Raw genomic sequence first — 57,671 nt, 5'->3', positions numbered from 1 at the left:
ATAAACAATGAATATTTCTTGAAATATTTTGACAAAACCGTAGCGGCTGCAAAAGAAGCTCCTGTATGTCCTGACGGAAATGAATAGGATATAGGCCTAGCTATAAGAAGCTTCATATCTTCTATATTGGTAAATGGTCTAGCACGCCGAACTATATGTTTTATTATTCCTTCACCTAAGATAGTTGTTATTACTAATGCCGTCAAAGCCGTGAAGCCTGCTCTTCTATACCTTTTACTAAGTATCAGCAGTATGCAAATCACAAACCATATAAGTCCTCCGTTGCCTAGACGAGTCATAAATATCATTGTCTTATCCATTAAATAACTGTGCATATTATTTTTTATGAATAAAAGAATAGCTGCATCAAAATCGTGTATATATATCATTATGTGCTTCCTCGTTCCTAATTTATATAATTCCGCCCATATCTCCAAGCTCATACTGTAATATTGCAGAGGTAATAATCCCGGCAGTTTCTGTACGAAGTATTCTCGGACCAAGGGTGACAATATATGCTCCTAGTTGTGTCAGCTTATCAATCTCTGACTGTTCAAATCCGCCCTCAGGTCCTATAATTACAGCCACATTTAATATATTGTCTCTTTCTGCTGCTGAACACATCTTTTTAATGCCGAAGCCTTCAGCATTTTCATAGGGCACCACTATTAAATCAAAACCTTTTAGCACATTAAGCAGTGTCTCAAACTCCATAGGTTCATCAATTTCTGGAATCGTAGTTCTTTTACTCTGCTTGCAAGCTTCCAGTGCAATTCTTCTCCACCTATCAACTTTTTTAAATTCCTTTATCTCCACCTTATTAACTACTCTCTCAGTAAGTATTGGAGTTATCTTCTTAACGCCTATTTCAGTTGATTTTTGAACAATAAAATCCATCTTAGTTGACTTTGGAAGTCCCTGAAACAATGTTATATTTATATTGCTTTCATTGCTGATATCAAGTTTTTTTATTATCTTTACTGTAACCTGCATTTTATTGACTTCTTCAATAGCACCTAGAAACTCTTCGTCTGCTAGGTTATTAATAATTATTTCGTCATCCTTTTCAAGTCTCAGCACCTTATATATATGCTTCACATCGTCGCCGTCAATAACAGCAGTGTTGCCAGATATATTTTCAGGTTTTACAAAAAACTTATGCATGCATTTGTCTCCTTATTTCAGTTTAGAGGTAATACATACCCACTCTCCGTCACGTTCTATATTTACTACTTCAAAGCCTTCCTTTTCGAGCTTATCAACCACCATTTTCTCTCTGTCTCTTATTATACCAGAGGTTATAAATAGTCCGCCGGCATCAAGGAATTTCTTGACCTGATCTGTAAGTATAACTATTACTTCAGCAATTATGTTTGCCACAATAATATCTGCCTTGCCTTGAACTACCTCCATTAAATCACCTTTTAATATTTCTATGTTGTTAAGCTTATTAAACTTCACATTTTCCAGTGCAGAATCCACAGCAACTGGATCTAAATCTACTCCTATTACGTGTTTAGCTCCCAGCTTTGCGGCTGTTATAGCAAGTATTCCTGAACCAGTACCTATATCAAACACTACATTTTCATGCTTTACTGTCCTTTCAAGAGCCTTTACACACATTCTTGTAGTCTCATGAGTACCTGTTCCAAAAGCCATGCCTGGATCAAGTTCAACTACTAATTCGCCTTCTTTGGCTGAATAATTCTCCCATATAGGTTTTACAACTATGCTTTCACCTATCTTGGTAGGCACATAATATTTTTTCCAATTATTTGCCCAGTCTTCTTCCTTAACCACCTGACAGGAGGCTTCACCTAAACCTACATCCATTCCTGATTCTCTTAACTCTGCAATTTTATTCTTAACATATGTAAGTAATTCATCGCCATTTTCAGTTATATTAAAATAACCTCTTACCACTGCATATTTGCCCTTATACTCTAGTATATTAATATCTGCAAAGTCCCAAGTTAGAGGACCTTGCTCTCTCTGGATTATATCATTTGGGTCCTCAATTGACACACCTTTAACGTCTAATCCATAAAATATTCCCGATATAGGCTCAATAGATTCACTATTAGTTATAACCTTTACCTCATACCACTGTCCATTCATATGTATTCGCTCCTTGTCAATTATTAAAAAATGGTTGCACCCTATGCCGCCGTCGGATGCAACCATTTTTAATGCTCCGACTTCTAATATTTATTAAGTTCTTTTATTTTATTACTGCTTTTACCTTTTTCTCTTAATTCACTAACTTCAAAATATAATATTGTTTCTCTTTAATTGCTTCGAAAACATGATATAACATTTTTTTATTTAATGCCCAACTTTTTTGCTTTTTATAAGAGTATCTTAACATTATCCTAAATTAGCCAAAAACATAAATTCCTAAAGAGTAAAAAAACTCCGTCTTATATATAATGCCCCAAATTTCTTATATTGTGCTTCTAAAATATCATAACTAAATAGTTTTAGATATTTTAGAAGTCAAAATATAATAGAATTTTGCATTATACTCAATATAGACGAAGTTCCTAACTATTTACCAAATATTTTTCCCTTGAAAAAATTTGACTTCTTACCTTCTTCTGGCTCCTCACCATAAACTTCCATAAACTTTTTAAGTGCTTCCTTCTGCTTTTCATTTAAGTTCTTAGGTACGTCTACAATCACATTTACATACTGATCTCCCCTAGAAGAAGAGTTTATTTTAGGCACACCTTTTCCCCTCAATCTAAAGACAGTTCCTGATTGTGTTCCTTGAGGTACAGTGTACTTAACCTCACCATCTACTGTAGGAACCTTTAGTTCTGTTCCTAAAGCAGCCTGACCAAAACTTACATGAGCATCTATATAAATATCAAAGCCTTTTCTTTTGAACAGCTCATGATTACTTACTCTAAGATTTATATATAAATCTCCAGGGGCTCCGCCATTGTTGCCGTGCTCTCCCTGACCTCTTAACGGAATCACATTACCATTATCTACACCAGCTGGTATATTAACCTTTATCTTGCGATGTTTTCTCTCTTTACCTGTACCTCTACAATTTGGACAAGGATCAGATATTATTGTACCTTTTCCTCCGCATTTGTCGCAGGTAGTCATCGTAACAAAGCTTCCAAGCGGAGTACTTCTTTGACTTCTAACCTGTCCAGAACCATTACATTTGTCACAAGTTTTTGGAGAAGTACCAGGCTTTGCTCCAGTTCCATGGCAGTGTTCACAATTCTCATGTCTATTTATGCTAATCTCTTTTTCAACTCCAAATACAGCTTCCTCAAAGGTAAGATTTATGGTTGTTTCAATATCTGAACCTCTTTCGGCCGCATTCCTCCTCCTGCTTCTAGATGAGAAACCACTGCCTCCGAAAAACGTATCAAAAATGTCTCCAAAACCACCCATATCAGAGAAGTCAAAATTTCCAAAGCCACCATCAAAACCGCCTGCCCCTGAAAAGTCAGCAGTACCAAATTGATCATATTGTGCCTTTTTCTGAGGATCTGACAGCACCTGATAAGCTTCATTTATTTCCTTGAATTTCTCCTCAGCTTCCTTATTCCCTTTATTTTTATCAGGATGGTATTTGATTGCCAGTTTTCTAAACGCTTTTTTTATATCATCTTCACTGGCACCTTTTTGTAGACCTAAAACCTCATAATAATCCTTGCTTGCCATCCAATCTTTCACCACCTATATAATTATGAATGCTATAAACTATAGGAAAACATCGCAGAAACTTAATTTATACATGGCAAAATATCGAATGTTCCAACGATCTTTTGTCGTGTATAAGTTAATAGTTGAAGCTGTTTTCCTATAGGGAAACACTACGGAAACTTAATTTATACATGTTTGAAAATCGCGGCATCAGGCGATTATCAGGCATGTATAAATTAATAGTTGAAGTTGTTTCCCTATATAAACAACACGTAAATTTAACTTATACATAGGAAAATATAGAACAATAAGTAATCTTTTCCCATGTATAAGCTATCAGTTACATTAATTCTTCTTTATAAAATAAGGAAAGGGATTCGTCCCTTCCCTTATTCATTTTATCATATTAGATAACAAACTCCAACTATTTATCATCAACTTTAAAATCTGCATCTACTACATTATCATCTGAGCCACCATTAGCACCTGCTCCTGGATTTTGCTGTGAAGCATCTCCAGCTCCAGCTTCTGGTCCTGGACCTGCTGTTGGTCCCTGCTGTCCAGCATTTGCCTGATATATTTTTGATGATACTGCGTAGAATTCCTGCGTAAGTTCTTCTGTAGCTTTTTTGATTGCTTCTAAATCATCACCGTCTTTAATATTCTTAAGAGCATTTAACTTATCTTCAATCTTAGCTTTGTCTTCAGCTGAAACCTTGTCGCCAAGTTCTTTTAAGGTCTTCTCAGTCTGGTAAACTATCTGATCAGCATTATTCTTAACCTCGATGGACTCCTTACGCTTTTTATCTTCTTCAGCAAACTTCTCAGCATCCTTAACAGCCTTATCTATCTCGTCATCGCTAAGATTTGTTGAAGCAGTTATTGTAATGTTAGCCTCTTTACCTGTTCCCTTATCTTTAGCTGTTACATTAACGATACCATTAGCATCTATATCAAATGTAACTTCAATTTGAGGGATTCCTCTTGGAGCTGGCGCAATTCCTGAAAGTGTGAATCTTCCAAGCTGCTTGTTATCAGCTGCCATCTTTCTTTCACCTTGTACTACGTTTATTTCAACAGAAGTCTGACCATCTGCCGCAGTTGTAAATACCTGGCTCTTTCTTGTAGGTATAGTTGTATTTCTCTCTATAAGTGGAGTAGCTATTCCTCCCATAGTCTCTATACCAAGAGTAAGAGGTGTAACATCAAGAAGTAATATGTCTTTTACATCTCCAGTAAGAACTCCTGCTTGAATTGCAGCACCAACTGCAACACATTCATCAGGATTAACTCCCTTTGAAGGCTCTTTTCCAGTAAACTGTTTAACAGCTTCTTGTACTGCAGGGATTCTTGTAGAACCACCAACAAGTATTACCTTATCCACATCATTCATTGTAAGTTTTGCATCTTCTAATGCTTTTCTAATTGGTTCTATAGTTGCCTGAACTAAATCATGAGTTATCTCATTAAATTTAGCTCTTGTGAAATTCATATCTATATGCTTTGGACCTGTTGCATCAGCTGTAATAAATGGTAAGTTGATATTAGTCTGCATTGAAGCTGAAAGCTCTATCTTTGCTTTTTCTGCAGCTTCTTTAAGTCTCTGAAGAGCCATCTTATCATTTCTTAAATCTATACCATTTTCCTGTTTAAATGTATCTGCAATATAATCCATTACCTTCTGGTCGAAGTCATCTCCACCAAGATGAGTATTACCATTAGTTGATTTAACTTCGAATACTCCATCACCAAGTTCAAGTATGGATACATCGAAAGTACCACCGCCAAGGTCATAAACTAGTATCTTGTGAGAAGAATCTGTTTTATCAAGTCCATAAGCAAGTGATGCTGCTGTTGGCTCGTTTATAATTCTAAGTACTTCTAGTCCTGCTATCTTACCTGCATCTTTAGTAGCCTGTCTTTGGCTATCATTAAAGTATGCTGGAACTGTTATAACAGCCTGAGTAACAGTCTCTCCAAGATATGCTTCTGCATCAGCTTTGATCTTCTGAAGTATCATGGCTGATATTTCCTGTGGAGTATAGTCCTTTCCATCGATGTTAACCTTATGTCCAGTTCCCATATGTCTCTTTATTGATATAATAGTCTTATCAGGGTTTGTTATTGCCTGTCTCTTAGCAACCTGACCTACTAATCTTTCACCATTTGCCTGGAATGAAACTACTGAAGGAGTAGTTCTTGCACCTTCTGAGTTAGCTATTACTGTTGGTTCTCCACCTTCCATAACAGCTACACATGAATTTGTTGTTCCTAAATCAATACCTATTACTTTACCCATTTAAAATTTCCTCCTCATTTTCCTTTTTGCACAAATTATCAATTTATATATTTACCATCTATTTTAATTTTAATTTGCTACTTTAACCATACTATGTCTAATAACTTTATCTCCTCTTTTATATCCCTTCTGGAATACCTCCACAATAGCGTTCTGATCAAATGATTCATCTTCAACATGCATAACAGCATTATGCAGATTAGGATCAAAGCCATTTTCAACGGATATTTCTTCTACATCCAATTTGCTTAATGAATCTTGAAACTGTCTAATAGTCATCTCTATACCCTTTTTCAGGTCATCAAGGCTTCCCTCAACAGCTGCAGCTCTTTCCATATTATCCAGCACTGGAAGTAAAGTTTTAAGTACATCTACACATGAATCTGTATAAATTGCTTCCTTTTCCTTAGCTGTTCTCTTTCTAAAATTCTCATATTCTGAAGTAGTTCTTAGTAGTCTGTCTTTTAATGTATCAATTTCATTATTAGCTTTCTTGAGCTGATCGTGAAGCTTAGCTTTTTCAAGTTTCATCGTCTCTATTTCCTTTGCAAGAATTTCTGTTTCATTTTGAGGCCCTTCAGCATCCTCAGCACTTTTTTCTTCATCATTAGAACACTTTTCAGTATCTTCTGTCTCACAGTCGCAGTCTTTTTCATCAGAACACTGGCATTTATTATCTTCTTCCAGGCATTCTTCCTTAATGTCATCTCCCTGCGAATTTAAATTTTTCTCATCTGCCATTGTAAAATTACCTCCACCTTCTCTATTATGCAGTATAGACATGTACATTAAATATAATTAGTATCACCAATCATCATAATTATTAAGATTCTCATTCAACATATCTATAACCTTATTTAATATTGAAATAACTTTCGAATAATCCATCCTCGTAGGACCAATTATTCCTACAGTACCCATAGGTTTCTTTCCTATGCTGTAAGCCTTTGAAATAACGCTGTAATCTTTAGCTTGAGGTACATAATTTTCCTCTCCAATACTTACTTGAGTATCTAAAGGTGTATTTAATATCTTTGAAAGGGATTGCTTATCGTCTAGAAACTCTAGAAATTCTCTTGCACGTTCAATATCATTATATTCCTGATATTGAAGCATATTAGCTTCACCCTCCATATAAACCTCATCATTATCTTTCGGATTTAAGGATTCATAGAGTACTGGTATTATTGCATTAAATATTTCATCATAGCCCTTTAACCCGCTTTTTATGCTATTTATAACAGCGAGATTTATATCCTCTATAGTCAAATCCATTAGCCTTTCAGTGAGCATATTGCTAATACTCATTAAAGCTCTGTTATCCAAAGCTCTATTTATTCTTATCATATTATTTTTTATGAGACCACTGTCAGTAACAATTATCAGCAACACGTTATTAGCATCTACATTTATAAGCTGTATCTTTTTAATGCTGCTTTTTTTAACCGAAGGAGCCTTCACTACACAAGTCAGCTTAGTAAGTCTTGATAAAAGTAAACTTGTTTGTTTAAGAACCTTATCAACTTCAAATAAGGCAGCATTGATAAGCATATCCTTTATTAAAATTTCCTCTTCCTTTGAAACGCCCTTTAATTTCATTAATTTATCTACATACAATCTATAACCTTTATTTGAAGGTTTTCTTCCAGAAGAAGCATGTATATGTTCAAGGTATCCCATGTCCTCTAAGTCCGACATTTCGTTTCTAATTGTTGCTGAACTTATACCCAAATCATATTTACGCGCTATAGTTCTTGAACCAACAGGTTCCCCGGTGTTTATATAGTCACTGATAATAGCTCTTAAAATCTTTATCTTTCTTTCATCAATTTCCATACAATCACCTCTTTGTTAGCACTCATTAACGTTGAGTGCTAATTACTACGTTTTAAAAATAACATTTAGCTATTTCTTTGTCAACCACACATATTTATTAATATATTATGATTATTAGTGATTATAATATTTTATAAAAAATATGCGTAGCTTATCTTAGAATTTCTTTGTTTTTTAATGCAGTTTATAATTTTTCAAATCACAGCAAAAAATCACTCATAATCGTATTCGATATTTCAATCCCTCTGTCACTTAGATATAGCCTGCCTCTTTCTCTACATAATAACTTTAGATTAGTATATTTATCTATTACAGCACCATATACCTCTGATATATCCTTCTTAAATCTATTTTTAAAATCTTCTTCTGATACTCCTTTCATCATTCGTAATCCCATAAACATGAACTCTTCCATATTGTCTTTTAAAGTATTTTCTTTCTCTTCCACCACAGCACTGCCTGTTTCATCGATTCTATTTATATATTTTTTTATGTTTTCTTCATTTCTATACCTTTTATTATATATATATGAATGTGCAGCAGCTCCGCAGCCTAAATAGTCCCCAAGATTCCAATATATGGTATTGTGTCTGCACTCTCTGCCTTCTTTAGCAAAATTGGATATTTCATATTGTTTATATCCATACTCGTTCATATACCTTTTAGCAAACTGATACATATCCTCTACATCGTCATCACTCATAAGTTCAAGTTTTCCTTCATCATACATCCTGCCAAAAGGAGTATTTTTTTCTACTATAAGACTGTAGCATGATATATGTTCAGGCTTCATAGCTGCAATCTTCTCTAACGTCTCTCTAAAATCTTCCATAGTTTGAGTTGGAAGTCCAAAAATAACATCAATATTTATGTTTGTAAAACCAATATTTCTAAGTATTTTAAATCCGTCTACAAAATCTTTCTGACTATGTATTCTTCCTATCAGCTTCAAAAGTCTGTCTTGCCAAGCCTGCAGTCCCATGCTTATCCTATTTACTCCTATGCTTTTTAGGTAAATCATAACATCTTCCTGTATTGTTCCAGGGTTACATTCTACAGTAAATTCAAGATTACTATCTAAATCAAGCTTTTTTATTACATCTCCTAATTTCATCCAGGCTTTAAAATTCAAATAGGTGGGCGTTCCCCCACCTATAAATATCGTACTAATATGCTGATTTTGTGTACAGTTTTCAATTTCACTGCATAAAGCCTGTGTATATTCCTCCATAAGCTCTTCACTGTTTGCATAAGAGCAAAAATCACAATAAAAACATTTGCTCTTGCAGAATGGTATGTGTATATAAAGAGCTGTATTTTTCAATATAATCACCTACTCTACTTTTAATACCGACATAAAGGCTTCCTGAGGAACTTCCACAGATCCTACCTGTCTCATTCTCTTCTTTCCTTCTTTTTGCTTTTCCAAAAGTTTCTTCTTTCTGCTTATATCTCCGCCATAGCATTTTGCTAATACATCTTTTCTAAGAGCTTTAACTGTCTCTCTAGCTATTATTTTAGAGCCTACTGCTGCTTGAATAGGAATTTCAAAAAGCTGCCTTGGTATGATTTCCTTAAGCTTCTCTGCAATATTACGTCCCTTTAAGTAAGCTCTTTCTTCAGGCACAATCATAGACAATGCATCCACTACTTCAGAGTTTAAAAGAATATCAAGCTTAACAAGCTTTGATTCACTGTAACCCTTAAACTCATAATCCAACGATGCATATCCTCTGCTTCTGGATTTTAGTACATCAAAGAAATCATAAATTATCTCATTAAGCGGCATATCATAATTAAGCATTACCCTAGTAGTCTCGATATATGTCATGTCAATGTAGACACCTCTTCTGCCCTGACATAAATCCATAATAGGACCTACATAGTCTGATGGTGTTATTATAGATGCTTTAACCATAGGTTCTTCCATATAACTTATCTCTGAGGGATCCGGTAAATTTGATGGATTAGTAATTTCAATAGTTTCTCCATCTGTTTTTGTAACTTTATATATAACGGAAGGAGCGGTAGTAATAATATCCAGATTATATTCACGCTCTATCCTTTCTTGTATTATCTCCATATGCAAAAGGCCAAGAAATCCGCATCTAAAACCAAAGCCTAATGCTACTGATGTCTCTGGTTCAAAAAACATAGCAGCATCATTAAGCTGAAGCTTCTCTAAAGCCTCTTTAAGTTCCTCATATTTAGCACCATCTACTGGGTATATTCCACTGAATACCATTGGTACAGCAGGTCTATATCCTGGCAGTGCCTCTTTTGCAGGCTTTAGTGCATCAGTGATAGTATCACCTACTCTAGCATCACGTACCACCTTAATGGAAGCAGTTATATATCCAACGTCCCCTGCACTTAACTCTTTTACAGGCATAAAGTTTGGTGAAAAGGCTCCTACCTCTGTTACATCATATACTTTTCCTGATGCCATAAGCTTGATCTTACTTCCTATTTTTACTTTTCCTTCCGTTATTCTTACATAGCATACAACACCTTTATAACTATCATAATAGGAATCAAAAATAAGCGCCTTAAGTGGAGCTTCCTCGTCACCCTCTGGTGCTGGGAACTTCTCAACTATCTGCTTTAAAACTTCCTCTATATTAAGACCAGTCTTTGCAGATATAAGTGGTGCATTCTGTGCTTCAAGCCCAATTACATCTTCTATTTCAGCCTTCACTTCATCAGGTCTTGCACTTGGAAGGTCTATTTTGTTGATGACTGGCAATATCTCCAAATCGTGATCTAGAGCCAGATAGCAGTTTGCAAGTGTTTGCGCTTGTATTCCTTGAGTTGCATCAACTACGAGTATAGCGCCTTCACATGCAGCAAGACTCCTTGATACTTCATAGTTAAAATCGACATGTCCTGGTGTATCTATCAGGTTAAGGAAATATTCTTCACCATTCTCAGCTCTATAAACAAGTCTTACTGCCTGGGCCTTTATAGTTATACCTCTCTCTTTTTCAAGCTCCATGTTATCTAATACTTGTTCTTCCATTTCTCTCTGCGTAAGAGTTCCTGTTTTTTCTAACAATCTATCTGCCAATGTAGACTTGCCATGATCTATATGTGCTACTATACAAAAATTTCTTATATGTTTCTGCCTATTACTTTGCATATTCTAACGTTTTCTAAATTACAAATCATTACGACTTGATTTTAGAAAAACTTCACCCCCGTATAATAAAATGTAAATCAATAGTTGTATATAAGTTGTGAAAGTTCTAATACATTCTGACTTCTAAAAGATCCTAGGGTCAAACCGATTCAGCAGTGATATTTTAGAAGCCATAATGTAAGAACTTTATTGCAACTTATATAGCTTAAGAATTAAAATATATTTCAGTTTCAATCGTCACCGGGACAGGTCTCAGCTTCGAAGTCTAGACTTTTCACAGAGCCCTGTCCTGTTAAAAAGATTTCCAAGTTAATGGTATGATAAAAATACCTTTTAATTATCATTATAACACGAAAGACTTGAAATCTGTCAACATAAACAGACATTAATTCCCGTGAGCAAGGGCTCTTACTTTTTCCTTTAGCCGGCTAAAAATTGTTCCGTTTATATAAACAACTTTTTTCCCTATGTTAACTCTTATATCTATAGGAGAATAATCTATGTATAATTTTGCCTTGTTGCCTGTTTTTCTGTTTAGCGTAAATTCCGCAAAAGCATCACAATTTTTTCTGTTGTCCTTATAAATCCCCTCATAGTTTTTCTTGTTATGCGCGTTGCCGTTTAATCTATTAAATTCAATGTTTACCTTTAATACGCCTGCAAAAATAATAAGAATACAGAGTATAAACATAATTCTATGAATTCTTCGCAATAAAAAACACCCCTTAAATAAATTACTTCATATTTAAAGGATGTTCATTTTTTTCATATATATTCACTTTACTTATTTTTTACTATGTAAATACTCTGCAATTATTCTTGCAAGATATTTTCCAGTATTATCTGCTTCCTTCACAGAATTATACTGTGAGCCAACTTCAATAAGAAGAGCATTGTTGCTTAAATCCTGATTAAAATATACACTTCCGAAATTGAAATGTAAATCAATTCCCCTGCAAAAACCCGGAAATAATTTGTTGCTTATTTTTTCAAGCTTTTTACTGACTGCTAAATTCTTACTAAGATGTGGATTTTTCTTTGGGAGAACAAACATCATCTTAGCCACGTTTTCACCGTTCATCTTCATTGTAGTTCTCTCTTTAAGTGCAGATACATTCCCTGATGGCATTCCATCTCTGTGTATATCGATAATCAGTTTAAAATCCTTATACTTTTTTAAATATTTGTTTACAGTTACCCTTGACCTGTGATATGAATTGATAAATATTGCATTATGTAACGTTGTATCATGTATTGTACTTATTCCATATTCCGTTTCTAAGTTATACGCTAATGAATCTCCAACAGAGCACACATTTTTTTTATGACTTGTATTATAGTTTGCGTAGGGAGAATAGCTTTCCGTAGTATGAGTATGATATATTAGCACTTGTGGTTTTGAATTATCTAGTTTTTCTTTTAATTTAGGATCGTTTACTTTTACATTTCTGTTAGGAAGCTCAAGGTTCTCAGTATCTCCAGTATCTTGTCCACTTTTATTTATTTGCTTATCATTGACATCAAATGGATTTATCTTAAATAGAGTACGTTTTACTACTTTATTGTTTTCACTAGAGTCCTCTGTACCGATAGTAAACATAGATATTTCTTTGCCTATAACAGAAAAAGGATTCCGTATATCTATACCAATGAGCTTTAATAACTGGCCTTTTATTGATATATTTTCTTCAGTATCTACTTCATCATTATAATTGATTCCATTTATCACCGGCATTGCTTTGTTTAAGAGTTGTATGTACAGTACGCTGTTTTGTTCATTTTCATTATTCCTATTAAGAAATATCTGTTTAAACACCAATGATACTACAGTTATCATAATTACTAATGATATTGCTATCAGAATACCAGAGTAATTATTCTTTCTATTTCTTAAGTGCACCATGCTATAACTCCTTTCGTAATAAAAAAAATATGTAGCATAAACACGAGTTAAATTTTGTTCATGCTACAATATATTATGTTTATATATATCTAATTATTACTTATATATAAGTTTCTAAAGTTCTACTACATTCTGACTCCTAAAAGATCCTAGGGTCGAACCTACTTAGCAGTGATATTTTAGAAGTCACAATGTAAGAACTTTATTAGAACTTATATATATAAATGAGTAACCGGCAGTTAAACACCGATATGTTCAAAATCACTGCTATCTAATTTAAAAATTTATTTATATCATCCAAATCCAGAGCCGGCTGAAGTGAAATATTAATGCCATTTGCTATTATCCTTGATAATGATTCAATGACTGTATCCACTTCTTTAGGTGTAACCACTAGATTTCCTATATACGGATTAAGCACTTCTCTTATCATCTTCGCTTTTTCATCTTTATTTACAGATTTTAGAATGTCGTAAAATTTGCTTCCTTGAGAGGCGTTTCTTATCATCTCATCAAGCACCATATCTATAGTATCATTTGCCATGGTAGCTGCATCAACTACTGTCGGTACGCCTATAGCTATTACAGGCACTCCTAACGTCTTCTTGCTAAGTTCCATTCTCTTATTTCCAACCCCTGATCCAGGTGATATACCAGTGTTTCCTATCTGAATCGTTCTATTAACCCTTTCCATTTTCCTTGAAGCCAATGCATCTATACAAATTATTATATCTGGTTTTATTTTTTCAACTATTCCTTTAATAATTTCTCCTGTTTCTATACCTGTAGTTCCTAAAACTCCAGGTGCAACAGCACACACCGGTCTTATACCTTCATCTATACTGTCAGGTACAAACTCTTTCAAATGTCTTGTTATCATAAGCTTAGATATTACTCTTGGTCCAAGAGCATCTGGCGTTACGCTGGAGTTACCAAGACCCACTACTAACGCCGTCATACTATCCTGAATTCTTATAACATTGCTCATAGCTTGAGCCATAGCTTTGCTTACTTTATCCATTGTATCTCCATCATAGTGTGTGAAATCAGGCATATCTATAGTTATGTACGTACCTTTAGGCTTTCCCATCCTCTTTTCCCCTGTATCATCTACGACTTCCACCTGACTTACATTTATATCTCCATATTTAAATTCCTTAAATTCCACTCCATCAGTTTTGCTGTTATTTGTCTGTGCATATATCTCTCTGGCTTCAACTGCTAAATCAGTATATACATTCTCCATAGCCTTTGTCCTTTCTCTTTTTTATATATGTAAAGTTTATTTATATTATTTGTTAGTTTTTAGATGAATATACGTAATCGTACTTCGTCAACTTTTCTACAAAATTCCCTTGAAGTAGAAAAAAATTAATGCTATAATAGCATTTGTTGAATAATAAATCATATGCAGATTCCCCAAAGCTGCAGTGACCCTAAAATAAAAGGGGGTGAAAGTAAATGGCAAATATTAAATCAGCTCAGAAAAGAATTAAAGTTATAGAGACTAAAACTTTAAGAAATAAAATGATTAAATCAGCATTAAAAACAGTTTTAAAGAAATTTGATACGGCTGTTGCAAACAAAGCTGTTGAAGATGCAAAGGTTTCTTATGTAGAGGCTTCTAAGGCTCTAGATATGGCTGCTTCAAAAGGTGTTATTCATAAGAATATGGCAAGCAGAAAGAAATCAAGACTATATGCTAAACTAAATGCTTTAAGTGCTTAGTTACATACAGTTAACTTTGATTATTTGTTTCCAATAATAGATAAACCGGTTTTCAACCGGTTATTTATTTTATATACGTATAATATTAAAAGCTGCGGTTCTTTCCGCAGCTTTTAATATTATATTGTTGAGCATTTCTACCATTGTCTTCCTAAATCTCCTGACATATAATTCACTGTCCCTTGAGGATACAAAATAGAATAGTGGTTTAACACAGCATCACCATTTTTATTCTTTGGAAACACAAACAAAATTTTAAAATTTTTGCTTATCACATATCCTATAATCTTCTCACCGTTAGGGTTTACGTCATGTGCAGGTTTGCCATAATATTTTTTTATACCATTTAGAGTTATTGTGTTCAATTTTTTGTCAAAGGATCTAACCTCAAAGATTTGCTCACCTTTATTAAATCCCAAAACTATATTGTGTTTAGCATATGTCGCATAGGTCCCTTTGGCCTTGCTTACCCATTCAGACGTATCCGCCTTTCCCCACTTTTCTTCTACACTAGCCATATTAGTGAATTTAGCAGAAAAATTGCAATTAATAACCTTTCCGCTCTTTGCCAACTTCATAATATTAGTAAGAAGCGCTTTTTGGGAATTATATTTGTTATTTTGATTGCTAACCTTACTATGAGATTTAGTTATTTCTTTATTTGCCGAGGGAGTTTTCTTATCAGCTTTTTCTTTACTGGTATTAGTCTCATTGGAACTGCTTTTCTTGTTATAATCAGTTTGAACTTCATTTGAAGATTTATTTACTTTTGGTGTTTTTTTACCATTTGAGCATCCTGATAAGAGTGTGAAACATAATACTGCAATGCCACAAGTAATCAACTTTTTATTCAAAAATGTAGTCATAAATTATTCTCCTTCTCAATAGACATTTTTATTTTATATTACTTAATATGCTCATGAAACTCTATATGTAGTTTATCATAAATTTGTAATGAATAATTTACGTGCAGATTACAATTTAGGCTTTTGGGGCAGTTAACTACATTGCGAAATTAATCAGCAGTCATCAAATTTACGATTGTGTAAATCATCCTTCTTAATATAGAAGTAAATTCTACTTGTTTCCTTCATTCCATATTATTTTTATTATACCACCAATTACCTAGTAAAAGTAATATAAGTACCATCAAATGCTCCAATAAAGCAACCTCGATATCGCCACGAAGTAAACATTTTCAATTCTATTAATTTATCTAGGACTTTATAGTTCTTAATTGCAAAATAATATATTATAATAGTTATATAGTAATAATATAGATTACGATTTTTAAAATGCATATACATTTAAAAAATCTAATAGTAAGGGGAGCTAAAAAATATGGTTGCCTATGTTATTTTATGTATCATTTTTTTTATTATAGGACTATTTATGACTATAACTGGTATTATTTACAGAAAAAAAATACCTTCAGAATGGACTTTTTTCTTAATTGCTTTTGGCATTTTTATCATATTAGCACTAGGTGCTGTAAATTTAGCTCTTGCAGCTATTATAAACAGAACTTAGTTTAATCTGCTTGAGTACATCAAAAGCACCAAAGTCTTAGTAATATTATCAATTAATCCATTATAATTATAAAGATTAAAGGAAGCCATTCGGCTTCCTTTCTAGCTTTAAGGCAACGAAAGCAGTATAATAATTTATATGCCTATTAACAATCATTTCTTATTTAAAAACAGTAATCCAATAACGCAAAATATAACGCCTACTATTTTGTATATTCTAAACTCTTCTCTAAAAAATACTATTCCTATTGGAATAAGCATAAGTGCAAGAAAGATATTAGCTACTAAAGATCCCATACTTATATTCCAACCTGCTCTATACGCCATTATATATCCAACTTCAAGACCAACAATACAAAAACCAAGTACTACACTAGCCCAATTCAAATCCTCAAAGGATTTGAAAAAGCCTTTGTCAGTTTTATTTACTCTAAATGCAATAAGAGTTATAATTGCTGCGGTTAAATAGGTAATAAATAATGAGGCAAAAGGACTTGCTTTCTCTGGTATAGATTTGGTACATATATTATACATCGTATTTGACAAGACTATAATTATGATGGACGTTACGTACATAAACATAAATCTAATTTCTCCTCGCTTAGCATATAATTTCAGCTTTTGTAACTATGATTTTATCATATACACTAAAAAATAAATAGCAATTCATTCAGGCTTTACTCTTTTTGTGACAACTCTTTCCTATAAAAATCCTTTCTGTAGACTAAAAGTATTTATGCATAAACGCTTTGATATCTTTACTATTCGTTAAAACAACTACCTTTTCTTGAAACCGTGAAATCCGAGCCTTCAAATCATCTTTTCCTGTATCATAATCTTTTGACCATTTCAGCATAGATTTAAGCATCTCATATCTAGGATTGTAAATGCATTTTTCAATGCCGAGACGCTGCTTCACCCAGCGTTTTATTATTCTGTAATTCCTAATTATACTAGAAATTTCGAGCAGCACTATTGTGTCTGCTTGCTTCAGTCCCTCCTCAAAACAAGGTCTTCCAGTATCTTCAATAATCCAATCCTTTTGTTGCATTATAGAATAGAATATTTCATCCCGTTCTTTAGTTTCTCTTTTTTTATTTCCCGAACAATTGGATTTATCAGGAATATGTACAACTTCATCAAGTGACTTATAGGAAATTTTTAATCCATTAGACAGTTTCTTTGCAAGTGTTGATTTACCGCTGGAAACTGCTCCGACTATATATATTTTCATAATGAAATTATCTGTTTTTCAACAAATTGCCTCTTTTCTATTTTATTCATTGCATCCTCCTAATAAGTATATTCCTGAATTTCTGCAGGCGCTTTTTTTCTTATGTATAATATAAAAATTTAACTTCTATATATCTTCTTGTTTGATCTAATATGCTCTTTCCATTTGCAACAATAGTTTAGGTGCAGCATAATATGGCGTGTTGGCGGCATGAGTAAGATGCCGGCTACCTCATTCCAATAGCAAAGTAATTCTTTGATATTAAGACTGTGGCTTAAGTCTATGATTTCATCATCATTCAATGCATTTCCTGTATCTGTAATGGAAACATTCAATCTTTCTTTCCAATGCACATTAAATAACTGATTTTTTCTTGCAACTAACATATTCATTCTCTTCTAAGTCTTTTATAAGTTCGTTAACCTCATTTGGGACAGTTCCCACTACTTTTGATAAATGCAGGCTTTCATAAATAGCCAAAAACAATGACTTTGCTTGCAATATCTCATCTTTCTTACGGATAATTTTGCCTAATTCTTTGTGCTTTTCACTTAATCCTTCTCCAAAATATTTCATAATAACCTCGCACTTAAATAAAATTTAAAGTTTATTAAATAAGAAATTTACGAACCAAATGCTCTAGACGGAATAGTCTAGGGAAAGTGCATTAAATAGGTATGAGAGTAAAGAGTAAAGAGAAGGTTAAAATTCAGCTGGGCTGAATTTTGATTGTATAGATAATGCTAATTATTTTGATAATATTTTTAGAATGTTAGGTATCTTAGTTTTTAGAAAGTTATCTGCCGATAATCAGATTTAAATTCTCAGAAATTCTGCACAGCAGAATTTCTTCCTTCACTTTTCTCTCTACTCTTTACGCTTTAGATTTATTTCCTTAGTTTCTTCAGTTTGCCTATATTCTTTTCCATTCATCCCATTTAGGTTCCAACCCAGGAAATGCCACTTTCTTAAAAGGCCATTCCTTCTTAACCCACTTTTTAACTGATTCAAAAATTAATTTTTCTAAACCATTTTCAACTCCACTTGCTCTTGCCCACAAATATATTTCCGCATCAATTTCTTTTTTTTCGCTTGGATACATATATACACATCCTAAGCATTTACTTTCGTCTAAAGTAACAACAGTATATACGAAGGCTTCTCTCTTTAAAAATTCTTCTTGATGCCTACGTAAATCTTCTAAATCTTCTTCAATGGTCATATTTTCTTCTGGCCATGTATCGTCATCTTCATCATCATATGTACTTCTTATATGCTCTCTGCTTGACATTACTGCTTCATAATCCTTTTCAACATCGTTCACTGTCAGCATTCTCATTCTAAACTTTTCCGTTTCTAATTTTTCTGGAATTATAAATTCATCTGGTACAAATTTTTTCTCCATCTTCTTCTCCCCTAATATCCATATTAATTATTCATTTTTAGCACACGCATTGAATTATCAAAATGTATTCCAGACATATTGTTAACTCTAGCAATGTATTTGTTTACTTCACCAATTTCACACCACATAAGGTCATCAACTTCATTAGAATTATTAAAAGGTTTAGCATGAACAAAGGCTATAAATCCAGCCATTATTAATTCATTAGGCATAAAATAATAGCTTTCAACATACTGCATTCTTTCAACTTCCTGGCCTGTCTCTTCTAAAACCTCTCTTACTACAGTTTCCTCCAGTGTCTCACCATTGGTAACATGTCCAGATACTACTCCCCAATGAGTTTCAGTAATGTAATTTTGCTTCAAAAGCAATATCTGATTACGCTCATTAATAACTAAAACTTCAACACAACTTGAAGGCTCATCGAAATATGGTCTTTGACAAGATGCGCAGTATCTTACTAACCCCTCGTCGCCAATTTCTTTTTCAATAAGTTTATCGCTGCATATAGGACAATAAATAAACTTCATATAGTTTCTCTCCAATCTCTGTATATTCAAATGCTTCAATGAAATCTAATATATCTTTTGATGACATACCATAATTTGAGGACATTTCACTTTTAAAGTACATTGCAAGGTTCTCCATTCTTTTTTACTAATTTCATTTCCCATTAATTGCGAATCTAATACCATATTAATACACTTTAATAACTCTGACTACTTTTTAAAGAAAACTAAATCATAATTCTATTGACTAAACGCAACTTAAAGAGGCAGTTCATCCAATTTGAACTGCCTCCAAATATTCTGTAAAAATTACTTCCTGGGGAAATTTGCAAAAAAACTATGCTAACATTTTCGTAGAACTAATTTTCTTTCTCAGATTCAGAATTTATTCCAAATAATTGTTTTATATAATCTTGTTGCTCACTTAACACACGTACAATGCGAATTTTATCAAACTCAAGATGATAAAAAACATAATTCTTTTCTGAGAATATATAACGATATTCCGTAGGAACATCTATAATCTTTCCTAGATCAACTCCTAATACCGGATACTGCTCTAACCTTCTTATATCAGATGTAATCTTTTTTAGAATTCGTTTTGCAACATTATCCCCAAAATTACTTAAAATATAGTCTCGTATATCCTTGAGATCTTCTAATGCCATTGGTGAATATTCAACTTTTGCCATAATTTACAATCCTAATTCAGCTTCTACATCTTCTGCAGAAATCCAACCTTTCTCACGCGCTGATCTTTCACCTTCTTCAAGTTTAGCCAACAACTTCACTGTAGCCTTTAACTTATCTAATTCCTTAAGCTTGATAATGGCAAATTCTCCACGTCCATTTCTAGTTAAATAAACAGGGCTATTCTCTGATACTTCATTAAGCACTTCTGTATAATTTCTCAAATCAGAAACTGGTTTAATATTGGGCATTTGAATCATCTCCTTTTACTAATATTATATCCAGTCTTGCTGATAATATCAATGCATATTAACGTGTTAATTTACAGCATAAAATATAAGAGAAAGTAAAAAATTAATAGCTAAGTTTTCTTTTTTAATAACAGCATTTAAATTTATCAACAGGTATAATCCTAAAATTCTCCCTCTCGCTTATACTACTTTTCTTGAACAAGCCCGCAATTGCCCATGGTTGTAAATTGTATATAAACATTAAAAATATCTTTATAAAGTTGAGTTTTGAAATAAAAATATATCTCCTAAAGTTCCATCATCATATGCTGAATTAGGATATGCTTCAATAAGCTTATAATTATCTTTTGTATATTCGGATATAACTTTATTCCAAAAATGTACAGATACTATATTTTTAGGGTGCCTTTTCAACTGCCATTTACCATGAAACATATCAAATACTTTCATTGCAGCAGATTTCCCTACACCACAGCGGCGATACTTGTACATTACAAAGAACTCCGCCAAAGAATAATCAGTTTCTTCATTTACTTCAGGATAGTCATTTACCATTACAAACCCAGCTAAATTTCCGTCAACAACTATAAAAAAAGCCCACCTTTTTTCCTCTGTCCAATAACAATCGAGATAATCATATCCATATAGACCAAGTTTATTGACATCCCTATTATCCCATTGTGAAAATTCGTAATTATATTTTTCAAGTAGATTTTTAAGAATTTCCTTCTCATCAACACTTACTCTTTTAAGCTCTATATTCATCTTATTCTCTCCCTAAATCATAAATTCCTAGAGAATGAAAAATTCGAGTGTTAGGCACGTGACTTTAAAATCAATACTCAATTAACAATCGATCCAAATATAATATCTCTCTTCGTTTACATTCTCTATCCTTCCGTTATTATTTAAAGCTACCTTGATTGAATTTGTGTTACCGTTTCTTACAGTAAGTAATATCTTTTCTATGTTCATTTTTTTTGCCTCTTCAATTAACATTTTTAACAAAATTGTACCATACCCCTTATTTCTTTCACTTTTACGTATTGCGTATCCAGCATGCCCCCCTTCTGCTCTTAATTTATCCGTTAAGAAGTGTCTCAGCTTACCTGTCCCAACAGGACGTCCTTCAACAAAAAGCCAGTATGTATTTGAAGGGACCTGCCAATCTTCCAGACCTATCCCCTTAGACATGGCATCTCTGCTAATAAGCCACTCCTTATATTCTTCAAATGTCATTCCATTTACAGTATTAATAAAACCATTTTCATCTTTTGCAATTTCCTGTAGCATATCATAAATGTCCCTGCCATCACTTATTGATAATTTTTTTAATTCGTAATTCATACACACTCCTCCAATATTTATGATAATCTTATGCTGTCATATATTACAAATCCAATTTTGCACATTTTCTTCATCATAGATACTTCTCTATTTTGCATTGCTCATATATTTTTTTTCCTAGCAAAGTAATTGCTTGTTGAGGACAATTACTGATGCACCGATAACACATGGTACATCTTCCGTTTTGTGTTGCTAGCTTCTTTACAATAGACAAGTTTTTCATCGGGCATAGTTGCAATAATAAAAACTCTTTTACTTTAGTCCTATTTAAAACGAACTTCAATACAATTGTGTTTTAATCCTAGGATAATTGTAACATATATTACATTATCATGAATATTGTTGAATTGCATTCAAGAGAAATTTCTTGTCATCACAATATTCAGTTTAAAAAAACATTTTTCATATACTCTCTTATTCCTAGTATAGTAAAATGCAAAAACAAAGCCCGCCAACATTCATCTTCCGAATATCGACGAGCTTCATACTACTACTTCCTTCAAAAAAACTTGTGAGTCAACTTAATTTCATATCAGGCTTATACTATGAGGTTATGGTTTTCTTGCTAAATATAGAACTATTGTATCATAAAGCGTTATATTATTTCCAAAACTTAAAATAGCATCTCTAATGCCTGCATAAAATCTACCTGCCAGCGGAAATCATTATCCAATTTATGAGCGGATCCTGTGCTTCAGTATTTCTTACCGTTACATCTATAGTTCCATCAGTCACATCAACAGTATTTTTGTACACAGTATTTGATATAAAGGTGATTGCATTTTTCTTCACACCATTTATATATAAATCTGCTTTTCTGCTGCTATTGCTCCATATATCATTAAAGCCGGTGTAAACTGTATATGAACCATTTTTTACAGTAAACTTATAGGTTAGATCTGTACCAGCAGAAGACTTAGTTACATTTCCGCCATTCAGATATCTAAGTGTAGAGAAAATATCTCCGCTGCTAGAACCTGAAGATTTTGTGTTTGAACCCACATAGCCCCATGGCACTGCATCTGACTGATTATATTGCTGATCAACAACACTCTTATTTATAAGTGTACCCTGCATGTACGAAGTCATTAAATTATAATCACTTGTTGCATAGCCGCTGCAGTTTACGAAATATTGTACATTTTCAGGTATGGAATAAATTTTGAAGCTTATTATTTTATTATTCAATTTGGGAAGTACAGCTTGAAGCGTATATAAGCCAGGATTAGAAAAGGTGACACATGTCACTGTATCAGTATCTAATTTCCAAGTTACTGGTGTTGCTATTGCTTTTCCATTTTGGGTAACCTGCAAACTGTCTGGCAAAGTTAAGGTAGATCCCGTAGTATAAGTCTTCGGAAGGTTTGTATTAACAGATATAGCTGCTGAATTATCTAAAATGCTCAAATCCCATTTGCTGTACCATTTTATAGTCATGTCAGTGCCTTGACCAAAGTCAATAGGCAAGAAAACGTATTTTGCACCGCCATTACTACTGAAATTTCCTCCATTCCAATCGTCACCAACGTAAATGAATTTACCCTTTGCAGCATCAACAGGAATAACACAGGCTGTCTGACTATTAAAAGCTTTGTTTGGGTCAGGGTCTGTAGAAGCTGTCCTTACAAATGGATTCTCCATTGTACTCCAAGTTCCTAAAATATTATCCGCCGTGGCATATTCATTTTCATTCGCCGTCCATCCTGTGGCGCCTGAAGTTAATAAATAGTACTTTCCGTTATATTTAAACATAGCTGGTGCTTCACGCTTAGAGCCCGCAAATAATCTTATATAATCTACACCATAAACTCCTTTGTAGGTTGTATCACGAATAGCTTTTCCATTGCTATCAACATTACCATCCTTATGCCAGCCTGTAACATCCAAATAATCATTGGTAAGCTTTGATATATAAATAGTACAATTTTCTTCACTTGAGTAAATAAGATAAGCTGTACCATTATCATCCTTAAAAAGGTTCATATCTCTAGCCATTCCCGGATTACCTGGCTGATAGTCTGTCTGATCTGCCGGACATTGATCCATACGGTAACTTGCTTGATATACAAAAGGACCAACAGGGGAATTGCTTACAGCACATCCTGCTTGAGCCTTTCCATAATTCTGTGCATTATTGTTTGGATTTTTATCTCCATCAATATGCATCCACATAACGTATTTTTTAGTTTTATCATTATAAATTACCTTTGGTCTTTCAATAATCCTGCCAACCCTGATATCCGCCCATATATTATCTGTATCAGTTCTATCTCCATAAAGTTTAGAAATCAATGGATCCGTCTTAAACTGATCCTTTGACGATATCTCCGTTAATGCCATACCTTCATCTTTCCAATTATATAAATCAGTAGAAGAATAAACTTTTACGCCCGCTGATGGCCATGAACCTGCATGATATTCACCATACCAATAATACTTTTTTGTTTTTGAATCATAGGTAATTCCTGCCCCATGCGCATCAATTGGATTGCCGTTTCTATCTAACATTACAGCATCCGGCGTAAACGATACTCTCTTAGTACTTAAACCAAGCGGCTCTGAGGTTGTCGATTTTTTCTCATCCACTGAAGCGCTGATTTTATAATAATATGCAGTAGCCTCAATTAAACCTGTATCCCTAAAACGCTTATCTTTACCACTGTAAACCTGAACATATGCACCATCTTTACTGGTAGACCTAGTTAATTTATATATAACATTATCACCTTTTAGTCCATGCCATTTAAGTAATGCTGAATCGGTCTTAATTGAATCTGATCTTAAATGAGTAGGCGCATTGCAGGCATAGGTCTCAGCCTGTACTACATCTGATACCTCCGATTCTCCCACGGAATTATATGCAGACACCTTATAACTATATGTAGTATCCGGAGTTAATCCTTTATCTAAATAAGTAGAAGCATTTCCGCTATATATTTTTGAATAAGTATTACTTGAACCTTCAGCTCTATATAAATTATAGCCTACAGCCTTTGAGGAACCTGTCCAGTCTAAGCTTATTTCAGTCGTATTTTCAGCTTCAGCAGTTAACTCAGTTGGTGCCTTTGGTGACTGAACTGGGACCGTTATTGCCTTAACTTCGTCAGCACTTAACGCTTTGCTATAAATGCGAAAATCAGCTATCTGACCATTTAAATAAGGATCTCCGCTGTATAAAGATTTTCCAATATACCCACTGTAAGCATTAGATTCAGAATAAACATCTGCCGGCTTTATAGTCACCTTTGTATTTTGTCCAACTTGCATTCCATCTACATATAAGGTTTCTGTATTGGTATCGCCAGAAATCACCAAAGTAACATTTGTCCAAACATCTATCGGTAATACAGAAGTATTTTGAACTGCTTGCTCGCTTTGCCATGATCCAGTAGTGATAGCACCTCTTGTAACACCGCCTGTATCCTTCGTTTGTGAATTTAGCATTATATATTTGCTGCTGTCAGTTCCCAGTCCAAAAATCCAGCTGTTTGTAATGTTTTTATTTATCTTTACTAAAGTACTTATGGTTATATTATTTTGACTTTTAAAAATACCATTGGGAAGTTTAACATATCCGTCCGTTCCATCTAATTTTACAGAATCTCCACCGCCCGCCCAGGATGCACCACCAACCAATGTACCGTTATAATCATTTCCTGAATAATCTGTAATCGCAGTACCACTGGTTGAGTTAAACTTGTACCACAGAAGCAGATCATTTGCAGTTACAGCTGTATTCGCATGTGCTTTCTTTACAGGCATTGCTGCAGCTGTAGTTACTGATAGCATGAAAGCTGTAAGGATTGAAACCGCTTTCTTAGTAAACATACATATCTCACCCTTCTATTAATTTATTTAATATTTTACTCTGTTCTAAATTTATGACCCTATCACTTCCTTTTCTAAGATATGATATCGTTATCATTTCAGCTTAGAAATGCCTTTTGAATTTACAGCTAAATCCTTAACGTTATTATTATTATTATACAACTAAACAAATACTTAATAAACATTTTTTTCCAAATAAAATGTTGTGGCACTTAGGTTTTTTCTGTACTTATTAATACTGATTATTAAAATTACAAAGTTGCATTGCTACACCATCTGCCATAACTTTAAAACCAAATTTTTCATAGAACGCCGCATTTTTGCTTTCTTCTGGCATAATTTCAAGATATAAGTACCCCTTATATTTTTCTTTAATCATTCCAAGCATTGTTCCCGCAATTTTCTGCCCTTGATAATCAGGTTTTACCAAAACATAATGTATATACGCTACCATTTCGCTGTCATCGAGCACCCGTACGAGACCAACCAGTTTATCTCCATCCCAAGCCGTTAAAACTGTAGAAGAATTTATCAATGCCTTATACAATCTACTTGGGTACTTTCCAGACACCCAGCCAACAGATAAGAATAATTGCTGCACTTCTTCTTGTGTGAATTTTTTTTCCTCCGTATAAGTAATTGTCATTTGAAAATATCTCCTTTTCTTTGTTTATAATCACATTTTTTACATTGCATCATTGTATTTTGACTATCTTTCTTACGAATTAAATACTATTATAGAGACACGTATGCATATTAGCAAGTAACTATGAAATTTATTAGTACCTCATAAACTTTTCTCTTTTGTCTCTACTCTTTACTCTTTTACTTCGCAATATATTAAAATGCAAACCAAAATACACCCCAAAATCCAGTTTTGAATAATGCGGTGTCATATAAAATATTCGGTTTTATTGCTTTTTCGTTAAATAAGAATAGTGTCAATTAAGAAATTTGGGTCATAGTCCAAATTTATCTTTTATCATCAACGCCACAATATCTGGAGAAAGATTTGAATTATTGATTTTTATATAATTTCGTTTTGATATTTCACCCTCTAATGAGTTAAGACGATATTTTGATTCCAGCTTTCTAAACATAGCTTCTGAATGTTTTATATCTCGTTTTGTTGATTTGTTAAGCAGCCTATTTTCTGTTTTGTTTCGTTCAATTCGAAGATCATAATCTGCTTCTAATTCAACAAAGTATACCTCTGCTCCTTTTGAAGCAAATAAATCTTCAACATAATTAACATAATTCCAATCTTCCTGCACATCAAACGCCCACATGTATGTAAAAATCATTCCATACTCATCACTTTTTGAATATGCTTCGAAAATCTCTTTTCTAAATAAATTAGTTAGTCTGACTCTTTCCTGCGGCATATTTTCAAACAAATTAGAAACAATATCTATGGTCATGTGGTTGTGAAATAATTTAAGCCCAGTTAATTTTCCAAGTTCCTGTCCTACAGTCATTTTTCCAACTGCATGGGGTCCAAATATAATCACAAGCTTCATTTCTTTGACTCCATTCTTTATATTATTTTTGTTTCATAATATCTTACAATTACGTCTTAACTATAGGATAATCATAACATATATTGCATACTTAGCCATATAACTTCAACAAAATTACATTAGGAAGAAATTTCTGAGCACCGCAATATTCAATTTTCAAACACCATTATTCATACTTTTAAACTTAAGAGTTAGTTCGCAATTTTTTTCAAATTGTGTCTCACTATAACCAATTTTAGTTTATAAACTGCCATATGATGATTACTTCCCTAAAAAAATTTTTATTCCAATTAATATGATGAATATTCCAAAAGCCTTTTTCATTATGCCTGTCGGAAGTATATTAGCCAATTGTCCGCCAAATTTCGCACTTATTAACATTGTAATACAAATAACTATACCGGCTACCAGATTTGTATTGCCTTTTTTGTAGTATTCTAGAAACGCAAGTATCCCAACAGGCGGAAGCATAGCAACCAAAGAAGTCCCCTGAGCTTTTAATTGTGGAAACCCCTGCAAGTACATTAAAGCAGGAATAATAATTATTCCACCGCCGATGCCGAATAGTCCACTCAAAATACCTGCTAATGCACCAATTATTATATAAACGAATATATTTAACATTTGTATTTTCTCCTTTAAACTATATCTTAATATTTAATCAATGAAGCATATATTATTAATACACTATTATTATATAACTATTTCATTAATATATAAGTTCTAATAAAGTTCTTACATTGTGACTTCTAAAATATCACTGCTAAGTAGGTTCGACTCTAGGATCTTTTAGGAGTCAGAATGTAGTAGAACTTTAGAAACTTATATAATATCCAATTTTCACTAACTTTCATCACAATATCTTTACTCAGTTATTTCAATAAAAAGCTCCTTATTAAAATTGTTTTTCCCCAAAAGCGTATATTACTGGCATATTAAAGCATAACCCATTTCCTATATTGAACTTTTCAAGTTCTTTATTTACATCCTTCTTAAACTCATTAAAAACATCACAGCCCAAATCTTCTATTTGTTCAAATGTTCCCCTAACCGCATTTGTCCACATTTCCTGCCACCATTCTTTTACATTCTTATATATCACTTTTGAATTTTCCTGGTGGACTTTAATATTTATAAAACTAAAATCATTTAATATTTTTAATATATCATCTACTGTATCAAACTTTTGTATATCAGGTATTCTGATATTCTTACTTTGTTTAACTGGTGGCAGATATTTATTAACTATCTCGGTCAGCCACTTTTGATCCTCTTGTATGCCCCATATACTGAATCCTGCTTGTCCTCCCTTTTTCAGTAATCCTAAAATTCCATTCAATTTTTCTACACTCAGCATAAGATATCCGAATCCAAACCCGCAAATTATATTATCAAAAGATTCTTCCTTAAAGTCTAAATTTTGAGCATTCATATGTTTTACTTCTACATTACATATATTTCTATGTAAAATATGCTTATAGGTTTCTTTTATCATCATTTCCGAACTATCAATACCTATAACATAACCATCTTTACCGACCTTATCTGATGCAGGAAATAATGAGGCACCCCTGCCCATTCCTATATCCAACACTCTTGCTCCTCTATTTATGTTTGAGAGTTCAACTAACCTATTTCCAAAATTCTCCCAATATTTGGGGCCAACTTTACCAAAATTAATGGCTACCTTGTCCCATGTGCTAATATTCTTATTATCTGTACTCATATGTACACCACCTTATCTATTTTGAAGTGTCTTATAATCATATCCTAATTTTATGCGAATTTCGTAATTATGACAAACTCATTAAACTAAATAAGACTGTAAATACATCAAACAAATTAATAAAGCTCATTATATTAGGTGATACATTTGTTATTTCGCTCTCTTGTCTCGTCCACTTCTCTAATTTTTCTACATACCATTCATCACCTTTATATAAACTCACGTGTATTCCTTTATCTTTAGCAAGTTTAACTACCTGCTTAGCTTCTGAGAATGAAATAGTTACATTTGATATTATATTAGTTTGTTCATCTACAATTAAGGTACCGTTGTAGCAGATAATCGGATTATTTATATTCAATTCTTCCAATAAAAATATAAAACAGGAGGCTTTTTATCAGTTATCAAAATATCAATTTGCTCCCAGCCCATACCTTTGTAATAGGCTGTTTTCCCAAACTTCTCATAACCACAAAGCATAATTACTTTACCAGATTGTTTTATGGAAGCTTGTTTTATAAAAGCATCTTCATAATCAGAGTAATAAATCCCATTTTCATTTATAGCCGTAGCTCCAATAAACGAAGCATCAAAATGAATGTTTTCAATAGAATCCTTATAATCCAAGCTATAAAAGAAGCGATTTTCTTTATTTAAATATCCACCAATTGAATAGACAGAAACATCTTGATTCCTTGATAGTATCTCCAAATTATCCAAGGAATGAGTAAATATTGTAACCTCTTTGTTTAATTTCTTGGCAAGATAACTAATTGTCGTAGAAACATCAAAAAAATAATGCTCCTGTTCTTTGATAAACGATAATGCTTTATCCGCTATATCCATTTTCTCTTGCAAGTGAGCTACAAGTCTTTCTTCCTGATACATTTCATCAATTAAACTATTTCTTCATCCCAGCAACAGTAATCATCCTAACTCTTTCAGGAACCCATCTCACCATCTTATTTATAAAGCCTGGCACTATAATCTCCTTATTTTTCATAAACTGTTTATATGCGTATCTGGCAACCACTTCAGCATTCATAGCACTTTCCGGAGTTTTTGTTCCTTCCTGAGCAAAGAAATTCGTTCTTGTAGCACCAGGACACAAAGTACATACCTGTACGCCTTTATTCTTAGCTTCATAACGAATCGCTCTGCTATAACTAAGCACAAATGCTTTACTTGCAAAATAAGTGCTTGTATAAGGGCCTGGCTGAAAAGCACCAATAGAAGCTACATTTAGAATTTTACCATTTCCTCTCTTATACATATCAGCTATATAAAGTTTGCATAGCTCAACAAGATTGACAACATTCAACAGCAGCATACTTTCATCACGCTGTAAATCAATCTTTTCTGTTGACCCCACCAAGCCTAACCCCGCATTATTCACAAGTATGGAAATCTCTAAATTATCTTCTTTTATTTTATTATATAATTGTGCAGCTGCTCCAAGAATTGCCATATCCTGCTGATAGATCAATACCCTTGTACCAAACTCACTCTCCAGTTTCTGCTTCGTTCTTTGGAGCTTTTCACTGCTGGAAGAGACAATAACAACTTCATACCCATCCCGTTCAAAATTCCTAGCAAGTTCAAAACCAATACCGCTTGTTCCTCCTGTTATTAATACATATTTCATATAAAAACACCCCTTCCTTCTTGTATCATTATAGAAAAAAGGGGTACTCAAGTAATTCACATAGGTTAAATGATAAAAATATTTTTAGTCTTAAGAAATTTGTATTTTTTCAATTGTGGATAATTGTAAATTGAATGAATAGGTAGGAAGTGGTTGGAGAAGGCATTTCCCAGCCGACGGAAATCACTTCCTATCCTTTTTAATTTTTTTCCTTATTCTGCTCAAAGATGCAGCACGGATACCTATGAAGGATGCAATATACTTCAATTCAACTCTTTCATGCAATTGAGGATATGTTTTACAAAAATCAACATATCGCTCCTCAGCATTCATCAAGACTATGTTTTTGACCCTGCTTTCCAGCTTCTCAACTTCCCGAAGGTTGTATTTAATGAAGATATTCTGTAAATTTTCATCTTCTTTCATAAGCCTATGTACAAGCGCATAGGGAAGACGGATACACATACAAGCTTCCAGACATTCAATCGTAAATGATGAAGTACCTGCTGTTCGTAAGCCTTCAGAAGAAAAAAATTCCTTTTCACTGCTAAAACATTTTGTAATATCGTTTCCATGTTCATCAATATAATATCCCCTTACTACTCCACGAACAATATAGTAAAGATTTGTCGATCTTTCCCCTTCAAGCAGCGCAATATGCTTAGCAGGAAATTGAACAAAAGAAGCTTCATTATTAATAATGTAAGAGATTTTTTCATCTATTATAGCTCCTAATCCTTCTTCAAGATACCTGCTAGCTTTCATCATTTCTATCAAATCCTTTAACTCAAAAAAAATATAGTTAATCAAATATCGTCTGCCATTCTTTATTTCTATAGGCCTCAAAGCACATTTTTATCTGTTCTTCAGAATTTTTTGCAGTTGCAAGCTCTGGAAGTTCATCCAAAGAGAAAAATCTTATCCTCTTGAAAAATTGCTGCTCTTGTGTCTACTTTAGGTGTTTGAAAGCCTTCTTCGTTGCAAAATACATCCTTTACCTTCTCCAAGGAAAGTTTCGTTTTAGCACTCAATATTTCCGCGGAAATATCTCTTATTCTCTGAAATCTTTCTTCATATTATATAATTCTACAACGTCCTATTAATGCCAATAAATTTTGAAATAGCTTTACTTTCTGCCTTTGGATTCAAGACAAGAATTTGCTCAGTGATTTTATCTACAGCCTCCTGAAAGCCAATGCTGCAAGACAAATCAAAAACTTCTTCTCCCCAAAAATCCTCTATTCTGCAAAACGTTGTAACAGGCCACCCATATTGTTTTCCATCCTTAGATAATTTATATTTTTCACCGCTTATAGTTACAAACATTTTCATCTGCAGCATGTTAAGGGCAGCATCAAATTCGTATTTTTGACTTTTGTCAAATCCGCCCATATTCTTAATCTCTTGTAAAGATAAATTAGGTGTATCACAAATTAAATGGTAAATTCTTTTTGCAGTATTATTAACCAATCCACCATAGTACATTTCATCAAATGTTTGTTTTGCCCTGCGAACCGACATAAAATACGGAAGCCATTTTTTTGTAATCCAACCACCTTTATTAAAAAACAACTTACCATATAATAAATCATCGCATTCTGTGATACCACGTATTCGCCATTCCCAAGGGTCTGTTTCTTTATCACCTGTATGTGCAATTATGTTTTCAGAAAAATATGTACTTAATGAAAATATGCCTTCACCATTACTTCCACTCATAGAAAATCCTGCTTCTCGTAAAGCATTGCAAAAAGAAGAAAAGGAATCAATTTTTTGAATTTGCATTCTAATCACCTTCCAATAAAATTTCAAATCCATAACTATAATAATTATCTTAAATTATAAACTCATCTTAGTAAATATACAAACATCGTAATATAAGAAAATCAGATTAAAGATAGAAAGTGACGTTATGCAACACGATAAATTATCACTTTCTGAACTTTAATATTGTTCTACACCCACAATTTAGCTTACTTTCTATGCTCATTTCTCCCTTATGAACTTCAACTATTTCTCGAACCAATAAAAGTCCTAGGCCATGTCGTAAATCTAATCTTTCATCTATGCTTTCCATGTAGTGTGGTTTTTCTTTCAGCTCTTGCAGTTTTTCGCGCGATAAACCTATACCATCATCTGCAACAGTAAGGGACAGTACGGCTTCTGAGTAGTCAAGAGACAGCTTTATTCCACAGCCCTGAGGATTGTGATTGATGCTGTTCTGTACCAAATTGTTGATTGCCCGTGAAATCAAGCGGGCATCACACTCCAATGCAGCTGTTTCAGCATCAGCAGTAATCTCAATTTCAACAGAATAAGTATCGGGAATCCCTGTATTCAGTAATTCAGCAACATAGGAGCGCAGCAGTTTGGATATGCGAACATCCTCTTTACGAAGAGGGTGCATTTCATATTCAAGTTTGGATACTAAATTCAAATCCTGAACAAGATCTTTTATTTTAACACTTTGCTTTTGTATGATCTTAGCTTGCCCCTTGATAGAACTATTTACCGTATCATCTTCAGCAATGCGTCCGGCATACCCCATAATCATGGATAAAGGGGTGCGTATATCGTGCGAAACACCGCTTATCCAATTTGCCCTTGCTTCATTTTGTCTGCTTAAAATCTGAGATGCCTTGTTTACGCTGCTTGCGACTTCTGATAATTCACCATCAATTGAAAGCGATACTGGCTTACCATTAGAAAGTGTTTCTATGGAGGAAATAATCGGTTCTGTGTTCTTGATAATTTTTCTCTTCGAAAAATAATAGGCAAAAAATAAGAGCAGAAAATCAACTGCAAGCATTCCAGTAATATAGAATGGCAGCATTTTAATGGCTCTGATAGGAAAATAATTACTGGTGAGCTTTGTATAACTATCTTTAGGATATCCTAAAACCAACAGTCCATCTTTAGTTGTACAGACAAAAACAGGGTAATCATGCAGATAGCCCTTTGAAAAGACTGCGACATCCTGAAGGGTGTAATAATTAGGAATATCACTTGGAACATCAACAGACCACACACTTTTCCCGGTTTGGCTAAGAAACATAGCCCAAATATGATTCTTTTTAAGTTTTTGGCGAGTATTATCTGATATTCCATCCATTGTTGCAGCTGAGGAGGCTTCTTTAAGCATAGTTTCCGGAGAATTATCTCCGTATCCTTTGATAATAACCCTTTGAAAAGTAAAGCCATAGACCAGCACATTAGTAAGTATAAGAACAATAATAAATGAAGCAAAAGATATCAAGTGCTTTGATATATATCTGATAAATGATTTCATGAATTCACTTCCTTGTGTTCAGCTTATAACCTAAACCTTTAATTGTTATAAGAGAAGTCGGTTTAGACGGTTCAAGTTCGATTTTCTCTCGTACACGCCTCACGTGAGCATTTAAACTATTCTCATACCCAAATGGATTATCACCCCAAAGAGCTTCGCAAAGTGCATCAACGGTTACAATTTTTCCTTCATTTCGAGCAAGTGTTTCCAGTAAAGTATGTTCCTTCGCTGTAAGTGGTGTAACCTCATCGCCCTTGATTACCTCAGCACGGCTGAAATCAATCATACATCCATCCAGCTTTACCAATGGTGTATCTTCTTTGTAGCATCGACGCAAAACCGCATAGACACGCAGCAATAATTCCTGTGGCAGAAATGGCTTCACAATATAATCATCCGCTCCAAGACCGAGACCAGCCAATTTGTCCGATGCTTCATCCTTAGCAGTAAGGAAAATGATTGGCACATCCGTAAAAGAACGCATTTGTTCCATAAGAGAAAAGCCATCTCCATCTGGTAACATTACATCTAGAATTGCCAAATCAAGTTTTTCTCTTTTACTAACTTCAACTCCCTCTTTTACAGAAGCAGCGATAACGATATTTTCAAAACCATGATCCTTTAAGATATCTGACACCAATTTGAGCAGATCCGGTTCATCATCCACAAGCATTATTTTTTTTAGGTTTAAAAATGAATAATCCATAGATTCACCTCCAGAAAAATATTATAACATAGAGCATTTATTTTAGATAATGTCTTGCTAAAAAGTAAGCTAAAAGTAAGGATACTGGAATGTAAATGTCAGGATGGTGTTGTACCATAAAAGTGTCGAAAGGAGATGCTTTTATGGACTATATTATCTTAACTGAACAGTTGACGAAAAAATACAAGAACTTCACTTCTGTTAGCAATGTTTCACTGCATATTAGGAAAGGCAGCATTTATGGGTTTCTCGGACCGAATGGAGCAGGAAAATCCACCACAATGAAGATGCTATTGGGGCTGACTCCCCCCACAAATGGCAGCTTTACAATTGACGGGAAACACTTTCCCAATGATAGATTGGCAATTCTTAAAGAAATCGGTTCTTTCATCGAATCTCCCTCGTTTTATGCTAACCTGACCGGGCGCGAAAACCTGGATGTTATTCGCCGCATCTTAGGGCTACCGAAACAGTCTGTGGAAGATGCGCTGGAGTTGGTTGGACTAACCGAGTTTGGAGACCGCCTTGCCAAAAAGTATTCACTTGGCATGAAACAAAGATTGGGACTTGCTGGTGCACTTCTTGGAAGACCACCTATCCTCATTCTGGATGAGCCAACCAATGGACTCGATCCTTCTGGCATTCATGAAATCCGTAAACTGATAAAGTCGCTGCCTAACCTCTATGATTGTACGGTACTTATTTCGTCTCATATGTTATCGGAAATTGAACTTATGGCAGATGATATTGGTATTCTTAATCATGGGCGCCTGCTGTTTGAAGGGAGTTTGGACGATTTGCGCCAAAGCGCCTTACAGTCTGGTTTAGCCGCGGACAATCTAGAAGATGTGTTTCTTTCTATGGTGGAAAAAGACAATACAGCTAGAAAGCAGAGGGCAAAACTATGAATACACTTGTGATTGAACTTCGTAAAGAAAAACGAACTGGCATCATTCCTGTTCTGTTGGTGGTAGGCATCTTGGGAGCATTATATGCTTTAGTGAACTTCATGGTGCGAAAAGACACTCTCCTGAATTTGCCTCTGCCCCCAATGGACGTTTTGTTGACCCAGATCTACGGTATGATTATGGTCCTCAATATGTTTGGCATTGTGGTTGCAGCCTGTATGATTTACAACATGGAATTTCGCGGAAATGCTGTAAAAAAAATTCATATGCTCCCTATGAGTGTTTCTAGTATGTATTTCTGCAAATTCTCAATTTTGACTATTACTCTGCTGGCAGCAATTGCTTTTCAGCATTTGGCATTGATGCTAATCGGTATGAACAATTTGCCGCAAGGTACATTTGATATGAAAATGCTGGTGGACTTTGCCGCATACTCTTTTACCACCTCCATGCCGGTGCTGTCCTTTATGCTTTTGGTATCCTCACGCTTTGAAAATATGTGGGTTCCCCTTGGGGTTGGGGTTGCCGGTTTTTTAAGTGGCATGGCGTTAGTATCTTCAGATATGAATTTGCTGCTACTTCACCCTTTTGTCGTGATGCTAAAGCCTGCTTTTGTTATGAGCGCATACCCAAATGCTGCAGTTATCATTGTTTCCTTGATTGAAACAATCCTTTTTCTCGGCGCGGGGTTATGGATGGCAAAACATCTAAGCTATGAATAAGGAGGAATACTGATGAATTTTTTTGAATTACTCAAAATCGAATTTATGAAAGTGAAACGCTCAAAAATCATCCCCTTGATTTTCATTGCTCCGATACTGGTTGTAGCTTCGGGGATTGCCAATTTGAGCACCTATTTCACGCCGGAATATTCTAACGCTTGGTCTGCTATGTTTATTCAAAGTTCGCTGCTCTACACCTATTACTTGCTTCCGTTCAGCATGATCGTGGTTTGTGTTATGGTTACAGGCCGTGAAACACAGAACAACGGTATTTTAAAAATGCTTGCTCTTCCAATCAACAGATATGTGCTTTCTTTGGCTAAATTCTGTGTACTTATATTTTATCTTTTAATGGAGATGGTGGTTTTCCTTGTAGTGTTCATTATAGCCGGATTTATCGCCACAAATACTATGGGAATTACCGAAACATTGCCGCTTCTCTATTTGATCAAGTGGTGTACGTTTCTATTCCTTACCATGTTGCCTTGTATGGCAGTAATGTGGGCTATTACAGTGTTGTTTGAAAAGCCTCTGCTTTCTGTAGGATTGAACCTGCTCCTTGTCATTCCCGGTGTTTTGGTGGCTAATACACCGCTCTGGATTGTGTATCCATATTGTTACAGCGGCTATCTCGTGTCTTGCTCTTTACACGATTTTACAGCAGCATCAGGGAATGCAGTTTTTTCACTGATACCGTTTCTGCCTTGTGCAATGTTGATGTTTGTCGTTGTACTTGCCCTTGCTGTTACTCAATTTGGGAAGAAAGAAATGAGGTGATATATATGGAAAGTAAGAAACTACAAAAGTTAAGTATGGCAGCGTTAATAATTAGTCTTTTGCCGCTAGCAATTTTTATATCTATTTTGTTTAAAATTCACCTGACAAACGAAATTCGCAGCATTTGGGCTGGAAGCAATAGCATTTTTGTCTTAGTAGGTCTGATCCTCTCTATCTTTTGTGTGCGAAATGAGCAAAGCCGAAGCATAATAAATATTATTTCTACAATAATCAGTACTTTATGGTTACTTATGATAGTTGGGATTATAATGCTTACATTATTAATTAATTTTTTCTGTTAAAAACTTATATCTCACTTACTAATATAAAAATTGCATTTTGTGAATATGAATAATATTTAAAATCTAAAGATAGGAATAAAATTTTCCGTTCTTTAGATTTTTTCCTATCCGTATTTTTTCAGTATTATATCTCACTAGAGAGTCACTCACAAAGGCTTTAGTATGCATCCAAATTACGCTAAACTTCATCAGCCGTTCTAAATGACTTTGAGGCTAGCTATCAAGAGAAGCTTTTCAGAATTCCAAGGAGTATTTTGATATGTAAGAATTTTACTGAAGATTATACTTATTAATCACGCAGTATATTAAGCCAATTTTGTCTGCACCTTAAATTTATTCCTCATGCCCTCTACTTCCAATTTCAAGCAAATTACCTTCAGGATCCGCAACATAAAAATTTCGTATACCAAATGGATAGGTTACAGGTTCACCTGTAAATGACTTTACTCCAAGTGCCATTAATCGCTCGTATTCTCTGTCAACATCAGAAAATTTTGGAAGCCAAATGCCAATTTCCATTGTCAGGTTAATTCCCTTCAGCGGGTAATAGGACTCACCTACAGCTTCTGCAAAAGCTTTTCGATCATACATAAATAATGATAAAGGACCACTGTTTGTTTTAAACTCAGCAAATAATCCACCGTCCCAGTCGGTCTCAAATTCCATGATGTTTCTATAAAACGAAACCATCTTTCCGATATCTTGAACTAAAGCTTCCATTTATCACGGCTCATTTCATTACTTTTTACAACTTAAGAAATATTGAATCATAGGCTCCACTTTTTCCTTATTTTTTACTTAAAAGTAATTTTCCAACATATCCTCAAATTCTTGAGATGGCATATTAAACTTATCAGTTCTGCCTAAATAGTCCTCAATAATCATTGCAATTCGGCGCTCATTACCTCCAATGTTTGGAATATCGAGAAGAAACTAGAATTTACTTTACTAAGTTAATTCACTTTATAGCCCAAGACCACATATGGGACATACATAAAAATAAAAGAAATCCTTTGCCACAAGCCTTCATACTTGAATATTTTAAATATTCCTTCAGCATCCGTTGGTATATTTTCTCCTGCAACAAATATTACAAATGAAATAAAAGTAACTATAAAGCTAACAAACAAAATTCTTCCTAATCTAGGTTTTTTCTTGTATATAATGATTACTGCAATTATTCCTGAAAAAACAAAAGCTGTGCAGCCTATTGCTGAACCATATCCATGTATCATTTCAGATATTGTAGTCATTTCTTTTGATTCGCCAACAGAAAATATACCTGAAACTATACAATCAAATATTGCGTAAACTACTGTTATTATTAATAAAATTACACTTGCTATAGGTTTCTCAGTTCTGTATACATTAAATAAATGTATACTTATTAATATAAACGATACTCCCAATATAATCATCCACATATTAAATACCGCTCTTACCGGTGAGTTATTGCTTCCAAGAGCACTTATAACCATATTCATATGACTATATGAAGGATAGAATAATCCCAATATGAATGGTAATATAACGTCTGTTGCACATATTATAAGAGTAAATACAAACCATTTATTACTTTCTTTTTTGTTTATCATTATCTTCTCCAATCTAAGGCTAGTTCGTAATTTTTAACCTCTTTACAGTCTGCTTGCAACCTCTAAAGCTACTTTTATATATTTTTCTATATCTGAATGAGGAACTTTTCCCATTGTTCTTGCATCCCATGTTTCTCCATCAAGACTGTCTTCCGCGTACAGGAATTGATACACAGGTATACTCCTAAACTGACTTGCTGCCATAACTGAAGCACATTCCATTTCAACTGTTATGCAACCATCTTTTTTTCGAGCTTCCATATTGTTTTTTGTTTCTCTGTAAAAACCATCAGTTGTCCATGTTTTTCCAAATACATATGGAATTTTTATATCATCAAAGATTTCTCCTAACCTTTGAGCTGTTACTATTTCTACATAGTCACTTTTGGGCATATAGTGATAGCTTGTACCTTCATCACGGTATGCTGATGTAGGAATAATAAAATGTCCTGCTGTAAGTTGATTGTCAAGTACTCCGCAAGAGCCAAAAATAAGTATCTTTTCTGCTCCTTTTACAATAACTTCTTCCATTAGACCAACAGTTGCTGCACCGCCCAAAACAGTCATATAAATCCCTAAATCAGATTCCTTATACCTAAACTTGTAGATAGGAATAACAATTCCAGCATTCATATAGCTTATTTCTTCAATTTCAAATTGTGTTTTTAGAATGTCAATAACTTTTGATTTAAAAGTTATTATAACTGTCTTAGGAAAATTCTCTACAGGACTAGTAATGCAATTAGGCTTCAATATTTCAGGTGAATCATTATCAAACGTATCAATAATGCTCATATAATCGCTCTCCTTTTGAAATTGGAATTTTTTATCACAATGAGGAATATAATCTTCTTCAATAAACAATAATACAAGCCCATCCTTATTACTCAATGCGGGATGTCCAAACATTTTGCTTTTTCCCCACCCAAGCAGTTTGCTGTAAAACTCACTTAACTTTTGCTCATCGTCACAATCCACCATTATATTTCCCACACATATTCCATCCATATTTAAATTACTCCACTCTATAAATTCATTTTCCACTCTGGATTATAACTTTCTATTATTATATGCTTCGCTTTCATTAAATCATCTCTTCACATTACTATTTATCCGTATATTATTAAAATAATCCTTAATCTGTATTTATTCACTTTAGGATAATTATAACATATTTCACATACATTTTCATATCGCTAGAGATAATCAAATAGAAAAAAGGAAATATTGCAATACTACAAAGACTGATTCATTCATTAAGCACTTGTAGTACTAATTTTATGTTAATATTATTAAAAATTTATCCATAATTGTCAAAAATCATAAATTTCTAGATACTAAAAAAGCTAGCTTAATATTAAAACTAAGCTAGCTTTACTTTATAATTTCAATACTCCATTGATGAATTATATATCTTCTCCATTTAATCATTCCATCATATATATAGGCTATACGATAAAATTTAGCTGTAATAACATACCAAATAAAGCAACATAAAAATCTTGTTCTTCTTTAGTTTTTGCTTTTTTAAATAATTCATTTAAATCTTTATACGAATATTTTAAAAATTGTTCATACAGGCTTTACTATATTGCATTAATCTTCTTCTCAAACACTACTAATTTAACAGAACCTTCCACAAATTCATCGATAATTTTATAACCCATCTTCTTATAAAAATATATATTCCTTTCCTTGTCCGCGGGAGTCTTTAAAATCCAAACCACTGCATTTGGAAATTCATTTTCTACAAAATTGATAGCTTTCTGTCCAATTCCTTTATTCTGGTAGTCTGGTATCACACAAAGACATCCAATATAATAATTGCTATCCTGATTATCTTTTATGCCTATATTACCTATTACCTGATTATTACAGACTATCTTATAAGCTATTGTACTTGAAATCGAGTCAATCATATGCTCTTTTGAAATATTATATCCAGGACACATACCATACCTGATATAATCTTCGTAAAAACTCTTATTTCGCACATCAATTAATGTTTCAGCATCTTCAGCAGCCGCTCTTTCAAACTTAATTTCCATAATGTCCTCCCCTTACTTATACATTAAAAAATTCGATTAACCCCATAAAAGGAAATCATCTGGCTTCCCTCTTCAATGTTAGGCACATAAAGTCTTGTACAGTTTATTAACAATGATATTTTGCAGCAGGTTTCTTTTTAAACGCCAAAAGTCTCATTATCTCTTTAATATCTGCCTCTGTCTTCGGCCGATAATTAATCCAACCGCCATCACTACAGGGATACCTATTCTCCCATAGCTCTTTTGTCATAGTTAATCCTTGACTTATAAGCTCATTAAGCTTTTCTTTATTTTTTGAACTTATCTGCAGCAACACATCTATTTCGCCATGCTCAAAAAATACATAGCATAAATGCTTGGTTTTATGTGAATATTTATAACCCCAGCCATAATTATTACCAAATGGGAATTTCAATTCCTTTTGCATATCATATTGCTTTGCAAACATTTCATCAAATTTGTCTAATAAGATTTTTGCATCATTTCCAATGTACTTTAAGATTTCTACCTTGCTAGGTGTATTATTCTTATCTAACATCCTTTCACCCATAAAAGACTCTCCAATCATTTTATAATTTTCTAGCTTTAAAATGAATTCTTACCTGCTTGTCAATCCAATCGTATACATTTTTTATTTCTTTTTCATAATCTTCTTCAATTTCAAAGAACTTAGAATTATTTACAATGTAGCTCTGTTTTGTTTGTTCATGCATCTTAATAAAATTATTAATATTCATGTAGTCATCTACAGCTGATTCTACAACATCTACTAACTCTGATTCTGTTCCCAAGCTAAAGTTAAATATTGCTCCAGAACTGCCTCCTGCCCCTATCACTGAGATAAATAACTCATTGCTGTTTCCAACAACAGTAAGTGCCAAACTTGCCCTGTTCTCATAACTTCTTTCCTATTTATTACACTTGCATTACTTACTGGTAATTATATCATATAATTTATCCAATTAAAATTAAAAGGAAGCTATCTGGCTTCCTCTACCTAAGTTTCAATATTACTTTTACATTTTACTATTATAGTATCGAAATGCAACAACGTACACTAATAAGAAAACACACACAATAAACAACAGAACTTGAACAAACACAGGATAGAATATTCCTCAGATTTTTAGTCAAACAACTTAAATCCCAAAAACGTAAACTAAATAAAATATACGATCCCATATAATGAAATCGGCTCCTTGAAGAGACGATTTCTTCCTTCACTTTACTCTTTTCTCTCTACTCTTTACTCTTTTTCCTATCAGACATTTAAATCCCTCTTTAGATAAAAGAAGTAGGCTGATGCTGAAAAGACAGCGATAAGAATTATGGACAGTGAAACAATCAGAAGGTTTAACCCCTCCCCATTTATAATGCTTTTATAGCTAAAATACTTAAAGGGTGAAAGCAGATTAAGATAATTTACTCTATCTGTGAAATCTGTTATCTTTGATATTACATAAGCACCTAACAATATTCCAGTCCCTATAGAACCAGCCGCTTTAGGCTTTCTAATAGAGGCAGCTATCAAAGCTCCAAGCGATAGGAATATTAATTGAATTATGAACATACTTACAAGAAACATTATTATTTCATTAGAAATATCTTTTTCCTTATTGTAGGCTCCAACGATTATAATGGATGATATCAATGTAACTAAGTTAATAATAACAACATTAACAAAGGCAGCAAGTAACTTTGAGGTAATAATAATAGTTCGTGATACTGGCTTTGTCATTAAAAACTCCGTGGTTTTATCCCTTTCCTCTTTAGCAATGATTCCACTTCCAATAAGTACTGCATGAATAGCTGTAGTAAGCGCAAGATAAGGAAATAAGAAGGCAAAAAATCCACTCATTTTAGTGACATCAAAAGATCCAAACCCAAACAATGCTTTCATAGTATGGGGCATTTTGTTAAAAATTTCATTGTTAGCGCCTGAAGAATATGCTGTATACTTGCTCATACCACTTAAAACAAATACAAACATACACACGCTCCATATAATTAATGCTTTTCTATTAGCTTTTAGTTCTCTGAAAAAAATATTCATTCTACAACCTCCCATTTTGATATTACCTATAACAGCTTAACTTACCGCATGAATGTCCTTTTTGATATAGATGATATACCCAGCAATTACTGAAAGAACTATTATTACAGCACTTGCAATTAAATATTTACCTTCATAACTTCCATTTTTAATGATATAGGTTGTATCAAAATATTTGAAAGGTGAAATAATTCTGGCAGCATCATTATTTTTATCAGCAGCAATTAAAGCACCTATCATATATAGACCAAATACTGTACCAAGTGATATAGGAAGCACAGACTTAAGTTTTTTAAAGAAAACAGATACTATTAGTCCGAGAGCAAGAAATATTAGCTGAAGAAAGAAAAGCGTGAGATTTATCATAAAGAACAGCTTACCATCATAACCAGTAGTTTTAACACTATTTGCTATAATGATAGTTACTGCATAAAATGCGACATCAGTAGCAGCTATCACCGTAAAAGCTGCTAAAAGTTTTGCACTTACAATTGCAGAACGTGATACTGGCTTAACTAGTAAAAAATCTGCTGTTCTTTCTCTGCTCTCCTTAGTAAGGATAGAAACTCCTATATTCATAGCCTGTATAGCACCACACAGCGTAATAAAGGAAAAAACCATCGAATAAAATCCTAAAATTGAAGTAACATAATTCATATTTATTCCGAGCATAGCTCTAACAGGTGCTGGATAACTTCCAAGCATTTTTTTGTAGTCAGCAGCATCGTCTAATATGCTGGGATAAATTGAAAGAAACATTGCTGACATAGCTATTAAGGAACAAGTCCATATGATGGTAGATTTACGCAGCGATTTTAGCTCGTGCAAAAACATATTCATAGTCTAGTCCTCCTTCGCATAGTAATTCATGAAAATTTCCTCAAGATCCGGCTCATCAATGGATATATTTTTTAGCTCTAGCTCTGAAATCTTTTTGATAATTGCATTGAGGTTTCCCTTGTATATAAAATTCGCTGTATTGTCTTTAACGCTGAAATCGCTGACGCCAATCATATTAAATGTTTCCTTCACAATCTTTGATTTAGTCTCAATACGGATTCTTTTATAACTATTTTCCTGGAGTGTACTCATTTTTTCTTGTTTTATAATTTTGCCATCTTTTATAAAGGCAACTCTGCTGCACATTTTCTGTACTTCACTTAGAATGTGAGAGGAAAAAAATATCGTAGCTCCTCTCTTATTCTCCTCTCCAAGGAGCTCAAAAAATCTCTGCTGCATCAATGGATCGAGACCGCTGGTTGGTTCATCAAGAATTATTAATTTGGGCTCATGCAAAAGTCCCTGGACGATACCTACCTTCTTTCTGTTACCAAAAGAAAGATCATCAATCTTCTTTTTCAGATCCAAATCCATTATGTCAGCAAGTTCATTAATTCTCTTTGTACAGTCCTTCTTGTAAAAACTGGCTGAATACTTTAATAGGTCTATGACCCTCATGTTATCGTAATAAAATACCTCTGAAGGAAGGTACCCTAACTCCTCCCTTACTTCCGGATGCTCGATGCAGCTCTTTCCAAAAATTTTTGCACTGCCGCTTGTAGGATAAATGAGTCCTAATAGTGTTCGTATGGTTGTAGATTTTCCTGCTCCGTTAGGTCCGATAAATCCAAAAATCTCCCCATGCTCCACATTTAAATTTACATCGATAATTCCCCTTGACTTGCCATACCTTTTTGTAAGCTTATTAATTTCTATGACATTCATAAAATCCTCTCCTATGCTTTCATATTATTTCGGAAAATTAACATCTAATGACTTACACACTAGTTAAGGTTCACATATTCTTCTTTATATAAATTGTTCTTAAGCAAATCTAAACATTGGTCAAATTCCTCAAGTAATTTGTCATAGTTAATTTCAGTTTCATTTGACAATTGTTTCGCATACCCATCAGCAATCCATAAAAGCATCTTCATCAACACATTTACATCAACACTGTCTTTAAATTTAGAGTAATCCATACCATCAAAAGCTATTTTATTTCTAAAACCCTCACCTTGAACAAGAATGGTTTTTATCTCCTCCTTTACAGCTTCATCTTCCTCGAAATACACACTAGTTATAAAAGATGTTAATGGAGGATGCTTTTTTAAGATTGCAATTTCAATACTAGAGGAAAGTCTGATCCTTTCAAAAAAATCAGTAACCTTACTATCAAATTTTTCATTCACTTCTTTCATAATAAGTTCTCCGCTTAAATTAATTAAATAAAGGTATAATGCTTTTTTTGTACCAAAGTAATGGAATATCATGGCCTTTGAAATTCCAGCAGCCGCAGCTATATCGCTTGCAGAGGTTTTTTTATAACCATTTGCACCGAAGGCTTTTAGAGCCGCGTCTATAATTACATTTTGTTTTTCTACAGGTAGATTTAAAAATTTTTCCAAAGTGCTCACCTCTCAAACCTTGTGAACCGAATCGGTTTATCTAATTATACCATCATAAACCGATTCGGTCTATAGTGTTGCATAAAATTTTTTATCATTTAACCTTAACTCTATTCAAAAGAGCTTATGTCCTTCTCTGCTTGTCTAGAAGGACATAAGCTCTACGCTTAATATATTATTCTTTTTATATTTATCTCATATCATTTTTGACTGCATTTTCAATAATGTCATCTAGCGAAACCATATTTCCCATAATATTAAAGCTTTCCATATCACCGTTCATATTGTTTATATACAGAGGTATCATACCATATTCATAATCTCCATTAAGGCTTTTTATATCTAACACAAGCTGCTCCATGTCTGAATAATCTTTTTCATAATATTTTCGAGAGATAACCTTATTATATTCAATATATTGTACTACCATGTTTCTTACAGTCTTAGAAATAGATACATATTTTTTATCCTGCAATGATAAAAGAAAACACTGAAAATTAAGCTGCGTCTTTTTTACGCCACACAGCATGAAGAATTCAATAAGCACCCTCTGATCTACCTCTACATCTACTGCATCGTCAGGAAGCACGATGACAGCATTTTTAATTTTCAAACTTTTAATCTGTTTTCTTATATCTTCTATGTAATTGGCCTTATCTTTATCAAACAAATGGTGGTAGGCAGGGACATTAGGTATAAATGACTGAAGCTCAATCGTTTTTTCTAAAGGCTCGCCTTCCTTTTTAATAATAAAACTATTATTACTGACAATTATATAAAAATTTGCAGCAGCAAACATATCATCAAAACTACCTTTCTTAATTTAAATCATATAGATAAGTTGTGAAAGTTCTAATACATTCTGACTTCTAAAAGATCCTAGGGTCGAACCGATTCAGCAGTGATATTTTAGAAGCCATAATGTAAGAACTTTATTGCAACTTATATAGATATTTTCTCTAAAATCTTCAATTTAATTCTCTTCATGTCTATATATCCAGCAAAATCACAACATTTTTTGTCACTATCGTACTGAGTTAATTATTAGCATCTCCATCTCCAGTTTTTTATCTATGCTGCTGCTTTTAATCTTAACTTCGGCATCTAAACACCTGTGCATACAATTTTTTAACTGGGTAAGCGTGAATTTTCCGCTTTGAGCCATCATCTTTTCACATATGTAAGGATGAAGCCTTAATTCTTTTGCTAGTTCATCCTTTCTTTTTCCTTCGGAAACGCCAAGCTTTATATTAAAGAGCAGTCTGAATTGTCTAACAATCATATACATTATTGACCCTATATTCTCGCCTCTGAATATAAGCTCGTTTAAAATATTAATAGCCTTCTCCGGCTTTTTCTGAGCTAAGAAATCTACCAAATCAAATATATCATCCTCGTTAGTTGGTGAAAGCAAATCCATTATATCTTTTTTAGTTATCTCTCTGCCTAACGTATAAGCAATAAGCTTTTCAGCCTCTGAATTCATAATATCCATATTATTTTCAACATGGTCACAAAAAAACTTTAAAAGTGCCCTGTTAATCTCTTTTCCCTTAGACTCAAACAGTTCATTAACTCTTCTATATAGTCTGTCCCCTTTTAGTCTGTCTACCTTTATTGTTTCACACTTTTTTTCCAGCTTTTTTACTCTGCTGCTGGCTTTCTCCCTATCATTTTCGAATACATAATACATAACAAGAGTACAATAATCTGGAAGCTTTTCTATATAGCTGCTGAGAGCTTCGAACTTCTTCTTTCCTTCTTTATCTTCGCTGTCTGAAAGAAAATTAGCTCTATAAACTACGACCAGCTTTCTTTCACTCATAAACGGCAATGTCTCACAGGCATTTATAATATCATCATAAGATACCTTTTCACCGTCATATTTTACGAAATTTAAATCCATAAAATTTTTATCTATCATGTTATCTGTTAGAAGTGTTACAGCTTCTTTCATAAGGTTCTCGTCGATACCATAAAGCACATAACAGTTCTTGAAGATTTTCTTTTTTATATTCTGCTCAAAAGCATCAAAGTCCATAATACTCTACCTCAAAATCTAATTTTCTATTTAAATCTATACGTTTTTCCATTAATCGCTTTATAATCTACTAATTCATCATAATAATTTCTACTGTCCCTATAAGGTATATATATTATACCATAGCTGTACCCATTATACGGTCTTGACTGATTTTTCACAAAATTTATTTTAACACTGTGGCTGTAAGATGCAATACTCAATGCTAATTCTTTATCCTTCTGCCCTACTAAGATATTCTCATTTCTAACTTTTATTCTTAATTGCTGATTTGCTGCTATAGAAAATACTTCTTTTACATTAAATTTTTTCTTCAGTATATCATACTTATTTTTATCTATATCATTACTCACCACAGCAATTGAACTAAAACCCTGCCTTAATATTACACCTCTTTTAGAGGCTATCTTAATATATGCTATATCCATTGGTATAGAGTAGAAATAATACATATAGATAATAATCATAAATACAGGGAGATATAAATATTTTCTATTTATGTACTTATAAAGCTTACTGCATATATATATTACCATAATGCTCATAGCATCTATATAGGAAAGATATACCCCTCCAAAAGAAAGTTTTATAAGTACATCTTTTATAAGATCAATGAGCTGCATATTTATATTGATAAATGTGCAAACCGCTTTAAATAGCAAATCTATATTCATAACTATCGCTGCCAAATTTCCAAGTACTACTATTCCCGAGTACAGCGGTACTAAAAATATGTTTCCTTGTAAAAAATCTGTACTTACAAAGTTAAAAGTTATTATTATAACAGGCAGTGTAAATATCTGTGCACTTAAGCTTAGACTTATATACTCATTTAGTTTGGATGGCATAAAAACAAGTTTCTTTCGTATCGTTTCATAATATAGTATAATTCCAAGCATAGCCATAAAAGAAAGTATGCATCCGATATCTAGTACTGCATAGGGATATATAAAGAAAATGATTATAGATGAAAAAGCTAGAGAGCATATAGCATCATAATTTTTATAAACTTTCTTAGATAATTTATATATAAAAATCATTATGAGAGATCTTACCGTAGCACCTGTAGTCCCTGTAAGGATGCAGTAAAAAATTGATATTGCTACAGCTGCTTTAAAGCCTGCTATTTCCTCGAATATTTTATATATCAGGGCCATATGCATCCCTGATACGCTTATTATATGAACTATTCCAAGCTGATTCATATCATTCTTGGATGAACTGCTTATATGGGATGTATCTCCAAAAGCTGCCCCCAATACATTACCTGCATACTCGTCTCCAATAAATTGTTTTAATTTAGCATACAGCTTTTCTTTAAATATGTACATGCTGCTAATATAATCCTGTTTCCTGCTTACTATCTTGCTAATTTTATAGCGGCCAATTATGCCTTTCTCATATTCTGGTTCTTTTTTAAACTCTCCTTGCACAAAGATTTTATCTCCTGCTTTTATGGTATTATCATAGGTCTCTGCTGTAATTTTTCTTCCATCATAGATGGCAGTAATATAGTACTGCTGTACATTAACTACACGTAGCACAGTACCTTTACTTATATTCATATTAAAATATATATAATAATTAAAACAGCCAGCTAAAAAGAAAACTATTCCAATAAGCACAAATTTGCATTTCTGGCTGCAAAACATCACAAATAAAAAAAATACAGCTAATATCATTGCAGCTGCAATACTTCTATTTAGTATGAGAAATGACTCAAAGCATCCGAAGATCATAAAAATTGAGTAATACACTATTGGTTTATCTTCTATCATTTCCTATACCTCCAATATATATTGTTCTATAATAAGAGCCCTATATATTGGAGTATGACCAATATGTTTATTTTCAAACCTATTTAATACCAGCAATAGCGATTATAACAATATTTACTATAATGGTAGTAGCATAGACAGCATTACTGGTTGAAAATATCTTTCTTTTCTGCATTCTATATTTATTCAATAAGAACATAAGCAAAACATTAATTATGTACCAGGTATTAATGCTAACCATTAGATATTTTTGGCTTATGTAATTAACAAGCTGAGCAGCTAATACTAATATAAAAGCTTTTACATATTGAATAAGAATATCATAGACAAGCCTATCTTCATAATAACTAAATTGGTCTTCTACTAAATCTTCTTTTTTCTTTGGTTTGTCAGCAAAAATAATCATAATCATAATAGTACAGTTAAATATACTTATCCATATTATATTACTATAATCTATTTTTTTATCTGCACTATATGAAAAAGCAAAGTTAAAGAATACTGTCATCATAGTTATCATAATGAAATTAATTAACTGCCATGATTTATAGCAATACTCTTTTCCAAAATTAAATACATCGATTATTGACTTAATAAATTTATCCGTTATTTTCATATGGCTTATTGCATGAACAAGCTCACTGCCTCCAGAAGAGACATCTATATTTATATCTGCTTTTGAACCAGCCGTAAAATCATAGTTATCCTCTATTACAAATCCAATTTTTCTTTCCATTCTTTTCAACGAATCTACAATTCTAAGTTTATTTTCTGTAGACATTTTACAAAAAACCTTTACCTTGGGAACAAGCCTGTCCAATTCTTCATCAGACATATTATCTATTTCCACTCCCGTAATTATCTGATTCAGATTTTTCAGTACTCCTATTTTCTGCCCCCAGTATAAAGTAGAAAGTTTTGTATCACCAGTTATAAACTTAGGCTCCACATTTAATAACTTAAGATTAGTTATAAATTTTTGAGAGCTATTATAAATGCAATTTTCAAACACTATAATACCAACAAACACCATATTACTCTCTATATTTTCTTCAACTGTAGGTTCATAATTAAAACTTCTATAACCATATGCAACAACATTGAAGCCTTGACTCTCAGCCTCAATAACTTTATTTTTTATAACATCTATTTCCTCTTTTGTAATTTCTATTACTAAGCCGTCCTTCATAATATGTGTACAAATATCAATAACTCTCTCGAAAATACCTTTAGTATATACTCTGTGTTTATCATTTATAGAATACACAGCTGTAAATAGCTGTCTTTCCTTATCATATGGTATCATACTCTTGCGCTGCAAATTTTCCTGAAGTATGAAATCACCAAACTTTTCCTCCCAGTTTCTAGCTATACACCTTTCCATTATTCCGTTATAATCCCTGTGCACCTCAGAAATAGCATCAATGTTAGCCATGCACAAAAGGCCGCACTCCAGCATTCTATCAAGATTATTACTTTCCCCTTTTTTTATCTCTGAAGTGCTGTACTCGATTTGATCCGTAAAAACATACCTAATATTCATTTCTCTGTCACTTAAAATACCACATTTATCCATAATCATCGTATCTATATCATTTATGTTTTTTAGCATATTTATCTTAAGTATTCTTTTATTCTCATCATCTACATATATCATTGCTATGAAATAGCAGATAATAAATATCATTATTGCGTTATTTATAGTTCCGCTTAGTAGTGCTCCTGCAGCAAAATCAACCCTATCAAAGGCACGTCCATATATAAACTGTCCTAATCCGCATATAGCTGCTATCATTAATATTATAAAACCACAATGGACAGCAAACTTTTTCTTTATACCCTTAAAATAGTCTTCATCTTTAACCCATATATCCGCCATAGCATTGATAAGTTCCGCAGCCTGTGTCTGCATTCCAGTCGCTATAATAACCCCTGTACAATCACCTTTCACGATAACAGAATTTTTGAAGATAATATTCTTCATCGAAGATAAATCGCTTACTTCCTCTTCTATCTTCGTGGAATATTTTTCTTCTATTCCATTCTGTCCAGTTATCATGTTTTCTCTTACCCTTAGTTTTTCACATTCTATAATTCTGATATCTGCTGGTACTATATTACCTGCTCTAAGTATAACTATGTCGCCAACCACCAGTTCAGACGCCTGTATATTAACTATTTTATTATCCCTTATCGTCGTTACCAACTGCTTATTGTATTTTTTTACATTTGCCAGCTTTCTTGCTTTTACTATTACCAAACCCATCTGCAAAAAATAGCCAATCAAAGTTAACAAAATGAATACTGCACCGTAGGCATATTCTTTTGAATAAATAAGTATAGCTCCATCTATTATGAAAATAATAGGCCAGATTTGAAATATATATTTTAGCAAAATCTTTATAATTTTTTTAAAACTAATACTAATTATATTGGGACCATATTTTGCTTTTCTAATTTCAATCTCACTTGAACTTAACCCCTTATTGCTATCACTCCCAAGAAGCTCCACAACTATATTCCAAGAATTTCTATAGATTTTTTCCATATCTCTACTCCCTTTAAGAAGTTATATTAAAATAAAATTACTAATGAATATAATTCGTAATTACAGTAATTAATTTATCAGCTTCCAATTTTAGATTCATAACATACTTTCTACATATTTAGTTTCGTAGTAATTTCTTTTTTCTTTAATTAACTTTTTAATTATATTCGTTATATCTCTAATTTTTTTGGATTTATTGCACAGTTATACTGTCTTTCATTTTTTCAAAGGTCTTCTCACCTATTCTATCCACATTGGTAATATCCTGAACGTTCTTAAAACCTCCGCTTTTTTCTCTATAGTCAATTATATTTTGTGCAGTAACTGGACCTACGCCTGGTATTTTTTGAAGTCCATCTAAATCCGCAGTATTAATATTTATTACTTCCTGAGCTGCACCAACTTCAATACTTTTATCAGTACTATTATTGATGACTGCTACAGACTTATTATTATGTCCTTCTTTTTTATTATATATTACTATGCATTCTTCATCCATCAGCTTTTTTGCTAAACTTGGAATATTCTCTTTATCTGCGTTTTTTTTAAAGCCGCCTGCTTTATAGATAAGATCCTGAAGCCTGCTATTCTGCTCCATAGTGTACACTCCTGGTTTCTTTATTTCTCCTTTTATTTCAACTTTTATTTCTGAAGTTGTTTGCATATTTTGCGTATAGTTCTTATTTGAGGCATAATTGTCTTTCTCCTCACCGGTATTGTCTCCTTGCTCAGTTTCAACAAATATGTCTTCATTATTATTGCTTTGATTTCGCGAATTAATAAAACTTACCATGGTTAAAATAACTATTATAATAGCTATAACAATGGAACCAATTATCTTTTTTTGATTTTTCATATTGTACCCCCTAACAGTTTGTTTCAGTTTATAGTAAATACACCTGTATTTTAAATTATTGCCAATTTGTAAAAATCTATCGCTATATAAGATTTTTTTTGCTATAATTTATATATCTGACTTTTTTCGGAGGTTATTATGAAAAAAAGTATTAGTTCTATATTATTAACTCTATTTTTAGTAACGAATATTCCAAATGTTACATACGCAAAAAATAAACAGAATAAGCTACCTGTCCCAGAAGCCCGCAGTGCTGTTTTAATGGATGCTGATTCCGGCGAGATATTATACTCTAAAAATAAGGATAAAGCTTATCCGCCTGCTTCGACGACTAAAATTCTTACAACTCTGCTTACGTTAGAAAAAGGAAATTTAGATGATGTTATAACCGTTGGAAAAAAACCGCCTTACGCTGAAGGAAGTTCTATCAGTCTAAGGATTGGAGAAAAGGCAAAGGTTATAGATATTCTATACGGATTGAACCTTCAATCAGGAAATGATTGTGCTGAAGCATTAGCAGAATATATATCAGGGACACAAAAAAAATTTGTTAAATTAATGAACAAAAGGGCTAAAGAGTTAGGCTGCACTGATTCTAATTTCGTTAATCCCAGCGGACTATACAATAAGAATCATATTGCATCTGCAAAAGACCTTGCACTTATATATAGGGAACTTATAAAACATCCAGAATATTTTGAGATAGCTACTACTCTTACACATAAAATGTCTAAGAATAATAAGTGTAAAGTAACTCGATATATATGGAACAAAAACCGAATGGTAAGAAACGGAACTGCTTTTTATTACAAATATGCAGTTGGGGGCAAACTTGGATACACTGTGCAATCGCACCATTCCTACGTAGCAGTAGCAAAAAAAGGTGGCAGAACACTTATTGTTACGTTAGTCAATAGCAAATCTACATTTGGATACTATGGTGATGCAAAAAACCTTTTTGAATATGGATTTAAGAATTATTCTACAAAAGAGCTTTTTAAAAAAGATGACAAGCTATCTGATATAAAGATCGGAAATAGCGTAAAGCTTACTGCATTAGCAGGAGACAACTTTTATTACAGCATAAAGAAAAGCAGTAATAATACTTCACCAAATTATACGTTGAACTATGATAAGAAATCTCTTGCTGGCAAAACCATAAATTCCGGAGATAAAATTGGAACTATAGTTGTAAAAGATGGTTCTAATAAAACAATCATTCCGCTTCTTAGTGGTTCTAGCTATAAACCACCTAAAAATCCTGCTCCAGGAAACGTTGTTAAATCTCATAAAAACGTATTAGGTTTTTCTTTAGGACTTATATTGCTAGCAGCACTTGTACTGTTTTATAGATTTAGAATTAGAAGAAACAGGAGAAGATACAACGGATATACGGACTATTCAAACTACAGATAAAATAAGGGGTGAGTGGCCTCCGTCGGCTGAAAAATGCCTTCTACGGTCACTCACCCCTTTAACCGTCTCTATGCATTTACAAAGTACTATTTTCTACATTACTTCTTCCAAATTTTTTTCTTGTTTATTTAATTAATAGTATTTTCTTAAGAATTATCTTCATATCACTTCGTATATTATATAATTACATCTTTTGGACAAACAGCTTAAATCATAAAAACGTAAACTAAATAAAATATACAACACCATATAATGAAATTGGCTTCTTAAGGAGGCGATTTCTTCCTTCACTTTTCTCTTTTCTCTTTACTCTTTAGGAGTGTATCTTGATATTAATTTAGAATTATCCACAATTGGCAAAATACATAATTTCCTAAAGAGTAAAAAAATCGGCTAATCGCCGATTCCGGAGGGGCACCTATGTCCTCCGGACCGGAACCACCTAATCCTGCTCGTTGCCACTCGCAAGGTGATCCATAAAAGGTCATTTAGACCTTTTATCGCTGCAGCGTCCGCTACGCTCCCTGACCCTTTTGCAGTGCTCTGTAGGTACGTAAAGTTGATCTGTTGGTTAAAGGCCTAAATAGCCTTAAACGGGTTATCTGCGAATAATAATGAGCGTGCTTAGATAACCCCGACTATAAACATTTTCTATGCCCTAACTCTTAATATTAACAAAACACTTTTATTTTATTAATTTTATTCGGTTTTATTGCTTGTTCACTAAATAAGAAAGCTGTGTAATAAAAGACTGTCGTAATCTCACACTTTCATATAATGATTGTATAGCTGCTCAATAGAACCGTATCGTTCTACTTTCCGTCCAACCTTGTGATACTCTTCTAAATACTTATCCATGACCCTAAGAAAGTCCTCTTTAAATGATGTTAGATCATCTGCATTGAAATATTGCATTAAATCAAACTTTTTCGTGCCTCGATATTTTGTCATTTCGTCAAGAAAGCCTTGCGCTCCCAAGGCTGCATGATAAACATAGGATTTATCCTTTGCTTCAGCACTTACTATGACCTTATTGCGATAATTGCACCATAATTCTTCATAGGTACCTCGAAGATTATCATAAGTGGGTACAGGTTGTTTTACTAAATTCGCATACATCTCATCATACAAATTAATAACGCTTTTTAGCATTTCATGCAAAGCAATGCGTGTTTCAGGTATTGTCTTAGCATTAATCACCTTCATATACTTTATTTCAAATTTATCAGGTATATACTTAAAAGTTGCCATTTTTATTTTGCTATCCACTTCCTATAAAGCTACTTTATTAATATCATATCCTAATTACTGTAGCTATTTAGCTTTGATATTAAAATTTATATCAAAATAGTACTTATCATTTTTTAATGTTTGATGTTCATATCTTATCTTCATATTTGTACTTTCCTTCTTTAAAGGTGTAAAGTAAAAATCTTGTCTATCATAGTTAGTACCTTTTTCTCCTATTTGTGATCTAGGTGTTGGTATTTCAATCCAGTCACGTTTATCAAGTTTAAATATATCATTTTTTATATTATTTTTTATATTCCATGTACACATGATTGTTCTATTTGCTGGAAGTGATATAATAAATCTTGATTTTGATGACACCGTTATATTGAGGGTTTCGTTATTCTTAACTTCATATTGTCTTAATTCGGCCTTAGAAGAATTGTATTCAATTACTGCAATAATGTATTTATTTATCTCTGTAGTATAATTATAGGTTTGTTTTGATAAAACCTTTCCTAAATTTTTAGATTTTCCAATATAAAAACTATATTTTAGTAATTGATTTTTTGGTTTGTCTAAAATGACGTGACTTTTTGGAAATATAAACCTTATTGCGATGACAAAAACTAAAATGACTAAAACGGTAACCAATATAGTTTTACCATATGTTCTTATTACATTATAATTCATCTATTCACCATACTTTCATTCTTTCTTGCGTCCTCAAAATCAGAAATTCACATTTTAAATTCAATAAGCCCATGACAGACTACCTTCTTTTTTCCTTTAAATTCATACAATGTTCTGACTGCACACTCTTTTCTGCAGGCTATACATTCCAATAAATTACAAAACATTCTTTCAGCAAATTCCTCCGAAGTTTCTGCTGATTTGTTTAATGTAGCTTCCATCATATCATCTTTTCTGTGCGAGAATTGCGGCTTACTGCTTGTTATTATGTACCATCCTAAAGAATGAGTTAATACATCATTGCTTGGACGTAATGCATATGAAAAACCATAATCTGATGCTAAATATGTTATTTTATTTCCATGCTTTTCTATCTGCCGCTTAAATTTCATTGGCTTTAATGAGCACAGAAATTTGTCCGTTTTTATGATTTCATCTCACAACTCCTGTGGAAGCTTGGATATACAGTTTTCAAAGCTTGGCTTCTCTCCAGGTTTTACTGTTTCATTAAGTTCTTTTAATAACTTTGATTTCATATATTTCTCTTTTTTTGAATAGAATCGTTCTTCGCCGCTGATGAATATCTGCATGGCTTTAAAATCATATATTACTGATATATCTACAAATTCGTTCATAGGGATATGATTATGAAAAAATCTATTTTTATGGTTTGGTTCTATAATATCATCTATTCTTCTGTTGTCTGACCATGGTGTTCCAAAATTTATATGTCCATTCCCTAAAAATAAATAAAATGCTGGTGAATCTATTTTAACTGTTAAATCAATTCTCATTGGTAATCTGCATTACGTCTATTAACATTAATTTACTACTTATTTTGAAAATATTATAAAGTTATCCACCTATATTTCATCTTGGACTTAATTGTTTCTTTGGACATTCACCTTCTCTAACAGCGATGATAACTGATAGATAATCTTGTATCATTTCTCTAGTAACATTCATTTGAATAAGGTACAAATCTGCCAGTGTTTTCTTTAATCGTAAAAGAAGTTCTCTATTACCTACTTGCTTTGGCACGGGTGTATATTCCACCAAAAATACAGTTCTTGCAACATCGTATAAATAATATCCATGGCACACATTCATAAAATCTACAACCATTGTGTGTTCCTCCGATATAAGTATATTGCCTGGATGAAAGTCGCCATGACAAAGTGTGTTCCCTTCTGGTAATCTCTCTATCATTTGCGATATTTCTTCTCGTTTCTCTAAACTAACTGATGGTGTATTTGGTATATGAGACTTTAAAAAATCTTTATAGTTTAGTACATCGCTAACCTTATTATGAATGATTGTTTTGTGTAACTTTGCCATATACACTGAACATTCTTGCACATTACCAGTTTTCATAACCCAATCCAACAGGGATTCACCTTTCACCATATCATATATAATGCCAATTCTCTCTTCATAGAAGATTATTTCATATGCTTTTGGTTTTGCAAAATCTATATTTCTTATCATCATGGCATTATGAAATTCTATTTCTATCGCTTCTTTAGGATAATCTGCATAGAAAAGTTTAAGCACTTTATCTTTTCCCCATTCATATACGCTTGCTGTATTGCCTACACCAATTAACTTCCCATATCTCATCTATTTTTCTCCTTTATAAAACTACATTTAATTCATAAAAAAAATCGGCAAAAACTACAACTAATTCTGGATAACAATCATTAATCATCTATCTTTTTTTATCCCACCTATAAATATCTTTTGATTTCCATTTCACACCGTCATAAATAACTGTCCAGAGCAGATTTTCATCATTAACATGAACGTCCCATTTTATTTTGCCACTCGTTGAATTTTTTGCAATTAGCTTCCATGCCTTTCCACCGTCATGTGTCACATATACAAGTAACTTCTCTTTATATTCCTGGCCTATAAGAATCCCGTCTTTTTTAGAAAAGAAAACTGGCGGATAAGTTCCCAGCGTCCACCCTTTGTATTTGTGTGGTACATCTACATGTTGATATTTCCAAGTTGTACCTCCATCCAACGATCTAAATAACCCAA

At 33.1% G+C, this 57,671-nt stretch carries 65 protein-coding genes and 1 pseudogene (2 of these 66 cut by a window edge); 7 read left to right on the top strand and 59 right to left on the bottom strand.

Annotated elements, in window-relative coordinates; translation table 11 throughout:
- The 12 genes from CLORY_RS05220 to gpr form a co-directional block, all read right to left on the bottom strand.
- On the bottom strand, nucleotides 1–389 hold the 5' portion of the coding sequence (locus CLORY_RS05220; protein ID WP_079422452.1) for a phosphatase PAP2 family protein. The gene continues 151 nt to the left of window position 1, outside the view; the window shows 389 of its 540 coding nt (coding positions 1–389); it begins with the start codon at nucleotides 387–389; its stop codon lies beyond the left edge, outside the window.
- A gap of 22 nt (nucleotides 390–411) precedes the next feature.
- Nucleotides 412–1,164: a 16S rRNA (uracil(1498)-N(3))-methyltransferase gene (locus CLORY_RS05215; protein WP_079422451.1), complete on the bottom strand. Its 753-nt coding sequence runs from the start codon at nucleotides 1,162–1,164 to the stop codon at nucleotides 412–414.
- A 12-nt stretch (nucleotides 1,165–1,176) separates the two neighbouring features.
- Entirely contained in the window at nucleotides 1,177–2,118 is a 942-nt protein-coding gene (gene prmA, locus CLORY_RS05210; protein ID WP_079422464.1) for a 50S ribosomal protein L11 methyltransferase, read from the bottom strand.
- 429 nt (nucleotides 2,119–2,547) lie between these two features.
- Complete coding sequence (gene dnaJ / locus CLORY_RS05205; RefSeq protein WP_079422450.1) at nucleotides 2,548–3,687, bottom strand: molecular chaperone DnaJ; 1,140 nt, start codon at nucleotides 3,685–3,687, stop codon at nucleotides 2,548–2,550.
- Between the two features lie 406 nt (nucleotides 3,688–4,093).
- Nucleotides 4,094–5,968, bottom strand: coding sequence for a molecular chaperone DnaK (dnaK, locus tag CLORY_RS05200; RefSeq protein ID WP_079422449.1), 1,875 nt, complete (start codon nucleotides 5,966–5,968; stop codon nucleotides 4,094–4,096).
- Nucleotides 5,969–6,037: 69 nt separating this feature from the next.
- The gene (gene grpE / locus CLORY_RS05195; RefSeq protein WP_079422448.1) at nucleotides 6,038–6,709 is read right to left on the bottom strand and encodes a nucleotide exchange factor GrpE; all 672 of its coding nucleotides are present in this window, start codon (nucleotides 6,707–6,709) and stop codon (nucleotides 6,038–6,040) included.
- A 63-nt stretch (nucleotides 6,710–6,772) separates the two neighbouring features.
- Nucleotides 6,773–7,804: a heat-inducible transcriptional repressor HrcA gene (gene hrcA / locus CLORY_RS05190; protein ID WP_079422447.1), complete on the bottom strand. Its 1,032-nt coding sequence runs from the start codon at nucleotides 7,802–7,804 to the stop codon at nucleotides 6,773–6,775.
- 199 nt (nucleotides 7,805–8,003) lie between these two features.
- A complete protein-coding gene (gene hemW, locus CLORY_RS05185; RefSeq protein ID WP_079422446.1) occupies nucleotides 8,004–9,128 on the bottom strand; it encodes a radical SAM family heme chaperone HemW in 1,125 nt (374 codons plus the stop codon).
- 9 nt (nucleotides 9,129–9,137) lie between these two features.
- A complete protein-coding gene (gene lepA / locus CLORY_RS05180; RefSeq protein WP_079422445.1) occupies nucleotides 9,138–10,943 on the bottom strand; it encodes a translation elongation factor 4 in 1,806 nt (601 codons plus the stop codon).
- 385 nt (nucleotides 10,944–11,328) lie between these two features.
- Nucleotides 11,329–11,655 (bottom strand): hypothetical protein, encoded by a 327-nt coding sequence (locus CLORY_RS05175; protein WP_079422444.1) that lies wholly within the window; start codon nucleotides 11,653–11,655, stop codon nucleotides 11,329–11,331.
- A gap of 72 nt (nucleotides 11,656–11,727) precedes the next feature.
- The gene (locus tag CLORY_RS05170) at nucleotides 11,728–12,846 is read right to left on the bottom strand and encodes a stage II sporulation protein P (RefSeq protein WP_079422443.1); all 1,119 of its coding nucleotides are present in this window, start codon (nucleotides 12,844–12,846) and stop codon (nucleotides 11,728–11,730) included.
- 271 nt (nucleotides 12,847–13,117) lie between these two features.
- On the bottom strand, nucleotides 13,118–14,092 hold the full coding sequence (gpr, locus tag CLORY_RS05165; protein WP_079422442.1) for a GPR endopeptidase: 975 nt from the start codon (nucleotides 14,090–14,092) through the stop codon (nucleotides 13,118–13,120).
- Between the two features lie 215 nt (nucleotides 14,093–14,307).
- On the opposite strand from gpr, the gene rpsT reads away from it, so the two are divergent.
- Nucleotides 14,308–14,574 (top strand): 30S ribosomal protein S20, encoded by a 267-nt coding sequence (gene rpsT / locus CLORY_RS05160; RefSeq protein WP_079422441.1) that lies wholly within the window; start codon nucleotides 14,308–14,310, stop codon nucleotides 14,572–14,574.
- Between the two features lie 137 nt (nucleotides 14,575–14,711).
- On the opposite strand, the gene CLORY_RS05155 is transcribed toward rpsT, so the two are convergent.
- Complete coding sequence (locus CLORY_RS05155) at nucleotides 14,712–15,440, bottom strand: YjgB family protein (protein ID WP_079422440.1); 729 nt, start codon at nucleotides 15,438–15,440, stop codon at nucleotides 14,712–14,714.
- A 475-nt stretch (nucleotides 15,441–15,915) separates the two neighbouring features.
- Between CLORY_RS05155 and CLORY_RS05150 the strand changes: the two genes are divergently transcribed.
- A complete protein-coding gene (locus CLORY_RS05150) occupies nucleotides 15,916–16,104 on the top strand; it encodes a hypothetical protein (protein ID WP_079422439.1) in 189 nt (62 codons plus the stop codon).
- Nucleotides 16,105–16,256: 152 nt separating this feature from the next.
- On the opposite strand, the gene CLORY_RS05145 is transcribed toward CLORY_RS05150, so the two are convergent.
- The 25 genes from CLORY_RS05145 to CLORY_RS05040 all read right to left on the bottom strand — a co-directional run bounded on the left by CLORY_RS05145 (nucleotide 16,257) and on the right by CLORY_RS05040 (nucleotide 34,253).
- Nucleotides 16,257–16,685, bottom strand: a complete 429-nt coding sequence (locus CLORY_RS05145) for an EamA family transporter (RefSeq protein ID WP_079422438.1) — start codon at nucleotides 16,683–16,685, stop codon at nucleotides 16,257–16,259.
- A gap of 142 nt (nucleotides 16,686–16,827) precedes the next feature.
- Complete coding sequence (locus tag CLORY_RS05140; RefSeq protein WP_079422437.1) at nucleotides 16,828–17,337, bottom strand: P-loop NTPase family protein; 510 nt, start codon at nucleotides 17,335–17,337, stop codon at nucleotides 16,828–16,830.
- Nucleotides 17,338–17,456: 119 nt separating this feature from the next.
- Complete coding sequence (locus CLORY_RS23730) at nucleotides 17,457–17,723, bottom strand: hypothetical protein (protein WP_242954344.1); 267 nt, start codon at nucleotides 17,721–17,723, stop codon at nucleotides 17,457–17,459.
- Nucleotides 17,692–17,913, bottom strand: coding sequence for a hypothetical protein (locus CLORY_RS23725; protein WP_242954343.1), 222 nt, complete (start codon nucleotides 17,911–17,913; stop codon nucleotides 17,692–17,694). Before CLORY_RS23725 ends, CLORY_RS23730 begins: the two co-directional genes overlap by 32 nt.
- Before the next feature lie 337 nt (nucleotides 17,914–18,250).
- The gene (locus tag CLORY_RS05130) at nucleotides 18,251–18,742 is read right to left on the bottom strand and encodes a GNAT family N-acetyltransferase (RefSeq protein WP_079422436.1); all 492 of its coding nucleotides are present in this window, start codon (nucleotides 18,740–18,742) and stop codon (nucleotides 18,251–18,253) included.
- A 23-nt stretch (nucleotides 18,743–18,765) separates the two neighbouring features.
- The gene (locus tag CLORY_RS05125) at nucleotides 18,766–19,272 is read right to left on the bottom strand and encodes an NUDIX domain-containing protein (RefSeq protein ID WP_079422435.1); all 507 of its coding nucleotides are present in this window, start codon (nucleotides 19,270–19,272) and stop codon (nucleotides 18,766–18,768) included.
- Entirely contained in the window at nucleotides 19,238–19,375 is a 138-nt protein-coding gene (locus CLORY_RS23205; RefSeq protein WP_169911535.1) for a hypothetical protein, read from the bottom strand. Before CLORY_RS23205 ends, CLORY_RS05125 begins: the two co-directional genes overlap by 35 nt.
- A 235-nt stretch (nucleotides 19,376–19,610) precedes the next feature.
- Entirely contained in the window at nucleotides 19,611–19,943 is a 333-nt protein-coding gene (locus tag CLORY_RS05120; protein ID WP_079422434.1) for a type II toxin-antitoxin system RelE/ParE family toxin, read from the bottom strand.
- A gap of 3 nt (nucleotides 19,944–19,946) precedes the next feature.
- Nucleotides 19,947–20,192 (bottom strand): type II toxin-antitoxin system prevent-host-death family antitoxin, encoded by a 246-nt coding sequence (locus CLORY_RS05115; protein WP_079422433.1) that lies wholly within the window; start codon nucleotides 20,190–20,192, stop codon nucleotides 19,947–19,949.
- Nucleotides 20,193–20,444: 252 nt separating this feature from the next.
- Nucleotides 20,445–20,957: a GNAT family N-acetyltransferase gene (locus tag CLORY_RS05110; protein WP_079422432.1), complete on the bottom strand. Its 513-nt coding sequence runs from the start codon at nucleotides 20,955–20,957 to the stop codon at nucleotides 20,445–20,447.
- 81 nt (nucleotides 20,958–21,038) lie between these two features.
- Complete coding sequence (locus tag CLORY_RS05105) at nucleotides 21,039–21,539, bottom strand: GNAT family N-acetyltransferase (protein ID WP_079422431.1); 501 nt, start codon at nucleotides 21,537–21,539, stop codon at nucleotides 21,039–21,041.
- Nucleotides 21,540–21,612: 73 nt separating this feature from the next.
- Nucleotides 21,613–21,762: a 4Fe-4S binding protein gene (locus CLORY_RS23935; protein WP_139375964.1), complete on the bottom strand. Its 150-nt coding sequence runs from the start codon at nucleotides 21,760–21,762 to the stop codon at nucleotides 21,613–21,615.
- Nucleotides 21,763–22,184: 422 nt separating this feature from the next.
- Nucleotides 22,185–25,367: a LamG-like jellyroll fold domain-containing protein gene (locus CLORY_RS05100; RefSeq protein WP_079422430.1), complete on the bottom strand. Its 3,183-nt coding sequence runs from the start codon at nucleotides 25,365–25,367 to the stop codon at nucleotides 22,185–22,187.
- Nucleotides 25,368–25,599: 232 nt separating this feature from the next.
- The gene (locus CLORY_RS05095) at nucleotides 25,600–26,013 is read right to left on the bottom strand and encodes a GNAT family N-acetyltransferase (protein WP_079422429.1); all 414 of its coding nucleotides are present in this window, start codon (nucleotides 26,011–26,013) and stop codon (nucleotides 25,600–25,602) included.
- A gap of 313 nt (nucleotides 26,014–26,326) precedes the next feature.
- Nucleotides 26,327–26,887, bottom strand: a complete 561-nt coding sequence (locus tag CLORY_RS05090; protein ID WP_079422428.1) for a DEAD/DEAH box helicase family protein — start codon at nucleotides 26,885–26,887, stop codon at nucleotides 26,327–26,329.
- A 261-nt stretch (nucleotides 26,888–27,148) separates the two neighbouring features.
- Nucleotides 27,149–27,511: a sulfite exporter TauE/SafE family protein gene (locus tag CLORY_RS05085; RefSeq protein WP_079422427.1), complete on the bottom strand. Its 363-nt coding sequence runs from the start codon at nucleotides 27,509–27,511 to the stop codon at nucleotides 27,149–27,151.
- Nucleotides 27,512–27,782: 271 nt separating this feature from the next.
- Nucleotides 27,783–28,613, bottom strand: a complete 831-nt coding sequence (locus tag CLORY_RS05080; protein WP_079422426.1) for a class I SAM-dependent methyltransferase — start codon at nucleotides 28,611–28,613, stop codon at nucleotides 27,783–27,785.
- A gap of 67 nt (nucleotides 28,614–28,680) precedes the next feature.
- The gene (locus CLORY_RS05075; protein ID WP_169911534.1) at nucleotides 28,681–28,974 is read right to left on the bottom strand and encodes an HAD hydrolase family protein; all 294 of its coding nucleotides are present in this window, start codon (nucleotides 28,972–28,974) and stop codon (nucleotides 28,681–28,683) included.
- Nucleotides 28,971–29,501, bottom strand: a complete 531-nt coding sequence (locus tag CLORY_RS05070) for a DeoR/GlpR family DNA-binding transcription regulator (RefSeq protein WP_079422424.1) — start codon at nucleotides 29,499–29,501, stop codon at nucleotides 28,971–28,973. Before CLORY_RS05070 ends, CLORY_RS05075 begins: the two co-directional genes overlap by 4 nt.
- A 13-nt stretch (nucleotides 29,502–29,514) precedes the next feature.
- The gene (locus CLORY_RS05065) at nucleotides 29,515–30,258 is read right to left on the bottom strand and encodes an SDR family NAD(P)-dependent oxidoreductase (protein ID WP_079422423.1); all 744 of its coding nucleotides are present in this window, start codon (nucleotides 30,256–30,258) and stop codon (nucleotides 29,515–29,517) included.
- A gap of 183 nt (nucleotides 30,259–30,441) precedes the next feature.
- Complete coding sequence (locus CLORY_RS05060; protein ID WP_242954341.1) at nucleotides 30,442–31,026, bottom strand: Crp/Fnr family transcriptional regulator; 585 nt, start codon at nucleotides 31,024–31,026, stop codon at nucleotides 30,442–30,444.
- Nucleotides 31,027–31,157: 131 nt separating this feature from the next.
- Nucleotides 31,158–31,289 carry a hypothetical protein gene (locus CLORY_RS24065; protein ID WP_341456634.1) on the bottom strand — a complete coding sequence of 44 codons (132 nt, stop codon included), beginning with the start codon at nucleotides 31,287–31,289 and terminating at the stop codon, nucleotides 31,158–31,160.
- Between the two features lie 55 nt (nucleotides 31,290–31,344).
- On the bottom strand, nucleotides 31,345–32,043 hold the full coding sequence (locus CLORY_RS05050; RefSeq protein WP_079422422.1) for an AlkZ-related protein: 699 nt from the start codon (nucleotides 32,041–32,043) through the stop codon (nucleotides 31,345–31,347).
- Nucleotides 32,044–32,188: 145 nt separating this feature from the next.
- Nucleotides 32,189–33,547, bottom strand: a complete 1,359-nt coding sequence (locus CLORY_RS05045) for a sensor histidine kinase (protein ID WP_079422421.1) — start codon at nucleotides 33,545–33,547, stop codon at nucleotides 32,189–32,191.
- Nucleotides 33,548–33,551: 4 nt separating this feature from the next.
- On the bottom strand, nucleotides 33,552–34,253 hold the full coding sequence (locus CLORY_RS05040; RefSeq protein WP_079422420.1) for a response regulator transcription factor: 702 nt from the start codon (nucleotides 34,251–34,253) through the stop codon (nucleotides 33,552–33,554).
- 143 nt (nucleotides 34,254–34,396) lie between these two features.
- On the opposite strand from CLORY_RS05040, the gene CLORY_RS05035 reads away from it, so the two are divergent.
- From CLORY_RS05035 to CLORY_RS05020, 4 genes are read left to right on the top strand one after another with little or no spacing between them, the layout of a single operon-like run.
- Nucleotides 34,397–35,161, top strand: coding sequence for an ABC transporter ATP-binding protein (locus CLORY_RS05035; RefSeq protein WP_079422419.1), 765 nt, complete (start codon nucleotides 34,397–34,399; stop codon nucleotides 35,159–35,161).
- Nucleotides 35,158–35,883 (top strand): ABC transporter permease, encoded by a 726-nt coding sequence (locus tag CLORY_RS05030; RefSeq protein ID WP_079422418.1) that lies wholly within the window; start codon nucleotides 35,158–35,160, stop codon nucleotides 35,881–35,883. The genes CLORY_RS05035 and CLORY_RS05030 overlap by 4 nt, the downstream gene beginning before the upstream one ends.
- Nucleotides 35,884–35,895: 12 nt before the next feature.
- Nucleotides 35,896–36,660, top strand: coding sequence for an ABC transporter permease (locus tag CLORY_RS05025; RefSeq protein WP_079422417.1), 765 nt, complete (start codon nucleotides 35,896–35,898; stop codon nucleotides 36,658–36,660).
- Nucleotides 36,661–36,665: 5 nt separating this feature from the next.
- Complete coding sequence (locus CLORY_RS05020; RefSeq protein WP_079422416.1) at nucleotides 36,666–36,962, top strand: hypothetical protein; 297 nt, start codon at nucleotides 36,666–36,668, stop codon at nucleotides 36,960–36,962.
- A gap of 333 nt (nucleotides 36,963–37,295) precedes the next feature.
- Here CLORY_RS05020 and CLORY_RS05015 read toward each other — a convergent pair whose 3' ends face one another.
- The 15 genes and pseudogenes from CLORY_RS05015 to CLORY_RS04945 form a co-directional block, all read right to left on the bottom strand.
- Complete coding sequence (locus CLORY_RS05015; RefSeq protein WP_079422415.1) at nucleotides 37,296–37,682, bottom strand: VOC family protein; 387 nt, start codon at nucleotides 37,680–37,682, stop codon at nucleotides 37,296–37,298.
- A 233-nt stretch (nucleotides 37,683–37,915) separates the two neighbouring features.
- Nucleotides 37,916–38,557 carry a DUF998 domain-containing protein gene (locus CLORY_RS05010; protein ID WP_079422414.1) on the bottom strand — a complete coding sequence of 214 codons (642 nt, stop codon included), beginning with the start codon at nucleotides 38,555–38,557 and terminating at the stop codon, nucleotides 37,916–37,918.
- A gap of 42 nt (nucleotides 38,558–38,599) precedes the next feature.
- Nucleotides 38,600–39,565, bottom strand: a complete 966-nt coding sequence (locus CLORY_RS05005; RefSeq protein ID WP_079422413.1) for a nucleoside phosphorylase — start codon at nucleotides 39,563–39,565, stop codon at nucleotides 38,600–38,602.
- Between the two features lie 578 nt (nucleotides 39,566–40,143).
- On the bottom strand, nucleotides 40,144–40,605 hold the full coding sequence (locus CLORY_RS05000; protein WP_139375961.1) for a GNAT family N-acetyltransferase: 462 nt from the start codon (nucleotides 40,603–40,605) through the stop codon (nucleotides 40,144–40,146).
- A gap of 106 nt (nucleotides 40,606–40,711) precedes the next feature.
- Nucleotides 40,712–41,155 (bottom strand): DUF3788 family protein, encoded by a 444-nt coding sequence (locus CLORY_RS04995; RefSeq protein ID WP_169911533.1) that lies wholly within the window; start codon nucleotides 41,153–41,155, stop codon nucleotides 40,712–40,714.
- Nucleotides 41,156–41,174: 19 nt separating this feature from the next.
- Nucleotides 41,175–41,489 (bottom strand): annotated as a pseudogene (locus CLORY_RS04990) (DUF6054 family protein); the annotation flags it as partial.
- A gap of 377 nt (nucleotides 41,490–41,866) precedes the next feature.
- Entirely contained in the window at nucleotides 41,867–42,658 is a 792-nt protein-coding gene (locus tag CLORY_RS04985) for an ABC transporter permease subunit (protein ID WP_079422410.1), read from the bottom strand.
- A gap of 36 nt (nucleotides 42,659–42,694) precedes the next feature.
- Complete coding sequence (locus tag CLORY_RS04980; RefSeq protein ID WP_079422409.1) at nucleotides 42,695–43,498, bottom strand: ABC transporter permease subunit; 804 nt, start codon at nucleotides 43,496–43,498, stop codon at nucleotides 42,695–42,697.
- A gap of 3 nt (nucleotides 43,499–43,501) precedes the next feature.
- A complete protein-coding gene (locus CLORY_RS04975; protein ID WP_079422408.1) occupies nucleotides 43,502–44,383 on the bottom strand; it encodes an ABC transporter ATP-binding protein in 882 nt (293 codons plus the stop codon).
- Nucleotides 44,384–44,442: 59 nt separating this feature from the next.
- Nucleotides 44,443–45,066, bottom strand: coding sequence for a TetR/AcrR family transcriptional regulator (locus CLORY_RS04970; protein WP_079422407.1), 624 nt, complete (start codon nucleotides 45,064–45,066; stop codon nucleotides 44,443–44,445).
- A gap of 190 nt (nucleotides 45,067–45,256) precedes the next feature.
- On the bottom strand, nucleotides 45,257–45,865 hold the full coding sequence (locus CLORY_RS04965) for a hypothetical protein (RefSeq protein WP_079422406.1): 609 nt from the start codon (nucleotides 45,863–45,865) through the stop codon (nucleotides 45,257–45,259).
- Nucleotides 45,866–46,090: 225 nt separating this feature from the next.
- A complete protein-coding gene (holA, locus tag CLORY_RS04960; protein ID WP_079422405.1) occupies nucleotides 46,091–47,107 on the bottom strand; it encodes a DNA polymerase III subunit delta in 1,017 nt (338 codons plus the stop codon).
- 26 nt (nucleotides 47,108–47,133) lie between these two features.
- A complete protein-coding gene (locus tag CLORY_RS04955; RefSeq protein ID WP_079422404.1) occupies nucleotides 47,134–48,885 on the bottom strand; it encodes a ComEC/Rec2 family competence protein in 1,752 nt (583 codons plus the stop codon).
- A 79-nt stretch (nucleotides 48,886–48,964) separates the two neighbouring features.
- Entirely contained in the window at nucleotides 48,965–51,433 is a 2,469-nt protein-coding gene (locus tag CLORY_RS04950; RefSeq protein WP_079422403.1) for a P-type ATPase actuator domain-containing protein, read from the bottom strand.
- A 193-nt stretch (nucleotides 51,434–51,626) separates the two neighbouring features.
- The gene (locus tag CLORY_RS04945; protein ID WP_079422402.1) at nucleotides 51,627–52,289 is read right to left on the bottom strand and encodes a helix-hairpin-helix domain-containing protein; all 663 of its coding nucleotides are present in this window, start codon (nucleotides 52,287–52,289) and stop codon (nucleotides 51,627–51,629) included.
- A gap of 138 nt (nucleotides 52,290–52,427) precedes the next feature.
- On the opposite strand from CLORY_RS04945, the gene CLORY_RS04940 reads away from it, so the two are divergent.
- On the top strand, nucleotides 52,428–53,705 hold the full coding sequence (locus CLORY_RS04940) for a D-alanyl-D-alanine carboxypeptidase family protein (RefSeq protein ID WP_079422401.1): 1,278 nt from the start codon (nucleotides 52,428–52,430) through the stop codon (nucleotides 53,703–53,705).
- A 762-nt stretch (nucleotides 53,706–54,467) separates the two neighbouring features.
- Here CLORY_RS04940 and CLORY_RS04935 read toward each other — a convergent pair.
- From CLORY_RS04935 to CLORY_RS04915, 6 genes are all read right to left on the bottom strand, one after another.
- Nucleotides 54,468–54,956 carry a hypothetical protein gene (locus tag CLORY_RS04935; protein ID WP_079422400.1) on the bottom strand — a complete coding sequence of 163 codons (489 nt, stop codon included), beginning with the start codon at nucleotides 54,954–54,956 and terminating at the stop codon, nucleotides 54,468–54,470.
- 63 nt (nucleotides 54,957–55,019) lie between these two features.
- Nucleotides 55,020–55,628 (bottom strand): protease inhibitor I42 family protein, encoded by a 609-nt coding sequence (locus CLORY_RS04930; protein ID WP_079422399.1) that lies wholly within the window; start codon nucleotides 55,626–55,628, stop codon nucleotides 55,020–55,022.
- A gap of 47 nt (nucleotides 55,629–55,675) precedes the next feature.
- Complete coding sequence (locus CLORY_RS23715; RefSeq protein WP_242954340.1) at nucleotides 55,676–56,020, bottom strand: hypothetical protein; 345 nt, start codon at nucleotides 56,018–56,020, stop codon at nucleotides 55,676–55,678.
- A gap of 45 nt (nucleotides 56,021–56,065) precedes the next feature.
- The gene (locus CLORY_RS23710; protein ID WP_242954339.1) at nucleotides 56,066–56,422 is read right to left on the bottom strand and encodes a hypothetical protein; all 357 of its coding nucleotides are present in this window, start codon (nucleotides 56,420–56,422) and stop codon (nucleotides 56,066–56,068) included.
- A 76-nt stretch (nucleotides 56,423–56,498) separates the two neighbouring features.
- A complete protein-coding gene (locus tag CLORY_RS04920; RefSeq protein ID WP_079422398.1) occupies nucleotides 56,499–57,248 on the bottom strand; it encodes a phosphotransferase in 750 nt (249 codons plus the stop codon).
- An 88-nt stretch (nucleotides 57,249–57,336) separates the two neighbouring features.
- Nucleotides 57,337–57,671 carry the 3' end of a WD40/YVTN/BNR-like repeat-containing protein gene (locus CLORY_RS04915; RefSeq protein ID WP_079422397.1) on the bottom strand. 454 nt of this gene lie beyond the right edge of the window, so 335 of the gene's 789 nt are visible here — the last part of the coding sequence; its start codon lies beyond the right edge, outside the window; it ends in the stop codon at nucleotides 57,337–57,339.

The sequence above is a fragment of the Clostridium oryzae genome (genome assembly GCF_002029235.1).
Taxonomy (GTDB): domain Bacteria; phylum Bacillota; class Clostridia; order Clostridiales; family Clostridiaceae; genus Clostridium_AE; species Clostridium_AE oryzae.
This window is presented reverse-complemented; position numbering and strand designations above follow the sequence as displayed.

Coding starts and splice junctions, on each gene's coding strand:
- CLORY_RS05215 (WP_079422451.1), bottom strand. CDS start 1,164: ATGCATAAGTTTTTTGTAAAACCTGAAAATATATCTGGCAACACTGCT.
- prmA (WP_079422464.1), bottom strand. CDS start 2,118: ATGAATGGACAGTGGTATGAGGTAAAGGTTATAACTAATAGTGAATCT.
- dnaJ (WP_079422450.1), bottom strand. CDS start 3,687: ATGGCAAGCAAGGATTATTATGAGGTTTTAGGTCTACAAAAAGGTGCC.
- dnaK (WP_079422449.1), bottom strand. CDS start 5,968: ATGGGTAAAGTAATAGGTATTGATTTAGGAACAACAAATTCATGTGTA.
- grpE (WP_079422448.1), bottom strand. CDS start 6,709: ATGGCAGATGAGAAAAATTTAAATTCGCAGGGAGATGACATTAAGGAA.
- hrcA (WP_079422447.1), bottom strand. CDS start 7,804: ATGGAAATTGATGAAAGAAAGATAAAGATTTTAAGAGCTATTATCAGT.
- lepA (WP_079422445.1), bottom strand. CDS start 10,943: ATGCAAAGTAATAGGCAGAAACATATAAGAAATTTTTGTATAGTAGCA.
- CLORY_RS05170 (WP_079422443.1), bottom strand. CDS start 12,846: ATGGTGCACTTAAGAAATAGAAAGAATAATTACTCTGGTATTCTGATA.
- gpr (WP_079422442.1), bottom strand. CDS start 14,092: ATGGAGAATGTATATACTGATTTAGCAGTTGAAGCCAGAGAGATATAT.
- rpsT (WP_079422441.1), top strand. CDS start 14,308: ATGGCAAATATTAAATCAGCTCAGAAAAGAATTAAAGTTATAGAGACT.
- CLORY_RS05155 (WP_079422440.1), bottom strand. CDS start 15,440: ATGACTACATTTTTGAATAAAAAGTTGATTACTTGTGGCATTGCAGTA.
- CLORY_RS05150 (WP_079422439.1), top strand. CDS start 15,916: ATGGTTGCCTATGTTATTTTATGTATCATTTTTTTTATTATAGGACTA.
- CLORY_RS05145 (WP_079422438.1), bottom strand. CDS start 16,685: ATGTTTATGTACGTAACGTCCATCATAATTATAGTCTTGTCAAATACG.
- CLORY_RS05140 (WP_079422437.1), bottom strand. CDS start 17,337: ATGAAAATATATATAGTCGGAGCAGTTTCCAGCGGTAAATCAACACTT.
- CLORY_RS23730 (WP_242954344.1), bottom strand. CDS start 17,723: ATGTTAGTTGCAAGAAAAAATCAGTTATTTAATGTGCATTGGAAAGAA.
- CLORY_RS23725 (WP_242954343.1), bottom strand. CDS start 17,913: ATGAAATATTTTGGAGAAGGATTAAGTGAAAAGCACAAAGAATTAGGC.
- CLORY_RS05130 (WP_079422436.1), bottom strand. CDS start 18,742: ATGGAGAAAAAATTTGTACCAGATGAATTTATAATTCCAGAAAAATTA.
- CLORY_RS05125 (WP_079422435.1), bottom strand. CDS start 19,272: ATGAAGTTTATTTATTGTCCTATATGCAGCGATAAACTTATTGAAAAA.
- CLORY_RS23205 (WP_169911535.1), bottom strand. CDS start 19,375: ATGTACTTTAAAAGTGAAATGTCCTCAAATTATGGTATGTCATCAAAA.
- CLORY_RS05120 (WP_079422434.1), bottom strand. CDS start 19,943: ATGGCAAAAGTTGAATATTCACCAATGGCATTAGAAGATCTCAAGGAT.
- CLORY_RS05115 (WP_079422433.1), bottom strand. CDS start 20,192: ATGCCCAATATTAAACCAGTTTCTGATTTGAGAAATTATACAGAAGTG.
- CLORY_RS05110 (WP_079422432.1), bottom strand. CDS start 20,957: ATGAATATAGAGCTTAAAAGAGTAAGTGTTGATGAGAAGGAAATTCTT.
- CLORY_RS05105 (WP_079422431.1), bottom strand. CDS start 21,539: ATGAATTACGAATTAAAAAAATTATCAATAAGTGATGGCAGGGACATT.
- CLORY_RS23935 (WP_139375964.1), bottom strand. CDS start 21,762: ATGAAAAACTTGTCTATTGTAAAGAAGCTAGCAACACAAAACGGAAGA.
- CLORY_RS05100 (WP_079422430.1), bottom strand. CDS start 25,367: ATGTTTACTAAGAAAGCGGTTTCAATCCTTACAGCTTTCATGCTATCA.
- CLORY_RS05095 (WP_079422429.1), bottom strand. CDS start 26,013: ATGACAATTACTTATACGGAGGAAAAAAAATTCACACAAGAAGAAGTG.
- CLORY_RS05090 (WP_079422428.1), bottom strand. CDS start 26,887: ATGAAGCTTGTGATTATATTTGGACCCCATGCAGTTGGAAAAATGACT.
- CLORY_RS05085 (WP_079422427.1), bottom strand. CDS start 27,511: ATGTTAAATATATTCGTTTATATAATAATTGGTGCATTAGCAGGTATT.
- CLORY_RS05080 (WP_079422426.1), bottom strand. CDS start 28,613: ATGAGTACAGATAATAAGAATATTAGCACATGGGACAAGGTAGCCATT.
- CLORY_RS05070 (WP_079422424.1), bottom strand. CDS start 29,501: ATGTATCAGGAAGAAAGACTTGTAGCTCACTTGCAAGAGAAAATGGAT.
- CLORY_RS05065 (WP_079422423.1), bottom strand. CDS start 30,258: ATGAAATATGTATTAATAACAGGAGGAACAAGCGGTATTGGTTTTGAA.
- CLORY_RS05060 (WP_242954341.1), bottom strand. CDS start 31,026: ATGATGAAAGCTAGCAGGTATCTTGAAGAAGGATTAGGAGCTATAATA.
- CLORY_RS05050 (WP_079422422.1), bottom strand. CDS start 32,043: ATGCAAATTCAAAAAATTGATTCCTTTTCTTCTTTTTGCAATGCTTTA.
- CLORY_RS05045 (WP_079422421.1), bottom strand. CDS start 33,547: ATGAAATCATTTATCAGATATATATCAAAGCACTTGATATCTTTTGCT.
- CLORY_RS05040 (WP_079422420.1), bottom strand. CDS start 34,253: ATGGATTATTCATTTTTAAACCTAAAAAAAATAATGCTTGTGGATGAT.
- CLORY_RS05035 (WP_079422419.1), top strand. CDS start 34,397: ATGGACTATATTATCTTAACTGAACAGTTGACGAAAAAATACAAGAAC.
- CLORY_RS05030 (WP_079422418.1), top strand. CDS start 35,158: ATGAATACACTTGTGATTGAACTTCGTAAAGAAAAACGAACTGGCATC.
- CLORY_RS05025 (WP_079422417.1), top strand. CDS start 35,896: ATGAATTTTTTTGAATTACTCAAAATCGAATTTATGAAAGTGAAACGC.
- CLORY_RS05020 (WP_079422416.1), top strand. CDS start 36,666: ATGGAAAGTAAGAAACTACAAAAGTTAAGTATGGCAGCGTTAATAATT.
- CLORY_RS05015 (WP_079422415.1), bottom strand. CDS start 37,682: ATGGAAGCTTTAGTTCAAGATATCGGAAAGATGGTTTCGTTTTATAGA.
- CLORY_RS05010 (WP_079422414.1), bottom strand. CDS start 38,557: ATGATAAACAAAAAAGAAAGTAATAAATGGTTTGTATTTACTCTTATA.
- CLORY_RS05005 (WP_079422413.1), bottom strand. CDS start 39,565: ATGGATGGAATATGTGTGGGAAATATAATGGTGGATTGTGACGATGAG.
- CLORY_RS05000 (WP_139375961.1), bottom strand. CDS start 40,605: ATGGAAATTAAGTTTGAAAGAGCGGCTGCTGAAGATGCTGAAACATTA.
- CLORY_RS04995 (WP_169911533.1), bottom strand. CDS start 41,155: ATGGGTGAAAGGATGTTAGATAAGAATAATACACCTAGCAAGGTAGAA.
- CLORY_RS04985 (WP_079422410.1), bottom strand. CDS start 42,658: ATGAATATTTTTTTCAGAGAACTAAAAGCTAATAGAAAAGCATTAATT.
- CLORY_RS04980 (WP_079422409.1), bottom strand. CDS start 43,498: ATGAATATGTTTTTGCACGAGCTAAAATCGCTGCGTAAATCTACCATC.
- CLORY_RS04975 (WP_079422408.1), bottom strand. CDS start 44,383: ATGAATGTCATAGAAATTAATAAGCTTACAAAAAGGTATGGCAAGTCA.
- CLORY_RS04965 (WP_079422406.1), bottom strand. CDS start 45,865: ATGTTTGCTGCTGCAAATTTTTATATAATTGTCAGTAATAATAGTTTT.
- holA (WP_079422405.1), bottom strand. CDS start 47,107: ATGGACTTTGATGCTTTTGAGCAGAATATAAAAAAGAAAATCTTCAAG.
- CLORY_RS04955 (WP_079422404.1), bottom strand. CDS start 48,885: ATGATAGAAGATAAACCAATAGTGTATTACTCAATTTTTATGATCTTC.
- CLORY_RS04950 (WP_079422403.1), bottom strand. CDS start 51,433: ATGGAAAAAATCTATAGAAATTCTTGGAATATAGTTGTGGAGCTTCTT.
- CLORY_RS04945 (WP_079422402.1), bottom strand. CDS start 52,289: ATGAAAAATCAAAAAAAGATAATTGGTTCCATTGTTATAGCTATTATA.
- CLORY_RS04940 (WP_079422401.1), top strand. CDS start 52,428: ATGAAAAAAAGTATTAGTTCTATATTATTAACTCTATTTTTAGTAACG.
- CLORY_RS04935 (WP_079422400.1), bottom strand. CDS start 54,956: ATGGCAACTTTTAAGTATATACCTGATAAATTTGAAATAAAGTATATG.
- CLORY_RS04930 (WP_079422399.1), bottom strand. CDS start 55,628: ATGAATTATAATGTAATAAGAACATATGGTAAAACTATATTGGTTACC.
- CLORY_RS23715 (WP_242954340.1), bottom strand. CDS start 56,020: ATGAAATTTAAGCGGCAGATAGAAAAGCATGGAAATAAAATAACATAT.
- CLORY_RS23710 (WP_242954339.1), bottom strand. CDS start 56,422: ATGAGAATTGATTTAACAGTTAAAATAGATTCACCAGCATTTTATTTA.
- CLORY_RS04920 (WP_079422398.1), bottom strand. CDS start 57,248: ATGAGATATGGGAAGTTAATTGGTGTAGGCAATACAGCAAGCGTATAT.